Here is a 44,671-nt window from a genome sequence, read left to right as displayed (position 1 = left end):
GCACTGCCACGACCGCCCCGCCCGGCGGCACCACAGCCACCGCCCCGGCCGACGCGACCACGACGGCCACCCACACCGACCCACCGCCGAGCGCTGCAACAACCACCGCGCCCGGCCGTGCCCCCACCACAACCACCGCGCCCGCCGGCGCTGCCTCCCCGAGCACCCCGCGGGCCGCCGGCCCGTCCACGACGACGCCGAGCACGGCCACTCCGACGACCGCGGCGACGACCAGCGCTCCGGCACCGAAGACCAGCTCATCGCGCGGCACGAACCCGGCCCCCGCCCCCAACACCCTGGGCTTGCCGGGCGGCCAGACGCTGCGGCTGGTCAAGGCCCCGCAGGGAGGGGACGGGTTCCCCGCCGCGCCGTCGCGGCCCGGCACCGCGGCGATGGCGCGCTCCGGCGCCACCACCGTGATCACCCTGCCGTCGGACACGGGCACCGTGGGGCTCACGCGGGGCGGCACCATCCGGCTGACCGATGCCGACGGCAACCCCGCCGAGCTGGACGTCCGGGACCAGCGCACCGTCGACGCCTCCACTGCGGCCGACCTCGTCGCCGCCGGCCGCCGCCAACTGCTGCTCGTGGTGCCGCGCGACAACGGCGAGGTGCTGGTGGTCATCGCGAGCTGAGGGGCTCGCGGGCGCGTCAGAGGCGGGGGAACCCGAAGCGCCTGCGGCGCACCGCCTCCTGCAGGTCGGCCGATCGCTGATCGACCTCGGCGTCCAGTGCGGCGAGATCGGTGGCGTCGGCGCTCGGGTCGGGTGCGGGCCGGGGCCGCAGCTTCAGCCACGACTCCACCCACAGTGCTTCGAGTGCCGCCTCCCAGTGCAGGTCGACGCCGAACCTGGTGAGCGCGGCCCGCTCGCCTGCCCGCATGATGTCGTCGTCGAGCCGGACCAGCTCCCTGGCCAGCGCCGCCGCCCGCGCCCGGTCGCGCTCCCGCAACGCGTCGACAGCCGCTGTGATGCCGGCGAGAACCTCCTTGTACTCCCGGGCGGCCTTCCCCTGGACGCCGCGGTGCTCGGCCGCGCCGCCGGGTGACCGCTGCTCCCCGGGCACTGCGCTCACGGCTCCTCCAGTGACGGCACGATGACCACTTCCGGCGCCGCGTGCTGCGCGCGGTCGAAGAACAGCCCACGGCCCGGCCGGGGGGACCAGCTGATCGCCATTCCGGGCGCCAGCGCCTGCAGCTCGGAGCCCTGCACGTCCAGGGCCACCCACGCACCGAGGTCGTCGATCGAGGCGCTCATCATGAGCAGGGCGCGCAGCCGCTGCACGCTGCGCCACCAGCCCAGCACGTGCACACCGGTCTCCGGGCCGAAGCGCAGCAGCTTGCGCATCGACTCCGTGCCCTCGCGCTCCAGCTTCGTGTCGGCGGCGTCGGCGGCGTAGAGCACCAGCAGGACGGGGCGGCGGGACGCGGCGCCGCCGAGCCGCTCGGTCACCTCGGCAGCGAGCGCGTCGACCCGGGCCCGGACACCGTCGAGCGCCACGGTCTCCGTGACGTGGCCGGACGCCCGGAAGAGCTCCGACAGCCGGGCGGCGGGCTCGGTCGTCTCCGCCAGGAGGGGTGCGATCAGCACGTCGACCTCGCCGGGCCCGAACTGGCCGGCGAGCGAGCCGGCCGCCGCCCCGAGCACCTGCACCGCGTCGCGGCCGACCGAGGCGAGAACACCGAGGTTGCGCCCGGGCGCCGCGGGCAGCGGAACGGAGGCGGCGCTGCCGGCCACGTCGATGGACTGCCCCACCAGCGCGCGCGGCGCGGCCTCCCCGGCGCTCCGGGCGGGAGTCGTGCTGCCGGTGAGCTCGCCGACGAGGTCGGCGAAGCGGGGCGCCCGGCTGCCGTCGAACAGCCGTGGCTCGGCCCGGCCCTCGTGGGCGTGGCGCTCGTACAGCTCCCGCTGCACCGCGTGGACTCCGGAGTCCGCAACCGGCGCCGCCCCCGGAGCGCCCCTTCCGGTGGCGTCCGGGATCCGCACGATCTCGTTGCCATGCCTGATCCCCGACTCGTGGTTGAGCACGGCGTGCCAGCGCGGGAGACCGAGGGTGGCGTCGTTGAGCTCGGCGAGCACCCGGCGCGCCCGGGGCAGCGCGATCCGGAGCACGAACTGCTCGAAGATCGCGGCACGGCCCCAGAACGCCTCGATCCCGGAGACGTCCTGGCTGGCCAGCACGAGGTGGATGCCCTGGGACCGGCCACGGCGTGCGACGTCCTCCAGCAGGATGGTGGCCGCCCTGGTGACCGCGTCTCGTTCGGCGAACAGGTACTGGAACTCGTCGATCACGGCGACGATCCGCGGCCAGCGCCCGTCGGGATCGGCGGCGCGCAGCTCCTCCAGCTTCGTCACCTCGTGCGACTTCGCGGCCTCGGCGCGACGGCGCATCTCGTCGGCGAGGAACTGCAGCAGCGCCAGCCCGAACTCGCGGTCGGTGTTGATGTTGACGCCCACGAGGCGGGCGTGCGGGAGCCAGGTCTGGTCGCGGCGGCCCGGGGCGAACTGGGCGAAGGAGACGCCCTCCTTGAAGTCGAGCAGGTAGAACTCCAGCTCGTCCGGTCCGTAACGGGCGGCCATGGAGCTGATCATGGTGAGCATCAGGTTCGTCTTGCCCGAGCCGCTCGGGCCGCCGATCAGGGCGTGCGGCGAGGCGTCGGCCAGCACCATGTCCACCGGCCGTCCGTCGGTGAAGCCCACGGGGGCGCGCAGACCGGCCGCCGAATGGGCCTGCCCCCGATTGTCGGGCGGGGGCAGCAGGTCGGCGAAGGACCCGATCCGGTTCCGCCAGTTCTCGTGCTCGTCGGCGATCGCGTGGCAGGCGGCGGTGACCGCACCGGACGCCAGCCGGGGCTCCGGTTCGACCGTGACGTACCGCCCGGTCATCGACGTCGAGGCGAGCCCCTCGTCGTCCAGGCGCACCGTCTCCATCGGCGCGTCCACCGTCATGGGCACGTCGAGCAGCACGAGCTGGACGCCGCAGGCCAGTCCGCCCCTGGCCACACGCTGCAGCTGGCGATGGTCGTCCTCGCGCAGCGCCGACCGGTTCCCCACCAGCACCGCGACGACCCACGGCTCGGTGCGCACGCCATCCGCCTCGGCCAGCGCACGCAACGAGAGATGGCCGTCGACGAGCACCCGGGTGTGCACCCGGCGGATCCGGTCGGACAGCTCCTCGAGCAGCTGCGGGAGCCTGCCGGGGTCGTGCACGGTGAGCAGCCCGGTGCGGGTGAGCGGGTAGAGCCCGGGCAGCGAGCCGGTGAACTGCCCGACGTCCCAGACGTGCAGCGCCACCACGCCGGGCCGGAAGTAGCTCATCACCCGCATCAGCAGGCTCTCGAGCATCGCCTCGGCGCGGGTCCGGCTGTCGTGGGTGGAGGTGATCTGCAGGTGCGACTCGTCGAGCAGGGGGACGGCGACGGGGAAGCCCGGGCCGCCCGTCCCGATCCGGCCGGTGCCGATGGTCCACAGCGACGGCACGGGCCCACCGCCGTCGGCCCGGCCGACCCGGCCGATCCACTCCGCGGGATCGCGGCCCGCCGAGCCGGGCGCCGCATCCACGAGGATCTCGGCCAGCCGCGGTGGCCCGGTCTCGAGCCACGGCGCGATTGCGGCGGCCCGGTCCGCGAGCATCCGTTCGACCGGACGGGCCAGCCGGGGGTTGTCGAACAGGCCGCGCAGCTCGGGGTCGGCCAGCGCCGCGTCGAGCCCGTCGTTGCGCATCCACATCTCGACCATGGCCTCGGCGTGAGCCTGTGCGGCCGCGGCCAGTGCGCCGTCGGCCGCACCGAGCGCCCGGCCCACGGCGTCGCAGAACTCGTCGAACGCCTCGGCGATCCGCTCGCGCCGGTTCCGTCCGCGGGCCACTCCCGCCGCCTACAACCGGGCGTTGATGTCGGAGACGGCCGCGGCTCCGGTGGAGATCAGGCCCAGCCCGCGCTCGAGCTCCTCGGCGGCGCGCCGGAGCTCGACCGGCACGAGCGGCTCCGAGTGCTGCTCGCCGAGGTCGGAGAGCACAGCGACGGCATCGGCGATGCGGGCGCGCGCGACACCGGCGTGCTGGTAGGCCTCGACCATCTGCTCGGCCGCGCCTGCCAGCACGGCCCGGATCTCCCCGAGCTCACTCATCGTGATCGTTCCGGTGCGTCACAGCCGGTTCGCAACGCCCTCGGAGGCCTGGATCGCCGCGTGGACCGCCTGCTGCACCTCGCTGATGCTGCCGACTGCCTGGGCCAGCAACCCGTTGGCCTCCGACACGTCGGCCTGCCCGCTGCCCTCGGTGGCCCGTTGCAGCGCACCCTGGGCCTGCTCCAGCGAGGAGTGCGCCTGTTGCAGTGCACCGAGGCTCTCGGAGGCCTTGTCGTTGGCCAGCGCGATGCCGGCCCGAACCTCTTCGATGCTCGCCATGAACCGAACTCCCCGTCGTGCCGTGCTCGTCTGCCCCGTGCTGGTTGTACAGGGGGAAATCTAGTCGCGGCACCGCTACCGGCCGCGTGCGGGCCATTACCGATCTCTGCCCTGGCCGCGAGGGGGAGCTGAGCCCTACGTTCATCCCGAACCTTCCGGATGAGACTTCCAGCACGATGAGGAGCGGGGGCGCATGACATCCGATATCGCCACGAAGACACCACCCACCGGGTTCGGGGCCAAGATCAGGCAGCTAGGACCGGGCCTGCTGGCCGCGGCCACCGGTGTCGGCGCAGGCGACCTGGTGGCCACGATGGTGGCGGGCGCCCGCTTCGGCACGGTGCTGCTGTGGGCCGCCGTGCTGGGCGCGGCCCTGAAGCTCGCGCTCGGTGAGGGCGTGGGTCGCTGGAACCTCGCATCCGGCGCGACCCTGCTCGACGGCTGGCGGCGGCTGGGCTACTGGGCCACCGTCTTCTTCGGCGTCTACATCGTGATCTGGGGCTTCGTCTACGGGGCCACGGCGATGTCGGCGGTCGGCCTCCCGCTGAACGCGCTGTTCGGCGGGCTGTCGGTGCGCTACTGGGCGATGATCGCCGGCGTCGTCGGCCTCGCGCTGGTGTGGATGCAGCGCTACCAGGTCTTCGAGAAGTTCATGACCGTGCTGGTCCTGATCAAGTTCGTCTCGGTGGTGTCGGTCGCCTTCCTCGTCTCCCCCGACCTCGGCGCACTCGCGAACGGGCTGGTGCCGCGGCTGCCCGACGGCTCGGTGATCTACGTGCTCGGGCTCATCGGCGGCGTCGGCGGCACGATCACCATGGCCGCCTACGGCTACTGGATGATCGCCAAGGGCTGGAAGGGCATCGGCTGGCTGTCGATGATGCGGCTCGACAACGCGGTCGGCTACATCATGACCGCGATCTTCGTGATCGCCATGCTGATCGTCGGAGCCGAGATCCTGCTCGGGCAGGACCTCACCGAGAGCGACTCCGGCCTGCTCACCCTCGGCACCGAGCTCGGCGCGCGGTACGGCGACTGGGCGCGGATCCTGTTCCTCGTCGGCTTCCTCGCCGTCACCACCACCTCGCTGCTGGGCGTGTGGAACGGCGTGAGCCTGCTGTTCACCGACTGGACGCGGACGATCCGGCTCCCCCACGGCGACAAGGCCGAGATCGGCGACGAGGCCGTCACCTCCGGGCCGGCCACCGCCACCGTCACCGGCTACGAGGCCACCCAGGCCGAGCGGAGCGTGCCCTTCCGGGCGTACCTGCTCTGGCTGACGCTGCCGCCGATGGGGCTGCTGTTCTTCGACCGGCCGTTCGCCCTCACGCTCGTCTACGGCGTGCTCGGGGCCGCCTTCATGCCGTTCCTCGGGATCACGCTGATCATGCTGCTCAACTCCAGGAGGATCGCCCCGGAAGGCCGCTCGGGGTGGCTGTCCAACACCCTGCTCACCGCGGCGTCCGCGCTGTTCTTCGTCCTCCTGGTGGCCGACCTGATCAACCGGTTCGGCTGACCAATGGGATAGCTGGAACTATTCGGAACAACCAGCCGTAGCTCTACATTACCGGCGATCACGCAACGGGTTCCTGATGCTTCGACGACCCGAAGTCGAAGCATCAGTGAACTCGCGGATAAGCACGGCTTCCGCGGCATTTCCGTTGCTTTTCGCTCGCATACTGCGTTCGGACGGACAGTTCGGACGGCAGGAGATCAAGGGTGCCCCGCTCGGCAGGCAACCGCTGGATCATCGGCGTGGTCGCGGTGGTCGCCGTGGTCGCGGTCGCGGTGGCCGCGGCGATCGTGCTGCGGCCGGCTCCCGCCCCGGTCGCTGCACCTGATCCGCAGATCGTGGTCTCCCGGTCGTCGTGCGGGCAGGACTGGACGGCCCCGAAGCCCGGTCCGCAGACCTTCCAGGTGCACAACACCGGGGCCGTCACCACCACCGTCGACCTGATCGACCCGACGACGGGCGGGATCTTCGGCGAGGTCGAAGGCATCGGCACCGGCACCACCCGTCCCCTTGCGGTGACCCTCGGCGACGGCGAGTACGCCTTCCGCTGCCTTCCCGACGAAGCCGACGCCGTCGTCGGCCCGACGGTCCGGATCAGTGGCAGCGATGTGCGTCCGAGCCCCGCCGTGGTCCCGGTGACGCGCAACGACCTCCTCGGTCCCGAGAAGGACTACCGGCAGCAGGTGATCACCGGGCTCGACGCGCTCGTCCGGGACACCGACGCGCTCGCCACGACCGTCCACGGTGGGGACCGGCACGCGAGCGAGGCCGCGTGGCTGACAGCCCACCTGTCCTACGCCCGGCTCGGTGCGGCCTACGGCGCCTTCGGCGACGCCGCGTCCGCGATCGACGGCACCCCCGGCGACCTCGCGGGCGGCACCTCGGATCCCGGCTTCACCGGCTTCCACCGGCTCGAGTTCGGGCTGTGGCACGACGAGCCGATGCCTGCGCTGGCCACCGTGGCCGACCGGCTCGACGCCGACGCGCGTGCTCTGCAGCAGGCCTTTCCCGACGCGCAGATCGATCCGAACGACCTGGCGCTGCGCGCCCACGAGATCATGGAGGACGCCCTGCAGTTCGAGGTCAGCAGCCGCACCGACTTCGGCAGCGGCACCACCCTCGCCACCACGCTGGCGAACATCGAGGGCACCCGGACGGTGCTGGGCGTGCTGCGCCCGCTGCTCCAGCCGCGGATGCCCACGCTGTCCACGGTGGACATGTGGCTGGACCGCGCCACCGCCGCCGTGCAGGCCGCCAGGCGCCCCGACGGGAGCTGGACGCCGGTCGCCGCGCTCGACCGGGCCCAGCACGCCGAGATCGACGGCGCGATCGGCGAGCTGACCGAGCAGCTCGCCCCGGTCGCCACGATCGTCGCTCCGCGGCGGGACTCGTGAGCGGCGCGCTCCCCCGCCGCGCCTTCCTGCGCCGGGCGGTGGTCGGAGCGGGCGTGACCGCCGCTGCGGTGGCCGGTGGCGGGATGGCGGCGGCCACGGAGAGCGCCGGCGCCGACGCAGCGCCCGCGGTGCCGTTCCACGGCGCCCGCCAGGCGGCGATCCTGCGGCCGCCCGCCGGTCAGACCATCGTCGTGGCGTTCGACGTCATCGCCGAGAACCGGGCCGAGCTGACCGACCTGCTCCGCGCGGTCACCGACCGGGCCCGGTTCCTCACCAGTGGGGGCGTCCCGCCCGCGCTGGGCATCAGCGCCCCACCGCCCGACTCCGGTGTGCTCGGCCCCGAGGTGCCGGCAGGCGATCTCGGCGTGATCGTCGGGGTCGGCGCCTCGCTGTTCGACGACCGCTACGGGCTCGCCGGCAGCAGGCCGGCGAGGCTGACGCCGATGCCGGCGTTCGCCGGCGACGCGCTGGACCCGGCGCAGTGCCACGGCGACCTGAGCCTCACGCTCTCGGCGACCACCGGCGACACCGTGATCCACGCGCTGCGCGACATCACCCGCGCCACCCGCGGGGGGATGCAGCCGCGCTGGCGCGTCAACGGGTTCAGCTCACCGCCCCGCCCGACGGGCACGCCCCGCAACCTGCTGGGTTTCAAGGACGGCATCGCGAACCCCGACCCCGCCGACGCGGCCGAGATGGACCGCCTCGTCTGGGTGGGTGACGGGCAGCAGGACGAGCCGGTGTGGACCGCGGGCGGCAGCTACCAGGTGATCCGCGTGATCCGCATGCTCGTGGAGTTCTGGGACCGCGTGTCGCTCGGCGAGCAGGAGAACATGATCGGCCGCCGGCGCGACACGGGTGCCCCGCTCGACGGCGGGGCGGAGACCGACATCCCGCGCTACGCCGACGACCCGGTCGGCACCGTGATCCCGCTGACGAGCCACATCCGCCGAGCCAACCCGCGCACCCCCGACACCGACTCGAGCCGGATCCTGCGCCGGGCCACCAACTACGACCGCGGGCTCGACAGCAACGGCAACCTCGATCAGGGGCTGGTCTTCACCTGTTATCAGCAGGATCTGCGGCGGCAGTTCGAGGCGGTTCAGCAACGGCTGACCGACGAACCCCTCGTGGACTACATCTCACCGTTCGGCGGTGGCTACTTCTTCGCATTGCCCGGCGTCACGGGTCCCGACGACCACTACGGCCGTGCATTGCTCGCCTGATTCATCACCCCGATATCACCAGAGGAATTCCCCGACCAGGAGGACAAGTGGGAAAGAAACCCGGCAGCTGGCGCCGACGGCGTTCACTGCTCGGTGCGTGCGCGGTGGTCTCGGCCGCCGTGCTCGCAGCGGTCACCGTGTCCACGGCCAACGCGGACGCTCCCCCGACGGCCGCGAAGCACGGCGACCAGTTCACGACCGCCACGCCGATCAAGCACGTCGTCGTCATCTTCGGCGAGAACATCTCGTTCGACCACTACTTCGGCACCTACCCCAACGCCACCAACGCCGACGGCACGCCGTTCACGGCCGCCAAGAACACACCGAAGGTCGACGGGCTCACCCCTGATCTGCTGACGAAGAACCCGAACGCCTTCAACCCGCAGCGGCTCTCCCCCTCGCAGGCGCTGACCTGCGACCAGAACCACAGCTACGGCGCCGAGCAGGCCGCGTTCAACGGCGGCAAGATGGACCAGTTCGTCGAGAAGACCGAGACGGACACGTGCACGGGGCAGCCGATCCTGTTCGGCCAGCCGGGCCTGGTCATGGACTACTACGACGGCAACACCGTCACCGGGCTGTGGAACTACGCGCAGCACTACGCGATGAGCGACAACTCGTACAACACGACGTTCGGCCCGTCGACGCCCGGGGCGATCAACCTCATCTCCGGGCAGACGCACGGCACCAAGGCCGTCAACTCGGTGACGCACGAGCCGGTCTCCGACCCGTTCGTGAAGTCGCCCGACGCGAACGGCGTGGGCACCGTGGTGAGCGACCCGGACCCGGCCTACGACGACTGCTCCGACAAGAACCACACGGCCACCGACAACCTGGCGAGCCAGGACGGCAGGAACATCGGTGACCTGCTGAACGCGAAGGGCGTCACCTGGGGCTGGTTCCAGGGCGGGTTCCGCCCGACGGGCACGGCGAACGGCTTCGCGGTGTGCGGCCAGACGCACCAGAACATCGGGGGCATCGCCGTCACCGACTACAGCCCGCACCACGAGCCGTTCCAGTACTACGCCTCGACGTCGAACCCGAAGCACCTGCCGCCGAGCTCCGTGGCCGCGATCGGGCAGACCGACCAGGCCAACCACCAGTACGACACGGCCGACTTCGACGCCGCACTCGCGGCCGGGAACATGCCGGCGGTCAGCTTTCTGAAGGCCCCGGCCTACGAGGACGGCCACGCCGCCAACTCGGACCCGATCGACGAGCAGCGGTTCGTCGTCGACGAGGTCAACAAGATCCAGCAGTCGAAGGACTGGGCCTCGACGGCGATCGTGCTGGCCTACGACGACTCCGACGGCTGGTACGACCACGCGCACGCGGTGATCAGCGGGTCGCAGGACACGTCGCAGGACCAGGGCATCTGCACCGGCGCACCGGCACGGGTCGGCACGTACGCGGACCGCTGCGGCTACGGCCCCCGGCTGCCGCTCGAGGTGATCTCGCCCTACAGCAAGGTCAACTTCGTCGACCACACGCGGACCGACCAGACCTCGGTGCTGAAGTTCATCGAGGACAACTGGTCCACCGGCCGGATCGGCGACGCGTCCTACGACACGTCAGCAGGCGACCTGACGAACATGCTCGACTTCAAGGGCCCCAAGGCCAAGGCCGTGACCCTCGACCCCGGCACCGGCGCCGTGGTGGACGACAAGCCGGGCAACGGCCCCAAGCCCGGCAAGCCGGGTGACCCCGGCAAGCCCGGCAAGCCCGGTGACCCCGGCAAGCCCGGTGACCCCGGCAAGGGCAACGGCTGACCGCCGAGCACCCCTGACCCAAGTTCAGGAAAGCCACTTTCAGGTCCCGTGGGGGCAGGAAAGTGGCTTTCCTGAACCACGGGGCGTGGCCCTCAGAGCATGCCCAGCAGCATGGCCGTCATCGACGTGGCCACCGCCAGGTGCGCCATCGACGCGGTGCGGGGTGCGCACGGCGAGAGCGTGGGCGCTCGCAGCGCCACCGCGGTGTCCGAGCCGGCGGACGGCTCCCGCGGCGGGTGGGTGCGGTCGACGCAGCGCAGCGCGTGCCAGGCGAAGTAGCCCGCGAGCAGCATCGCCGTGGCCGACACGAGAGCCACCGCGCCCCCGACCGCTCCGGTGGAGCCGTGCGCCGCGTGGCCGCCGAGAGCACCGGCGGGATGCCCGACCGCCAGCATGAACAGCATCGCGCCGCCGCAGACGACGTGGTGGGACGCCTCGCCGCGCAGGCCCGCGCCGCGGAGCACCCGCACCGCGAACCAGCCGGCGCAGACCCCGAACACCGCCGACCACGCCGCCGTCGGCAGCGGGTTGCCGAGCGGCGAGAACATCGCTGCCATCCCGAGGCCCATGGCCGCGTAGGAGATCTCGCCGAGGACGTCGCGACGCAGCACCACGAGCCGCAGAACGTGCACCAGCCCCGCGGCGAGACAGAGCACCGCCAGCGCGCCCGACATCGACGGCATGAATGCCCTCCCGACCCGTTCGCGAGCGCAGATGATCGAGGGAAACGATAGGTCACGAAAGGGTCGCTTTTCCATACCGTGCCGGGGTAGTGAGTCCTGCGGCAGGCGTGTGACGAGCAGGTGTCCGTGCCGGAATGGGTCTTGCACCGCGGGCCGCCCGCGTTCGAAGGTGTCCCCTTCCCCTTCCGGGCGAGCACGGCGGAGGTCGAGACATGGCGGGAGATTCCCGGGTGGTCCGCGCAGCGCTGGTGCAGGCGAAGTGGACCGGTGACACCGCGTCCATGGTCGACGTGCACGAGTCCTACGCGCGCGCCGCAGCGGAGCAGGGCGCCCAGGTGCTGGGCTTCCAGGAGGTGTTCAACGCGCCGTACTTCTGCCAGGTGCAGGAGGCGGAGCACTACCGGTGGGCGGAGGCGGTGCCCGACGGGCCGACGGTGCAACGGATGCAGGCGCTGGCCCGTGAGACCGGCATGGTGCTCGTGGTGCCGGTCTTCGAGGTGGAGGCCTCGGGCTTCTACTACAACACCGCCGCCGTCATCGACGCCGACGGGACCTTCCTCGGCAAGTACCGCAAGCACCACATCCCGCAGGTCAAGGGCTTCTGGGAGAAGTTCTACTTCCGGCCGGGCAACCTGGGCTGGCCGGTGTTCGACACCGCGGTCGGCAAGGTCGGGGTCTACATCTGCTACGACCGCCACTTCCCCGAGGGCTGGCGTGCGCTCGGGTTGGCCGGAGCGCAGATCGTCTACAACCCGAGCGCCACGAGCCGCGGGCTCTCGGCCTACCTGTGGAAGCTGGAGCAGCCTGCGGCCGCCGTGGCCAACGAGTACTTCATCGCCGCGATCAACCGGGTGGGCGTGGAGGAGTACGGCGACAACGACTTCTACGGCACCAGCTACTTCGTCGACCCGCGCGGCCAGTTCGTCGGGGAGACGGCGTCCGACAACGACGAGGAGCTGCTGGTGCGTGACCTGGACCTGGGGATGATCGACGAGGTGCGCCGGCAGTGGGCGTTCTACCGCGACCGCCGTCCCGACGCCTACGGCCCGTTGGTGGAGGGATGAGCGAGTTGCTGGCGCGCACCCGCGCCGTCCTCCCGTCATGGCTCGCCGTCTACTACGAGGAGCCGATCGAGATCGAGCGCGGCGAGGGCCGCCACGTCTGGGACGCCGACGGGAAGCGCTACCTCGACTTCTTCGGCGGCATCCTCACCACGATGACGGCCCATGCGCTGCCCGAGGTGACGAAGGCCGTCAGCGAGCAGGCCGGGCGGATCATCCACAGCTCCACGCTGTACCTGAACCGGCCGATGGTGGAGCTGGCCGAACAGATCGCGGCGGTCTCGGCCATCCCGGACGCCAAGGTCTTCCTCACCACCAGCGGCACCGAGGCCAACGACGCCGCACTGCTGCTCGCCAGCACGCTGCGGCGCTCCAACCAGATCCTCGCGCTGCGCAACAGCTACCACGGCCGGTCGTTCTCCACGATCGCCATCACGGGCAACCGGTCGTGGTCGCCCACGTCGCTCTCGCCGTTCCAGACCTACTACGTGCAGGGCGGCCAGCAGTACCGCTCGCCCTACGCCGGCCTGTCCGACGGCGAGTACATCGCGGCGTGCGTGACGGACCTGAAGGACGTGCTCGACCAGTCCGGCGGGGACATCGCCGCGTTCATCGCCGAGCCGATCCAGGGCGTCGGCGGGTTCACCTCCGGTCCCGACGGGCTGCTGGGCGCGTTCGCCGAGGTGCTGCGCGAGCACGGGATCCCGTGGATCTCCGACGAGGTGCAGACCGGGTGGGGGCGCACGGGCGAGCACTTCTGGGGCTGGCAGGCCCACAGCGACGATCGGAACCGAGCGACCCCGGACATCGTCACGTTCGCCAAGGGCGTCGCCAACGGGCTGTCGATGGGCGGGGTGATCGCGAGGGCCGAGGTGATGGACGGCCTGGGCGCCAACTCGATCTCGACGTTCGGCGGCTCCCCGCTCACGTCGGCAGGCGCGCTGGCCAACCTGCGCTACCTGCTCGACCACGACCTGCAGGCCAACGCCGCCCGGCACGGCAGCACACTGCTCGCCGGGCTCCGCGCTCAGGAGAGCCCGATCGTCGGTGACGTCCGGGGCAAGGGCCTCATGATCGGTGTGGAGATCGTGCGGCCCGGCACGGGCGACCCGGGTGACCCCGCGCCCGAGCTGGCGAACGCCGTGCTGGAGGCCACGAAGCGACGAGGCCTGCTGGTCGGCAAGGGCGGCCTGCACGGCAACGTCCTGCGCATCGCCCCGCCGATGACCCTGACCCACGCCGAGGCAGAAGAGGGCCTGAGCATCCTGACGGCGTCGCTGGAGGAGGTCACCCCATGAGCACGGTCGTCGTCCGGAACGGGCTGGTCGTCACCGCGTCCGATGAGCTCCTCGCCGATGTGCTGGTCGACGGGGAGCAGGTGGTGGCCCTCGCCGCCACGGGCTCCGCCGTCGCCGACAGCTGGCACGCCGACACCGTCGTCGATGCCGCCGGCATGTACGTCGTGCCGGGCGGGGTCGACGCGCACACGCACATGGAGATGCCCTTCGGCGGGACGAAGGCGGCCGACACGTTCGAGACCGGCACCCGCGCCGCCGCGTGGGGCGGCACCACCACGATCGTCGACTTCGCGATCCAGCAGGTGGGCGGGGGCCTGCGGGAGGGCCTCGATGCCTGGCACGCCAAGGCCGACGGCAACTGCGCGATCGACTACGCGTTCCACATGATCATGGCCGACGTCAACGAGGGCTCCCTCAAGGAGATGGAGGCCCTCATCGGCGAGGGCGTCACCAGCTTCAAGCTGTTCATGGCCTATCCCGGCGTGTTCTACAGCGACGACGGCAAGATCCTGCGTGCGCTGCAGAAGGGCGCCGAGACCGGCGGCCTCGTGATGATGCACGCCGAGAACGGCATCGCGATCGACGTGCTGGTGGAGCAGGCACTGGCGACGGGCCACACCGACCCGCGCTACCACGGCGAGGTGCGCCACGCCCTGCTCGAGGCCGAGGCCACCCATCGCGCGATCAAGCTGGCCCAGGTGGCGGGTGCGCCGATCTACATCGTCCACCTGTCAGCGGCGCAGGCGCTCGCGCAGGTCACCGCGGCACGGGACGAGGGCTACAACGCCTTCGCCGAGACCTGCCCGCAGTACCTGTTCCTCTCCACCGACGACCTCGGCAAGCCCGGCTTCGAGGGCGCCAAGTACGTCTGCTCCACGCCGCTGCGCCCGGCCGAGCACCAGGCGGCGCTGTGGCGGGGGCTGCGCACCGACGACCTGTCCGTCGTCTCCACCGACCACTGCCCGTTCTGCTTCAAGGGGCAGAAGGAGATGGGGGTCGGCGACTTCTCGAAGATCCCCAACGGCCTGCCCGGCGTCGAGACCCGGATGGACCTGCTGCACCAGGGCGTGGTCGAGGGCCACATCTCCCGCAAGCGCTGGATCGAGATCGCCTGCGCCACCCCGGCCCGGATGTTCGGCCTCTACCCGCGCAAGGGCACGATCGCGCCCGGCGCCGACGCCGACATCGTCGTCTACGACCCGAACGCCACCCAGGTGCACTCCGCACAGACGCACCACATGGCCGTCGACTACTCCTGCTACGAGGGCCGGGAGACCACCGGGAAGGTGCGCACCGTCCTGTCCCGCGGGCGGGTGGTCGTCGACGCCGGGGATTACCTCGGCAGCGCAGGCCACGGCCGCTTCCTCAAGCGAGACACCTGCCAGTACCTGCGATGAATGGAGCCACGTTGGACATCGGGCTCGTCCTGCAGACCGATCCACCCGCGCAGACCGTCGTCGACCTCATGGTGCGGGCGGAGGAGCTGGGGTTCAGCCACGGCTGGACGTTCGACTCGCACGTGCTCTGGCAGGAGCCCTACGTCATCTACCCGCGGATCCTGGAACGGACCTCGCGGCTGATCGTCGGGCCGATGGTCACCAACCCCGCCACGCGGGACTGGACGGTCATCGCGTCGCTGCACGCCACGCTGAACGAGATGTACGGCAACCGGACGGTCTGCGGCATCGGCCGCGGTGACTCGGCGGTGCGCGTGCAGGGCCGCCACCCCACGACACTGGCCCGGCTCGAGGAGTCGATGCACGTGATCCGGGAGCTGGCGGAGGGCCGGGCCGTGGACCTGCACGACACCACGGTCCAGATCCCCTGGGTGCCCGCCGGCGCGTCGCTGCCGGTCTGGATGGCCGGGTACGGCCCGAAGGCGCTCGACCTGGTCGGGCGGGCCGCCGACGGGTTCATCCTGCAGCTCGCCGACCCCTATCTCGTCGAATGGACGGTGAAGACCGTCCGGTCGTCGGCGGAGGCGGCGGGCCGCGACCCGTCCGAGATCACGATCTGCGTGGCGGCACCCGCCTACGCGGGGTCCGATCTCGCGCATGCCCGTGACCAGTGTCGATGGTTCGGCGGCATGGTGGGCAACCACGTGGCCGACCTCGTCACGCGCTACGGGGAGTCGTCGGAGGCCGTGCCGGTCGAGCTCAGCGGCTACATCAAGGGGCGCGCCGGCTACGACTACAGCCACCACGGCCGGGCCCACAACCGGTCCACCGGCTTCGTGCCCGACGAGGTGGTCGACCGGTTCTGCCTGCTCGGCCCGCCGGCCGCGCAGCTGGAGAAGCTCGCCCAACTGCGGGAGCTCGGTGTCGACCAGTTCGCGATCTACGCCATGCACGACGCCCGGGAGGAGACGGTCGAGGCCTACGGCAGGTCGGTGATCCCGCAGCTCTGACCCGCCGGCCCGGGTGCCGTCACGCCTCGCGCGCGGCGGTGGCCGCGACCGTGCCCAGCAGCAGGAGGCCCTCGGCGCTGCGGGACCCCGGCTCGGCGTCGTAGACGACCAGTTCCTGGCCCGGGGCCGAGCGCACGTCGAACGTCTTCATGGTCAGCGTCAGCGGACCGACGTCGGAGTGCTGGACGAGCTTGGTGTCGAGCGCCTTACCGCGGGCGTCGTGGCGGGACCACAGGTCCCGGAACTCCGGGCTGTGCTCGAGCAGTTCGGTCAGCACGGCGCGCACCCGGGGATCGCCGGGGGACGCGCCGTGGCCGAGCCGGAAGCCGGCCACGGAGTTCGCGGCGACCGTCTCCCAGTCGACGTAGAAGTCGCGCGCCCGCGGGTCCAGGAAGAGCAGCAGCATCAGGTTGCCCGAGAAGGTGAACCCGCTGAACAGGGCCCGGGCGATCGAGTTGGCAGCCAGGACGTCGTAGGCGCGGTTGTAGACCAGCGCGGGAGTGGTCGGCCGGGCCTCCATGAGCCGGAGCAGGCCCGGGTCCACCCGCTCGGCGACCGCAGGGCGTGCCGGCCGCGGCGCGAGCCCGGCCAGCCGGAACAGGTGGGCGCGGCCGTCGTCGTCGAGCCGCAGCGCCGTTCCCAGCGCGTCGAGCACCTGCGCCGACGGCGACCGTTCGCGGCCCTGCTCCAGGCGGATGTAGTAGTCGGCGCTCAGACCGGCCAGCAGGGCGACCTCCTCACGGCGCAGGCCCGGAACCCGGCGGGTGCCCGTGCTGACCAGGCCCGCCGTCTCGGGCCGGACGAGCGCGCGCCTGCTGCGCAGGTAGTCACCCAGCTCGGTCGGGGCCATGCGGCGAGGGTACGACCGGGTGTCCCGCCGTGCCTGGGTGCAGCGCACCCAGGAGGAACAGACCCTGAAGGTGGGCGCCGGACGACACCAACCTGGACGCATGACGAACTCGAAGATCGTTCTGGTCACCGGCGCGTCCAGCGGTATCGGCGAGGCGGTCGCCACCCGGCTCGCCGGCGAGGGCCACCACGTGGTCGCAGGCGCCCGCCGCGAGGACCGGCTCGCTGCGCTCGTGGAACGGGGTGCAGGCCGCATCAGCGCCCGCAGGCTCGATGTGACCGACCGCGTCGACGTCGCCGCGTTCGTCGAGGACGCCGTGGCCGTGCACGGCCGCATCGACGTCGTCGTCGACAACGCCGGTGTCATGCCCCTCTCGCGGCTCGACGCCGGCCTCGTCGACGAGTGGGACCGCATGATCGACGTCAACGTCCGCGGCCTGCTCCACGGCATCGCCGCAGCGTTGCCCGTGTTCCAGCGCCAGGGCGGTGGCCACTTCGTGACGGTCGCCTCGATCGGCGCGCACGAGGTGGTGCCCACGGCGGCGGTCTACTCCGGCACCAAGTTCGCCGCGTGGGCGATCACCGAGGGCCTGCGGTTGGAGGTCGACCCCAGCATCCGGGTGACGACGGTGTCGCCCGGCGTGGTCGAGTCGGAGCTCGCCGACTCCATCTCCGACCCGACGGCGGCCCGGGCGATGAGGAGCTACCGCGCCGAGGCGATCCCACCGGACGCCATCGCGCGCGCGGTGTCGTACGCGATCGGCGAGCCGCCGGACGTCGACGTCAACGAGATCATCGTGCGGCCGTCCCGGCAGCGGTGACGCACCAGTGGGTCACGACGCCGCCGCGCCGTTCAGGATCTGCGGCACCGGCGGCGGCACGGCGAGCGCCCGTGCCGAACGGCGACCCGAGAACCGGGCGAAGCCCGGCACGGAGGAGAGCACGCGCAGCGCCAGTGGCGGGCGGGGGTCGCCGGAGCGCAGGCGCTCCGCCGCGCTGCGCTCCACCTGCACCTGGAACCGCTGCTCCCGGTCGACCGACGGCCGCCGCACCCGTTCCACCTGCCCGGCCGCCGCGTCGAGCATCGCGTGGTCGGGCCGGGCGGCGGTGAGGGGTCCGACGAGCCGGTTGGCGGCCTCGGCGGCGTCGAGGATCGCGAGGTTGATGCCGTTGCCGCCGACCGGCGAGATCACGTGCGCGGCGTCGCCGATGAGCAGCAGTCCCGGCTCGGTCCAGCGGTCGAGACTGGTGATGCGGACCGGCAGCAACGAGAGGTCGTTGACGTCGGTGAGCACGTCGATGCGGTCGCCCAGCCACGGCACCAGCCTGCGCAGCACCGCCGCCAGCGGCTCGACGCCGCCCGCCCGGACCTCGGGGAACGTGCCGGCGGGAATCGTGAAGCCGATCTGCCAGTCGGTGCCCTGCCCGAGCACCGCGAGGTTCTGACCCGGCTCGCAGCGCAGCTCGAGGCCGGACATCGGAGGGTCGCCGGCGCGCCGCGGCACGGCGAACCAGCAGATGTCGAGGCTCGCCCCGAGCTCCGTGGCCCGGACGGACGACAGCGCGCGGACCTTGGAGCTGCGCCCGTCGGCTCCGACGACGAGGTCGGCCCCCAGCTCGTGGCGCCTCCCGTCATGCCGGTACTCCACCCCCGCCACGCGCCCGGACTCGTCGCGCAGCAGCGCCGAGACCCGCGCGCCCATCCGCACGTCGGCGCCGGGGAAGCGCTGCGTCTGCGCCACCATGAACGGCAGGAACTCCGCCTGCGGCACCAGCGCGTAGTAGGGGTGGGTGCGGCTGGCGTCGCGGTAGTCGGCGAGCGTGTAGGCGCGGTCGGGAGTGCGCCACACGAACGCGTCGGCCACCGCGTGCCCCACGGTGGCGAGCATGGGCGCGGCGAGGCCCAGCACGTCGAGGTGGTCGAGGATCGACGGCGCGATGCTGTCGCCGCGGAACCGGCGGTCGAAGTCTCCGCGGGACTCGAGCAACGTCACCTCGGCCCCGCCGCGGGCGAGCAGGTAGGTCAGCACCACCCCCGCCGGGCCGCCGCCGACCACGACACACCGTGCTCTCTCGTTCATGCGGCTCCCGTCGCTTTCGTCCGTTCCGACGGTAGGCGACGCCGGCGGCCGGGGCGCGGCGACGGGGACGACGCGCCCTTCGGATCAGCGCAGCAGCCGCACCGTCACGCCTGCGTCGACGGACTTCCATGCCCGGTCGGCGGTGACCGCCTCCACGGAGAGCCGGTGGGCGAGGGCGAGGCACGCGCGATCACCGAGGGACAGGCCAGTCTCGCGACCGGCGTCCCACAGCTCCGCGGTGCGCCGGGCGTCGTCCGGTGTGAAGGGCTCGACCCGCAGGCCGAGTTCCTGCAGCGCAGCCACCGTGGCCGACGCAGGATGGAGGCCACGCTGTGCGAGCTTCGCCAGCACCTCGGACCAGTTGACCGCCGACACCACGGCGCCGTCGAGCACCTCCTCCACCGCATCCGCCCCGGGCTCGCGGTACAGGAGCGCGAGGATCGCCGAGGCGTCGAGTACAGCGGTCACCGGGAGGACTCACCGGCCTCGCGGCGGCCAGCGGCGCGCCGCTCGGCGATCAGCTCGTCCACCGCGCTACCGGTCGCCCCCGCCGCCTCTGTCTCACGGGCGACGACGTCCTGGATGCGCGCGAGGAGGTGGCGCCGTTCTTCGAGCACGAGCCGTCCGCCCTCCACGTAGGCGACGAGCCGCGACCCCGGCGCCAGTCCGAGCTCCTGACGTATCTGCGCCGGTATCGTCACGCGCCCTTGCTCGTTGACAGATACCTCGCTCTGCGTCACGCCCGGAGTTCACGTGTCATCTCATCTCCGGGGGCGAATGGGACGCGGCCGGTGTGGAACGGGCGACAGTTCGTTCGACGTGCCTGAAGCGCCACCTCCGGCGGGGCAGAGTGTGTGCGTGGGTCACGATGCGAACGCCGAGCGAGCTACGAGCACCTCCGTCGTCATCGTGGGCGCCGGGGTGGCCGGCCTGACCATCGGCCGCCTGCTGCGCACCGCCGGGGTGGACTGCGTCGTCCTGGAGACCGAGAGCAGGCAGTTCATCGAGCAGCGGCCCCGGGCGGGCTTCATCGAGGAGTGGGTGGTCCGGGCGCTGGAGCGGCACGGCCTCGCCGACGGCCTGCTCGCCCACGCCACCCCGCAGAGCGAGTGTGAGTTCCGGATGGACGGCGCCCGGTACGTCTTCCGGTACGGCGAACTGAGCGGGCACCACCATTTCGTCTATCCGCAGCAGCTGCTGGTCACCGACCTGGTACGGGCATACGCAGACGACGCCGGCGGCCCCGTCCACTTCGGCGTCACGGACGTCGCGCTGCACGGGCTCGACACGGCGCAGCCCTCCGTCTCCTTCACCGCGTCCGAGACCGGGGAACGGCACGTCATCACCTGCGACTTCATCGCAGGGTGCGACGGCGCGCGCGGCGTGTCCCGTCACGCCGTTCCGGAGGGCGCGATGCGTGTCATCCGGCACGACTTCGGCGTCGGCTGGATGGCCATCCTCGCCGAGGCTCCCCCGTCGAGCTCGCACGCCCTCTTCGGTCTGCACCCGCACGGGCTGGGCGCGTTCATGCACCGCAGCCCCGACATCAGCCGGTACTACCTGGAGGTCCCGGCCGGCGACAGCCCGGACAACTGGCCGCACGAGCGGGTCTGGAGCGAGCTGCGGGAACGGCTCGAGGTACCCGGTGCCGAGCCGCTGGTCGAGGGCGAGCTGCTGGAGAAGCGCGTGCTCGACATGCACAACTACGTCGTCGAGCCCATGTCCTACGGTCGGCTCCACCTGGCCGGGGACTCCGCTCACCTGCTGGCACCGGTCGGGGCCAAGGGCATGAACGCGGCGCTGCACGACGCGTTCCTGCTGACCGATGCCCTGCTGGCGCACTACGAGCAGGGCGATGACAGCCGCCTCGCCGGCTACTCCGACGACGCACTGCGGCGCGTCTGGCAGTACCAGGAGTTCAACCAGTGGCTGGCGGAGATCATGCACGGCCCGTCGTCCGGCGACCCCTTCCGGGCGCAGGTCGCCGCAGCCCGGCTGCGCCGGATGGTGGACTCGGCGACCAACGGCGCGTCGGTCGCCGGCCTCTACATCGGGATCGATGCGGACCACTGAGTCCCCGGCACGGCACGCGAAGCTCGTCCACCATGTTCAGGAGGAACCCCGAATGGCCTCGAAGGAAGCGTACGAACGCGGGCTGCAGCTCCTGCGTGAGACCAACGGTGAGAACGGACTGAAGGTCCTCGACGTCCTCGCCGACGTCTCACCCGAGCTCGGCAACCAGGTCGTCGGCTGGGCGTTCGGGGAGATATCCGCCCGCCCGAACCTGTCGCGCCGCGACCGGCAGCTCCTCAACCTCGGGATGCTCACGGCGCTCGGCACCGAACCCCAGCTCGAGCTGAACATCAACTCCGCGCTGAACATCGGCCTCACCCCTGAGGAGATCGTCGAGGCCTTTCTGCACGCGCTCGTCTACTGCGGCCTGCCGCGGGCCCTCAACGCCACCCTCGCTGCCAAGAAGGTGTTCGCCGAACGCGGTCTGCTGCCCGTCGTCCCCGGCGAGACGACCACGTCCTGAGGCAGGTCCCGAGGGCACGTCACACCGTGCGGATCGTCGCCATCATCGCCATGTCCTCGTGCTCCAGGTTGTGGCAGTGGAACACGAACTTGCCGGCGTAGTGCTCGAACCGCACCGCGACGTCGACGATCTCCCCGGGCCGGATGTCCACCGTGTCCTTCCACCCGCCGTCGTAGGGCCCCGGGCCGAAGCTGCCCCGGCGCAGCACCTGGAACGCGTCGAGGTGCACGTGCACGGGGTGGTGCACGTCGCTGACGAACCGCCACACCTCGGTCCAGCCGAGCGGGACGTCGGCCAGCGAACGCTCCGGATCGAACGAGGTGCCGTTGATCGCCCACCCCCGGTGGTCACCGACCGCGCCCCGGGTGAACCGGAACGTCCGCCGGCTCGCGCCCGGCGGTGGCACGAGCGGCTCCACGTCGGCGAGCCGCTCGGGAACCCGGCTGTCGTCCTTCGCGGTGCGCACCACCCGGAACCGCATGATGTCGGTCGTCCGGCCCGTTCCCAGCGGGTTGACCATCGTGACCTCGGTGCCGACCGGCAGCGCCGTGAAGTCGACGACCACGTCGAACCGTTCGCCTGCGGCGAGGTCGAGCGCCTGGTGCGTCACCGGGGCGGCGAGCAGCCCCCCGTCGGACCCGATCTGGACGAGCGGCAGGTCCGACGCCCCCGGCACCTGCAGCACGAGCCGGTACCGGCGGGCGTTGGAGGAGTTGAGCAGCCGCAGCCGGTAGCGCGCGGCGTCGACCTCGTGCACCGGCCAGGGAGCCCCGTTCACCAGCACGACGTCGCCCAGTACACCCTCCATCCAGTCGTCCTCGACACCGGGCACGGAACGCATCCCCTGGTCCAGCCCCGGGTAGGCGAAGGAGCCGTCCGCGGCGAACGCCCGGTCGCAGATCATCAGCGGCAGCTCACGCTCGCCCCGGGGAAGGGGCAGCGCGTCCTCGACGTCGTCGCGCACCAGGTGGAACCCGGCGAGACCCCGGTAGGTCGCCGGACCGGTGAAGTCCATGCGGTGGTCGTGGTACCAGAGCGTCGCCGCGCGCTGGTCCATCGGGTAGCGGTACTCGCGCTCGCCCGCGGCGAGGTCGCCGAGCATCCCGTGGTGCGTCATCGGGTCGGCGGTGCTGCCCACGGGGAGCACCAGGTCCAGTGGCCAGCCGTCGCTCTCGGCGGGGGTGTGCCCGCCGTGCAGGTGCACCACGGTGGGCACGGGCAGCTCGTTGCGGTGCAGCACCACGACGGGGCGCCCCCGGCGGGTCTCGAACGTGGGGCCGGGGAAGATCCCGTCGTAGCCGAGCACGGGGGTGCGCGTTCCGGGCAGGATCTCCAGGTCGGCGACGCGCTGCGTCACGCGGTAGAGATCGGCCCCGCTCGGGTCCGTCCCGGTGGGACGCGTCACGGGCGGCACGGGTAGCGGCACCCGGAACGGGTCGGGCAAGGGCAGGGCACTGGCCAGCTGCTCCCCTGTCTGGCCGGGCGTCGAACCCAGCCCGCAACCGGCCAGCGCGACCCCGGCGCCGGCCGCGCCCACCAGCCCGAGGAAGCCGCGGCGCGACAGCCGGGTCATCGCCTGGTCCGCGGCCGGGCCGCCGACGGGCTCCACGCCCAGGCGGCCAGGAGCACCGAGACGACGACGATCGTGACTCCGAGCGGGATGTGCAGCTCCAGCTGCCGTTCGTAGCCCGCCGCGATCTGGAACCCGTCGGCGAGGAAGAGCAGCACCGCCACCGGCAGCACCCACAACCTGCCCCGGCCGCCGAGCACGTAGGCCAGTGCCACGCCGATCACCGCCATTCCGACGAGGGTCAGCAGCGACCCGATGAGGCCGTGCACGCCGATCGCGTCGACGTCGCCGGTGAGGAACAACCCGGCCAGTACGGGCTGGGCGACCGCCGCGAGCACGTGCACGGTGATCACCGCCCGGAGCGTCCACAACGAGATTCGAGGCCTGCGCACGACCGGCGCGGCCGGAGTGAGAGTGTCCACACCTGAAGAAGCTATAAGTAGAGTGCCTACATATGTATCCGGGATGTCCCTGATCCTCATCCTGATGCGCGCACAGCTCGGGTAGGTAGAATCCCTACTCGTGCGACCCGACGCCGTCCGCGGCCACCTCGACGGGCTGATCCTCGCCGTGCTCGAGGACGGACCCCGCCACGGTTACGCGATCATCGAAGCGCTGCAGACGCGCAGCGGCGGTGCCCTCGACCTGCCCACCGGCACCGTCTACCCGGCGCTGCGCAGGCTCGAGCGCGCGGCGTTGCTCTCCGGCACCTGGAGCACCGTCGCCGGCCGCGAGCGGCGCACGTACACACTCACCCGCTCCGGGCGCCACGCCCTAGCGGGCCAGCGCGCCGAGTGGAACGAGTTCAGCGCCGTGGTGGATGCGGTGCTGCGGCCCGCCGCCGGACGGCCGGCGGGAGGCCTGTCGTGACCGTCCAGGATCCGGTCGACCAGCACCTCGCCGAACTGGCGCGGGCGCTGCACGGCCCCGCCCGCGTCCGGCGGAGCATGCTGCGCGAGGCGCGCGACGGACTGCACGACGCCGTCGCCGCACACCGCACCTACGGGCTCCCTCCGCGGGAGGCGGCGGTGCGCGCCGTGCGCGAGTTCGGCGCCGTCCGCGAGATCGCCCCGCTGTACCAGCACGAGCTGGTGGCGCGGCAGAGCCGGTGGGCGGCACTGCTGCTCCTGGTGGCCTTCCCGGGGATGACGTTCGGCTGGGACCTGCTGTGGCGTAACGGCGTCGGCTGGGACACGAGCCCGCCCCCGACGCTCGTCGTGGCGCTGGCGCGCCTGCAGGACACCGCGAGCTTTCTGGTGGCAGCCGTCGCCGTCGTCCTGCTCGCGGTCACGTTCCTCCGAGCGGCCCCCACGCGGCAGGTCGCGGTGCTGGCGGGTCTCACCGGTGTGACCGGTGCGGTCGTCTGCGGCGGCACGGGTGTGCTGATGAACCTGGTCAACGGCCCGGCGACGGCAGCCATGCTCGTCACGAAGCCGTTCGCGCTTCCGGCGTTCATGGTGAGCGCGCTGGTGTGCGCACTCGTGGTGCGTTCAGCGGTGCGCACGCTGCGGGTGGCCGCAACCCGGGTCGTGGACTGAACGGATCAGACCAGTGACCGGACCCGCAGGTCGGGTAGAGCCCTGGCGAGCACGTCGAAGTCTCGGTCGCGGTGCAGGAGGACGGCGCCTGTCCGCATCGCGACGGCGGCGATGAGACAGTCGAGGAGCTTCCGCACCGTGCCGCCACCGGCTCTGACCGCGCGGTACGCCACCGCCGCGTGGCGATAGTCCAGGAGAGCATCGACCGACAGCAGAGCCAGCCCGCTGGTCAGCTTGTCAATCTCGGTGAACGCGCGCTCCGAGCCCGCGCCGGCGAGCAGTTCCATGACCACGGGTTCGGTGACGGCGATGTCGTGCGGACGCTCGCGCACCAACTCGCGGACCGCCACGTTCGCCGGTGACCCGGTGGCGCGAAAGTACTCGATCCACGCCGACGAGTCGATCAGCTCCACTCTCGACCCTCGATCTTCGACCTGCGCATCTCGTCGAGATCGCCCTCCCAGCCGATCCCTTCCAAGCCCTCCAGGAACTCCGGCGACAGTCGGGGACCGACGAGCCGCCGCAGCGCCAGGTCGACGACCTCCTTCTTCGTCCTGAGGCCGTAGCGACGCATCGCCTCGGCGACAAGCTCATCGTCGAGGTCGATGTTGGTGCGCGACATACACCAACCATACACCTCACTGAACCCGTTACTTCGACAGGGGATGTCAAGGATTCCTGTCATCGTGAGGACCATGACGCTGGAGAACAGGCCACTCACCGACCGCGTGGCCCTGGTTGCGGGGGCCACCCGAGGAGCGGGCCGGGGCATCGCGGTGGAGCTCGGCGCGGCCGGGGCCACCGTGTACGTCACCGGCCGGTCGACCCGCGGCAGGCGCAGCGAGTACAACCGGCCGGAGACGATCGAGGAGACCGCCGAGCTGGTCAGCGCGGCGGGGGGCACCGGCATCGCGGTGCCCACCGACCACCTCGTGTCCGAGCAGGTCGCGGCGCTCGTGACCCGCATCGACGCCGAGCAGGGCCGCCTCGACGTGCTGGTGAACGACATCTTCGGCGGTGACTTCCTGGCGGACTGGGACAAGCCGGTGTGGGAGCACTCCCTCGACGACGGGCTGCGGCTGCTCCGCCTCGCCGTCGACACCCACCTCGTCACCGCGCACCACGCGTTCCCGCTGCTGATCCGCAAGCCCGGCGGCCTGGTCGTCGAGGTCACCGACGGCACCGCCGCGTACAACGCCGAGAACTACCGCATCAACGTGTTCTACGACCTCGCCAAGATCACGCCGATCCGGTTGGCGCGAAGCTGGGCCCACGAGCTCGGCAGCCACGGCGCCACGGCGGTGGCGGTGACACCGGGATGGCTGCGCTCGGAGCTCATGCTCGATGTCTACGGCGTCACCGAGGAGAGCTGGCGCGACGCCTGCGCGAAGCAACCGCACTTCGCCATCTCCGAGACACCACACTTCATCGGCCGCGCGGTGGCGGCGCTGGCCGCCGACCCGCAACGGGAACGCTGGCAGGGCTCCTCGCTCTCGTCGGGCGGCCTGGCCCGCGAGTACGGGTTCACCGATCTCGACGGCTCCGCACCCGACGCCTGGCGCTACGTCGTGGAGGTGCAGGACGCGGGCAAGCCGGCCGACACCACCGGCTACCGCTGACCGGGGCCGACCGACGCAGCCCGGTCAGCCCAGGACGACGGGGTCGCCCTCGCGCACCACACCACCATCGAGCACCTCGGCGTAGACGCCTGCGCACGGCAGCACCCCGAAACCGGGCACATCCACCCGGTTCTCGGTGAGCAGGGTGCGCACGGCGTGCACGGCACGTGGCAACGACCCGTGTTCGAGGGTGGGCACCGAGCAGCGCGGGGTGGGCAGCGTGCCACGGAGCCGGACCTCGCCGATCGTGATGTCCCGGCCGACCCAGTCGTTCTCGGCGAAGGGCACCCCCTGCTGGCCGACGACGACGACGTTGGGCCGGTAGCGCACCGCCTCGGTGCCGATGTGGTCGAGCGTGGCGGTGGTGATCAGGTGCACCGGGGCGTAGTCGACGAACGAGGAGCCGCTGGTGCCCTGCGCGATCTCCAGCGTCTGGTACGGCACGTCGGCCTCCACCCCGCCGGCCAGCACGTCCTCCGGGTCCGGCCGTTCCACCGTGGCGCCGGCAGGCCGCGTGCCCGCCAGCACGACGGTCCGCCCGAGAACCGCCGACAACAGCTCGTCGACGCCGTCGTCCGTGGCGCCGACCGAACGGCCGTCGGGGAGCACGATGCGCACGCCCGTGCCGTCGTGCACGGCACTGAACCGGAGCAACGACCGCCATAGCCGTGGGTGTTTCGCCGTGGCCACCCGGCCGGTGACCGTGTCGAGCAGGGCGAGCGTGCGGTCGCCCTCGACCCCTCCCACCGTGAGCACGGCCTCGGTGAGCGCCTCGCCGAGCATCGACTTGACCGGGTACCGGCGCAGCGCCCCGACCGCCCCCACGGCGCCGGCGCCCGGCACGGTCACCCCAGGCCGTTCTGGGTGAGCCAGTTCTTCGCCACCGTCTCGGCCGACGGCTTCGTGTCGCCCGCAGCCTCCGCGTTGAGAGCGGTGAGGTTCTCGGTGGTGAGCTTGGCGGAGACGCCGTTGAGCACCTGCGTGACCGTGTCGTTGACCTTCGCCTTGTTGATCAGCGGCACCACGTTCTGCGCGGCGAAGTTGTCCTTCGGGTCGGTGAGCACCACGAAGTCGTTGGCCGGGATCGACGCGTCGGTGGTGAAGATGTCGGCGGCCTGCACGTCGCCGTTCTTCAGCGCCGAGACGGTGAGCGGGCCACCCGCGTCGAGGGACCGGTACTCCTTGAAATTGCACCCGTAGGTCTCGGCGATGCCGGGGATGCCGTCCGGGCGGGTCTGGAACTCCGGCGGCCCGCCGAACGTCAGCTGCCCGCAGTTCGGAGCGAGATCGGCGAGGCTCGTGGCGTTCAGGCGGGTGGCGGTCTCCCTCGTGACGACCACGGCGTCCTTGTCCTCGGCCGCGGACTTGTCGAGCACCGTGAGGCTCCCCGGCAGCGCCGACTTCAGCGCCGTGTACACGGCGTCCGGCGCGGTCTCCGTGGCCTGCTTGTTCAGGAACTGCAGGAGCACGCCCGTGTACTCCGGGATCAGGTCGATGGAACCGTCCTGCAGGCCCGGGAAGTACGTCTCACGGCTGCCGATGTTGAGCTTCTTCTCCACGTTGATGCCCTTGGCCTGGAGGGCCTGCGCGTAGATCTCGGCGAGGATCTGGTTCTCGGTGAAGTTGGCCGACCCCACGATGATCGTGTCGGAGGGCGCCGCGGCGCTACCGCCCGAGTTGAGCGGGTCGGAGCCGCCGCCACACGCCGCCAGGGCGAGGGCGGAGATGGCCGCCAGTGCGGCGGTGCGGGCGATCAGGGAGCGTCTCATCAGGTGGTCCTCCGGCTGGGAACGGGTTCAGGCCGCCTGCGAGGCGGGTCGGGGGTCGGGCACGGCCCGCAGCCTGCGGCCCCGGGCAGGAGCCGCCTGGAGGCCGGGCGAGACGAGCACCTTCTGGAGCGCGGCGAGCAGCAGGTCGCACGCGATGGCGAGCGCGGCGACGAGTATCGAACCGCCGATCATCTGCGGGAAGTCGCGCACGGCGAGGCCGTCGACGATGAACCGGCCGAGCCCGCCGAGTGCGACGTAGGCGGCGATCGTGGCGGTGGAGATCACCTGCAGCACCGAGCTGCGGATGCCGCCGACGACGAGGGGCAACGCGTTGGGCAGCTCCACCCGGAACAGCACGTCGCGCCCGCGCATGCCCATGCCGCGCGCCGCGTCGACCACCGCGCTGTCGACGTTGCGCACCCCGGCGTAGGTGCCGGCGAGAATCGGGGGGACGGCGAGGATGACCAGCGCGATCAGTGGCCCGATCAGGCCGATCCCGATCGCTCCGACCAGCAGCACGAGCAGGCCCAGCGTGGGCAGCGCGCGCAGGCCGTTGGCCAGCCCCACCACCAGGAAGCCACCACGGCCGGTGTGCCCGATCCAGGCGCCGAGCGGCACCGCCAGCACCAGCGCGATCGCCATGGTGATGGCCGTGTAGCCGATGTGCTCCATCAGGCGCTGGAACACGCCGCCCTGTTCGGTCCAGTTGGTGGGGTCGAAGAGCCATCCGAAGTAGTTCATGCCGCGCTCCTCGCCGTGGACACGGGCCGGCTCCACGGGGTGAGCAGGCGCCCGATGCCCACCAGCGCGCCGTCGACGACCAGCGCCATCACGAGCACCAGCACGATCCCGGCGATGATCTCCTGCGGGATGCTCCGCTGGAACCCGTCGGTGAACATCTTGCCGAGCCCGCCGAACCCGATCACCGAGCCGACCGTGACCAGGCTGATCGAGGACACCGCGGCCACCCTGATGCCGGCCACCACGACCGGCACCGCAAGGGGCAGCTCGACCGCCAGGAAGCGGCGCACCGGCCGGTAACCCATGGCCGTGGCCGCGTTGACCACCACGGCAGGCACGGCCGAGAGCGCGTCGGCGACCGTGCGGACCAGCAGGGCGACCGTGTAGACCGTGAGCGCCACGATCACGTTGATCGGGTCGAGGATCTGCGTGCCGAGCAGCGGCGGGAGGATCACGAACAGCGCGAGCGACGGCACGGTGTAGAGCAGGCCGGCCACGTTGATCGTGAACGTGCGCCCGATGCCCGTGCGGTTGGCCAGCCAGCCCAGCGGGAGCGAGAGAACGACCCCGAGCACGACAGGGACGAGCGCGAACACCAGGTGTTCCAGGGTCAGGTCCCAGATCAGCTCGAGATTGCCCAGTACCCACGTCATCGGCGCGCGCCTCTCATGCCGCCGCCGGATCGGGCCGGGCGTCCTCGAGTGCGCGCAACACGTCGTCGGCGCGCACCGAGCCGGCCACGCTCCCATTGCCGTCGACGGCCACCCCCTGGCCGGACGGCGACGAGAGCGCGGCGTCGAGCGCGCTGCGCAGCGACCCCGACTCCACCTCGTAGAGCGAACCGCCGGGGATGAGGTGCTCGTGCTCGACGGCGAGGCCGCCGTCGCGCCCGGACCCGTGGATCCAGCCCAGCGGCTGCCGCGCGCCGTCGACGACCAGGACCCACCCCGCCCCGTCGGGAAGCGAGTCGCCGAGCGTGACCGTGGGCAGCTCGCCCAGCGGCAGCGCGGCCGAGGACAGGAAGCCCAGCCCGCGGTAGCCGCGGTCACGCCCGACGAAGCCGTCGACGAAGTCGTCGGCCGGGCGGGCGAGCAGCCTGCCGGGCTCGTCGTACTGCGCGAGCAGCCCGCCGGTGCGGAACACCGCCACCTTGTCGCCGAGCTTGACCGCCTCGTCGATGTCGTGGGTGACGAAGAGGATGGTCTTGCCCAGATCGGCCTGCAGCCGCAGCAGCTCGTCCTGCAGGTTCTCCCGCACCACCGGGTCGACCGCGCTGAACGGCTCGTCCATCAGCAGGATCGGCGGGTCGGCCGCCAGCGCCCTGGCCACGCCGACCCGCTGCTGCTGCCCGCCCGAGAGCTGCCCGGGGTAGCGCCGGGACATCTCCGGAGCCAGGCCGACGACCTCCATCAGCTCGGCGGCACGCTGCCGGGCCTTCGCCTTGGACCACCCCAGCAGCAGCGGCACCGTGGCGATGTTGTCGAGGATCGTGCGGTGCGGGAAGAGCCCCGCCTGCTGGATGACGTAACCGATGCCACGGCGCAGGTCGGCGGCGTCGGCTGCCATGATGTCGTGTCCGTCGATCGTGATCGTGCCCTCAGTGATCTCGATCATCCGGTTGACCATCCGCAACGACGTGGTCTTGCCACATCCCGACGGACCGACGAAGACCGTGATCTTCCCGGCGTCCAGCGTGAGGTCGAGGTTGTCGACTGCGATGGTGCCGTCGGGGAAGCGCTTGGTCACGCCCCGGAACTCGATCATCCGGGAGACCTCCGTGTTCACCGACGACCTCTTGCCGGTCGCCGCGTCACACGAGGCTATCCCGCTCCACCGACAGCCGCGACAGATCGTGCCCCGACCGAGATCGACCAGGCGCTCCTAGGTGGCCGGGGTGGCGGGGGTGGCCGATGCCGGTGTGGGGATCCGGCCCTGCAGCAGCACGTCACGAAGCCGCACGGCAGGCAGCGGCCGGGAGAAGAGCCATCCCGGGTAGGCGTCGACGCCGATGCCGCGCAGCACGTGGAACTGGTCGGCGGTCTCGACACCCTCGGCCACGGTGGTGCGGCCCATCGCCCTCGCCATGTCGACGACCGCGCGGGCCACCGCGAAGTCGGCGGGACAGTCGGCGATGCCGGTGACGAACGACCGGTCGACCTTGACGATCTGCGCGGGGAGCTCCTTCAGCCTCGCGAGGGAGGAGTACCCCGTGCCGAAGTCGTCGACGGCGAACCGCAGCCCACGCTCCACCAGCTCGGCCATCGCGGCCAGCGCGTGCGGCGGCAGCGCGACGAGGCTGGTCTCCACCAGCTCCAGGACCAGCCGGTTCCAGGCCAGCCCGGCGTCGATCAGCGTGTCGCTCACCACGGTGAGGAAGTCGACCTCGCTGGGCAGCAGTCCCGCCAGGTTGATCGCGACGGCCGGCTTGCGGCCGCGGTGCTCCGGCCAGCCCGCCGCCTCGCGCGCGGCCGTCCGCAGCACCCACAGGTCCAGCTCGCGCAGCAGGCCGCTGCGCTGCGCGACCGGCAGGAAGTCGGCGGGCGAGATGAGCCCCCGGTCCGGGTGCGGCCAGCGGACCAGCGCCTCGGCGGAGAGCACCGTGCCGTCCGGGCCGACAACCGGCTGGTACTCGAGCACGAGCGAGTCACCCGCGATGGCCTCGCGCAGCTCGGCCTCGAGATCCAGGGCCTGGGTCGCGGAGCTCATGATGCCGTCGGTGGCCATCCCGATGGCGCCGCGGCTCTGGCGCCGCTTCGCGTCGTGCATCGCGGCCTCCGCGAAGCGGAGCAGGTCGGCGGCGCGCGCCTCGCCCGTCGGGAGTGACGTGGCGAGCCCGACCGACGCGGTGAGCTGCACCGGCCTGCCGTGCACCGTGATCGTGGTGGTCAGCAGGTCGGCGACCACCTTGGCGAGTAGATCCGGACCTCCCACCTCGGTGTGGTCGGAGCAGATCACCACGAACTCGTCACCCGAGAGCCTGCCGGCGGTGCAGCTCACCGGGAGCTCCCGCTGCAGCCGCCCCGCCAGGGTGAGCAGCAGGTCGTCGCCGGCCTCGTAGCCGAGTGAGGAGTTGACCCTGGCGAAGTCGTCGAGGTCGCCGCACACCACCGCCACCCGGTACCGGGACGCCCCGGTGAGGAGCCGGTCCACCAGCTCGAGGCAGGCCGCCCGGTTGGGCAGGCGGGTCAGCTCGTCCACCGTGCCCGCGCTCCGCAGCACCTCGGCGGCCCGCCGCCGGTCGGAGATGTCGGTGCACGCGACCAGCCAGAACCAGCCACCGTCGTCGGCGGAGGTGACGGACACCGCCATCTCGCACCACACGGTGGTGCCGTCACCGCGCCGCAGTGGCGCGGCACCGACCCGGTAGGCGTGGCCGGCACCGGGCGGTACCGGTCGCAGCCAGCCGGGAAGCACCGGGCCGCCGTCCGCCGCGGGCACCTCGGCGGGCCAGGTGTCCGGGATCAGCAGCTCGTCGACCGACAACGCGGCCGCCTGGATCCCGCGCAGCCGCTCCAGCGAGGTGTCGAGCAGCCGGCACAGGCCCGGGTTCGCGTCGACCACCCGGCCCGACGGGTCCACCAGCGCGACACCGGACGGGACGATGGACATCAGGTCGGCGAAGCGCTGACCCGACAGCTCGACCCGCCGGCGCGCCAGCCGTTCCGCGCTCACGTCGTGGACGACCCCGACCAGCCGCACCGGGGTGCCGTCATCGGAGCACTCCACCTCGGCCCGGCAGCTGAGCATCCGGTTACCGGGCAACGGCAGGTCCAGGTGATGGTCCCCGGCGCGCGCCCCCGAACGCAGGCTCTGGCACAGCAGGGCCACCTGCTGGCCCTCGACCGGCGCCGACCCGGCGCCGTCGGGGTCCACGCCGAGCGAGCGGTAGAGCTCCTGCAGCGTCTCGCTGCGGTGCAGGGTGGACGTGGCCAGGTCGAACGTCCAGGTGCCCACCCGCGCCAACCTCTCCAGCTCCGCGGTCCAGCCCGGGTCCACCACGCGGCTCGCGAGAGCCGAGCAGTCGTCCAGCTCGACCAGCACGACGGCCGACAGACCGGCGCCCGGCAGCTCCCAGCGGACCACCCGCACCCGCACCCGGCTGCCGTCCACGCGGACCAGCCGGGCGTCGGCGTCCGGGCCGACGACGAGCTGCGACAACGTCAGCCCGAACAGACCGCCGCCCGGCTCGTGCCCTCCCCGCATGGCGTCGGCGGGATGGACGGCCGGACCGTCCGTGTCCCGGCCGGACAGCCGCAGCAACGCGGAGTTGACGCGCAGGATGTGCTCGGCGCTGTCACAGACGAGCGCGGGAGCGGCCGGCAACGGCACGATCTCCGGCCCCGCGGTGGCGTGCGGAAGCAGGCTGCTGCCGAACACGGCGTCCCGCAGGGCCGGGAGCACGTGGGACGCGCTCCGGCCGGCGGCGGGCTCGCCGAGCTCGGCCAGCTGGACGGCGCGCGGGTCGGCGGTGGACCCCGGCGCACGGTCCCCCGCACCCGCATCCCCGCTCCGCTCCCCCTCCGAGCGCTGCGGGACGGCGGCCGTGGCGCGCGCCGCGCGGGCGAGGAACATCGCCGCCCGCGGGTGCATCTCACGGCCGAAGACCGCGTGGCGCGAGCGGAGCAGATCCGCCCGAGCCGCGGCTTCGGTGATCAGCCGGTCGGCCTCGTTCGGCCCAGCCGCCTGCCCACCCGCCGAACCCTCACCTGATTGGTGCCCGAGCTCATCCACGTGGCCCCCTGCGGTCATGGCGTCTATCTCACCGGGTCAACGACGCCGAATCGCGCTCGATCTGGACGACCGCCCAAACGGCCTACCTAACGTTGAGGACGAGAACCCGCTGGTCAGCACCGTGTGTCACCGGTGCATCCATGTGGGGGTGGCGCGGTAAGGATGGGTTACCCGGCTGCCGCCGCTGTCACTGCTCGTCAGTTCTGACCGGAACGGCCGTACGGCTCAGGGGCGCGGGTTGCTGCGCAGCCGTCCGGGCCGCGGCCACAGCCGCCAGCCCACCACGGCGAGCACCTCGGCCTCCCCCAGCCCGCGCGAGTCGGTGGAGCCGTAGGGGTTGTCGCCGAGCACCCACCACCCGGTGCCCGCACGGCGCACCGCCCGCTTCACCGACAGCTGCCCGGGACGCGCGGCCCACCGCACCAGCACCACGTCCCCCGGACGGGCGGCGGCGCCGAACCGGGCGAGCACCACATCGGCGTCACGCAACGTCGGCGACATCGACGGACCCCGTACGGCGACCCTCCGCCAGCGCACGCGCACCCCCTCGCCGCTCTGCTGCGGCAGAACTCCCAGAGTAGTGTCGGACGTGCCAGAACGATCACCAACCAGGGAGGACCCATGCGGCTGCTGTCCCGCATTCTCCGCCCGCGGCTGGAGGCCACCGCGCACTGCGACCTCCCCTGCGGCGTGTATGACCCGGCTCAGGCCCGCATCGAGGCCGAGTCGGTCAAGGCCATCCAGGAGAAGTACCAGAGCAACGAGGACCCCGAGTTCCGCACCCGGGCCATCCTGATCAAGGAGCAGCGCGCGGATCTCGTCAAGCACCACCTGTGGGTGCTGTGGACCGACTACTTCAAGCCGCCGCACTTCGAGAAGTACCCGGAGCTGCACGAGCTGTTCAACAAGGCCACCAAGAAGGCCGGCGGCGGGGCCGACGGCGCCAAGTCCTCCATGGACCCGGCCACCGGCCAGGACCTGCTCGACCTCATCGCCCAGATCGACAAGATCTTCTGGGAGACCAAGTCGGCTGCCTGATCCAGGCGCTGAACGGCGCTGACCAGCGGGAGCACTCTTCCGCAGGTCAGCGCCGTTTTCGTTGTCGGGCGACCTTCGACGGCCCACGTTCGCAGATATCCATCAAGTGAGATTGATGCATCAATCCTGTTGGATGTATGGTCCGATTCATGGTCTTCCCGGGTCGAGCCACCGACCCACCGGCGTTCGCGCGGCTGGCCGCCCACCCGCTGCGCTGGCGACTGCTGGCAGAGCTCGCCGACAGCGACTATCGGGTCCGCGAGCTGGTTGCACGGGTCGACCAGCCGCAGAACCTGGTCTCCTACCACCTGCGGCTGCTGCGCGACGGCGGCCTGGTCACCTCCACGCGCAGCAGCTTCGACGGCCGGGACAGCTACTACCACCTGGACCTGGACCGCTGCGCGGACGCGCTGACCGACAGCGGCGCCGCGCTGCACCCGGCGCTGCGCCGAACCACCGCACCGATCTCTCCGGTTGAACCGCGACGGTCCCGACGTATCGCCGTGCTGTTCGTGTGCACCGGCAACAGCGCCCGCTCGCCGATCGCCGAAGCTCTGCTGCGCCACCACACTGCTGACCACGTCACCGTGACCAGCGCCGGGAGCCGGCCCAAGGGTGAGTTGCATCCCGACACCGTCCGGGTGCTGCGCGAGACGTTCGGCATCGATGTCTCCCGTCAGCGCCCTCAGCACCTGGACACCCTCGCCGGCCGCAGTTTCAACCATGTGATCACCTTGTGCGACCGGGCTCGTGAGGCCTGCCCGGAGTTCCCCCACCACCCGCGGCGGGCGCACTGGAGCATCCCCGACCCAGCCACGGCCGACGGTGGCGATCAAGCCGGCTACCCAGCTTTCCAGCGCATCGCAGGAGAGATCGACACCCGCGTCAGACACCTGCTGCCTGTCCTGACCGCCACCGACCGTTCGGAGGTTCAGCAATGACCGCACCCGAGCAGTACGCCAGCGTCCGATACATCGTCACCGACGTCCAGGCGGCCATCGACTTCTACACCACCCATCTCGGCTTCACGCTGAACACCAGCGCTGCACCCGCATTTGCCGACGTGGTCCGTGGCCCGCTCAGGCTGCTGCTGTCCGGACCCGCCAGCTCCGGCGCCCGCGCCACCCCCGACGACGCCGCAACCGCGGGCCGCAACCGCATCCACCTCATCGTCGACGACCTGGATGCCGAGATCGACAGGCTCCGCAGCGCAAGCCTGCCCCTGCGCAGCGACCTGGTCACCGGCCCCGGCGGGCGCCAGATCCTGCTCGCCGACCCCGACGGCAACCTGATCGAGCTGTTCCAACCCGCGCACCGGCCCGGCGCACCCACATCGGCCACACCCTGACCGAGGAGATGCTGCATGGCCGACGACTTACACCTTGCCCGGCGATTGGGCACCGCCGACGCAGTGATGATCGGGCTCGGCTCGATGATCGGCGCGGGGGTGTTCTCGGCGTTCGCGCCGGCTGCTGCCGCGGCAGGGGCAGGCGTGCTGGTCGGTCTACTGCTCGCCGCCGTCGTCGCCTACTGCAACGCCACCGCCTCAGCACAGCTGGCGGCGCAGTATCCGACGTCGGGAGGCACGTACGTCTACGGGCGTGAGCGGCTGGGCCCGTGGTGGGGGTTCTTCGCCGGCTGGGGGTTCGTGGTCGGCAAGACCGCAAGCTGTGCCGCGATGGCGTTGACCTTTGCCGCCTACGTGGTGCCCGTCGCCTGGCAGCGCCCCGTTGCGGTGGCCGCGGTGGTGAGTCTGGCAGCAGTGAACTATCGCGGCGTGACGCGCACCGCGCGACTCACGCGCATTCTCGTCATTATCGTCCTGTCCGTCCTCGTGTTGCTGTTGGTGGCGGGCTGGGTCGCCGGAAAGCCGGATCCGGTGCGACTCTCCTTGACCTCCGAGCACATCGGTGTCTATGGAGTGCTGCAATCAGCAGGTTTGCTGTTCTTCGCCTTCGCCGGCTATGCCCGCATCGCCACCATGGGCGAGGAGGTCCGCGATCCCGAGCGCACGATCCCCCGGGCGATCCTGCTCGCGCTCGGGATTGCCGTCGCCGTCTACGCCGCGGTTGGAGTGACGGTTCTGGCGGTCCTGGGTACCGACCGACTCGCGGGGTCCAGCGCCCCGCTGGTCGAGGTCGCCAGGTCCACTGGCTGGGGCTGGACCGTCCCCATCGTCGCCGTCGGCGGCGCGGCCGCGTCGCTCGGGGCCCTCCTCGCGCTCATCGCCGGGATCGGCCGCACCACACTGGCCATGGCGCGCGAAGCAGATCTGCCGCGCTGGCTGGCCGCCGTGCATCCGGTGCATCAGGTACCGCACCGCGCGGAGATCGTCGTCGCGGCCATCGTGTCGCTGCTCGTCCTGACCGTCGACCTGCGTGCAGCGATCGGATTTTCGTCATTCGGCGTCTTGCTCTACTACCTCACCGCGAATATCGCCGCGTACACCCAGGAGCGCCAGCAGCGGCGCTTCCCGAAGGCTCTGCAGATCCTCGGGGCGATCGGCTGCGTCGTACTCGTCGCGGCGCTCCCGTGGCAAGCCGTCCTCGGCGGAGTGGCCGTGTTCGCACTCGGCGCCGTCTACAAGGCGGCAAGGGCACTACGAGCCCGACATTGACCGAGGGGTCACGGCAGCAGCTCGTCGGCGCTGCGGGGTTCTGTGCGCTGCTGCTCGTTGAGCTTGTGGCGAAGGATCGAGGAGTGGCGGTAGACCTTCTTGCGTGCGCGCATGATGTTGCCGAGGGGCGCGTGCTCGGCCGTCACCCGCCACGGCGTGAAGGAGAGCGCATCCATCTTCTCGAGGTTGCCGTCACCTGAGATGTCCTGCTGTGGGATCCGCAGCGTGGCCACCGTGATGAACGGAGAGAGCCGCTCGGGCCACTCCACGGTGACGTCCTCGACCGGCATCCGCTCCAGATCGGTACACAGCTGGACCTGGATGTCGAAGGCATACGGGCGTTCCGACAGCTCCGCCACCAAGGCCGGCCGGAAGACCTCCGCCGCCGACGTCGGGTCGATGCGGCGCCGGACCACGGCGTCGGCGAAGGAGGGGTCGGGGGCGATGCGGACCTTGGCCATGTAGTCGCCGTGCCGGACCGCGCCCATGGTCCAGTAGGTCGACAGCAGCACGTTCATCGGTGATATCTGGGACAGCCGGAGGAATGCCAGGAACTCGTCCCATGCCCAGTCCTCCGGGTCGAGCGTCCCCTTCCCGGTCACGAAGTCACGGAAGAAGCGATGGGCTCCGGGCCGGCCCTGGGCGAAGTAGCTCGGCGCTTCGAGGAAGAGGTCCTGGATGAACAGGTAGTGGTCGACCGTGTTGCAGAAGAAGATCGGTCCGTTGATGTTGGTGTAGTCGAAGGTGCGGGTGTCGGGCTCGTCCGCCAGCAGAGTCGGGCCGTCGATGTCGAAGATCTTCAGCGCCAGCCCGGTCGCGCTGCCGAGCCGCGCGTCCGCTCCGGCGTGGGGGGAACCGTTGGAGAACCGGATCAGTGCGTCATGTCGTCCCGGGGTGGCGTAGATGCCCTGCGCGTACTCGTCGGGGAGCCCACCCAGGATCTCGACCTCCCCCCGGACGAGGCCATACCCCTTGGCATGGGCGTCGCGGACGGCCCGGCCGGTGGCGCCGGCCGCGACGGACTCGGCGATGTAGCGCTCTGTCTTCTCGATGACCGTCTGCAGGTCCTCGTCGAACCGGGGTTCAACGGTCTCGACGTCCGCCGTGTAGGGAACGAACTGTGGTGCCATGTCCTCGACCGGTCCTCTCTGCGGTTTCCGCGGACGCCGTGGTGTCGACCTGGCGGTGCGGGACGGTCGTTCGGAGCCTCATCGGGCGCTCACGCCTGCCCGGAGGCCGCCGGCTGATCCGTCCCCGGGATGACCTTGGCGCGTTTACCGAACTCTCCTGCCGTCGGGAACAGGACGACCATTCCCACGAGTCCCGCTGCGGCCACATAGACCAGTACGTTCGGCTGGCCGGCGAAGTTGCTCGTCGCGATGATGAAGGCGGCCGACAGGTTCCGCTGGCCCGTACCCAGTGCCAGTACCTGCTTCGTGCTCGTGCGCGGACCACCGAGTACGTACCCCGCCAGGACCGCGATCACGATGAACAGCAGCGTGGCGATGATGGCTCCGGTGCCGAACAGGGCGATCACATTCCTGAAGTTCAGCGCCAGCATCAGCACCAGAAGCAGCACCAGGCTGATCGTCGAGATCTGCGCCATTGCCGGCTGCATAGCCTGCGCGATGCCCTCGTATCGAGCCTTGATGAGCAGCCCGACGACCAGCGGCACCAGCATCGTCACAATCAGGGACAACGCGATTTCCAGGGCACTGACCTCGATTCCCGGCAGCAGCAGCGGCAGTACGAGCGGCAGGTAGACGATCGTCACCAGCATCAGAATCGTCATCAGTCCCACGGCGAACGCGATGTCCGCCTTGGCGATCTGGGCGAGTTTGGGCAAGAACGGTGCGCCGGCTGCGGTGCCGATCAGCAACAACCCGATCTGCACGTCCTGGTCGAGCGGGATGACCCTGGAGAGGCCGAACGCGACCGCGGGGACGACGACGAAGTTCACGGCCAGGGACAGGGCCACCAACCGCGCATTCCGGAGCGGCGCAACGATCTGGGAGACGGTGAGACTCAGGCCCATGCCCAGCATGCTCGTCACCACGAAGGCGAGGGTGAACAGGCTCTGCAGTGTCTGCAACACGCTCATGGCGATCTCCCATCACGGTGCCACCCGCCGGCCATGGCCGTCAGGTGTCCAGCTCGGAGAGCCAGCGCAGCGCACGCAGACCCGGCAGGAAGCAGTACTCGCCACCCCGCGTCACCACGAAGCTCGGCATGTCCTGCAGGCGCCGCCGGATCGGCCGCTGCGGGATGGTGACGCTGCCCGTCCCGTCGTGGTGCCCGGCCACCGGGTCCTTCTCGCCCGAGTACCCGATGAAGTTCCCGTCGTTGACCCATTCCGACTTGATGAACTCGAACTGCCGGTCCAGGTGGGCGCCGATGAAGACTCCGATGAGGCCTCGATCGGCGCCGTCGTCCTCGAGCACGCCCTCCGGCAACGGCGGGCCGTAGGTGGTGCCGCGACGGATGATGTGGTGCAGCCGCGCCGCCCCGATGATGTCGGCATCGCGCGGGTTGACCCGTCGGATGTGCGCCCCGGCGGGACATCGGAAACCGCGATCGTCGTTCTCCCGGTAGAGGAAGTCGTTGTTGCGGCGCGGATCGTTGCCCAGTTCCGCATCGTCGTGGTCGGGGGACAGGGTCAACGGTGCCCCGCTCGGCCAGCGCCCGATCATCTTCGCCGCCAGCAGTGCCTCCTCCTCCGGACTCGATGTGTTCTTGGTCAGGTACTGACGCCAGGCCGCCACCTTGGTGTGGATCTTGCGGACGGCCAGGTACGTGCCGTTGCGTCCCAGCACGTCGGGCTGCGGCATGGGCGGCAGGTTCCCGGTCTCATCGGGATAGCCGAGGATGAACTCGCCGGCCTTGAGCGGGGCCTCCTGCGGATTGGTGCCGAGCACTCCGCTGCCCTCGATGCCCGGATGGCTGATCCCGTCGCGAAAGCCGAGCGTGGTGCGCCCGGTCGGGAGCTGGCGGATGTCCTGCTGCCAGATCACCTCGACACCGGACGTCTCCTGGTAGGCGGTACGGACCCGCTCCAACGCCTTCTCCAGACGGGCCGCATCGGGCGAGAGCGCACTCACCACGAGGTGAACATCGGACGTGCCGAAGGGTGGCTCCCACCGGGCGGGATCGCTCTCGCCGACGTCACCGATCAGTTCGGCTCGGGCCGCCATCCCCTGCCGGAACGGAAGCGGGAAGCTGTCGAGCGAGTCCCGGGGCACCCCGAGGGCGCGTAGACCCTGGTGGGTGACGGCCACGGAGGCCCAGGCATCGTGATCGGGATCGGCGCCGGCGAGGCCACCGTCGACCGCGGGAAGCAGCCGCCGCAGCATGGCGCGGCCGTCCCGCCGGTCGTCGACGCGGAGGACGAAGAACTTCCCCACGTACGGCGACGGCCGGGGGCGCAGCGCTCCGCTCTGGATGTCGTCGATCTCCAGGCTCACGCTCGGTACGTCGGTTGCCTCCGCGCTCATGACTGTCGTTTCTCCCCAGGTACGTCACATCGATCCACTCAGGGTGGGTTCGGCGAGGTCAGCCCGCGGCTTGGTCGAGCAGTTTCTGGAAGGCCGGCGAGGCCAGCAGCTCCTTGTTGGCCGGATTTTCGAGCGCCGCCTGGAACTCCGAGCTGTCGAGCACCGCCTGGAACGCCTCGTTCACTCTCTGGTCTTTCCAGATCTGCTTGACGGTGAGGTCGGGATAGGAGCTGACGAAGACGAGCGCAGGCTCCTGCTGGGCGACGAACCACTCCTTCACGTTGGGATCCTTGACGCCGGGGAACCCTTCCGTGTGGGAGAAGACCCGGTCGAACCTCTCCCCCACCACCGTCGTCGCGAAGTCGTCGATGTAGGTGTCCCAGGACCCGTCGAAGACACTGGCGAACAGCAACTGCGTGTCGTTGTCGAAGATCACGTGCCGCGCGTCGTGCAACGTGCCGATCTGTCTCAGCGCGGCCCGGTCGCCCGTCCCCATTGCGTCCATGAGTTCGTCGAGCACCTCACGCAGTTCATCCGCGTGGCCCGGCTTGATCCTGCAGAAGACGGTGAACTCGCCCGCCACCCCGTCCGTCCGGCCCGGTCGCTCCGGCTGAGCAGACTGGGTCGCTCCTCCCATGGCCGCCATGAAATCCCTCCGCAACATCTCGTGACCTTTGCCGAAGTCACGAGATGTTGCCCGTGCCGACCGACCCCCACGCCACCTGATAGAGGTGATTCCCGGGGTGAGCGCCGGTAAGCCGCGGGGGGCCGGCCTGCGCCGGGTGCTCACCTACGCGTGCGCGATCTCATCGATCTGGCAACGCCCGACAGCGGTGGCGCGGGGGATCATCGCCGAAAGGCGGACGGGTTGGCGAGGTACCGGTCGAGGTCCGGATCCTCGTGCTCTTCTCTGAACTGGTCCTCGATCGCCCATTGGTCACCGAGTTCGGCGCGCAGCTGGTCGAGTGCGCGCCGCACGGCGGCATTGAAGGCCTGGCACTCCGGCTCGCGCCAAGGCCCCGGGTCGGGCGGGTAGTCCCAGTTCAATGATCTGTCGTACCACTCGATCAACCGGGTCAGCTCATCCCGAAGGGCCGCGCTGATCGGTAGCACCTCCAGGCAGGCCGGATGCCCCCAGTACTCCTGGTCCTGCACCTCTGTCGGCCACAAAACAGCCCCGGACCCCGGATCGAACAAGAATCGAGCCCGCGGCATGGCCGGAAGCCTGGCACAGGGTGAAGGCGAAGCGTCCCGAGCCCTAGGACGGATGCGAGTCGCTCGACTGCCGAGCCCGCGAGGTTCCAGCAGAACGCCGTGCTTGCCAGGCGGTCAGTCGCTCACGGGCTGCTAGGTGGCCACCGGGACCAGACGACCGGCAAGCCCTTCTCAGGGAACCCCCGGCGACCTGACGACGCTTCACGCTCCGATCTCCCGTGAGATGGCGTCCCACATCCAGCCCGGTCTTCTCGTCTTCTGAGACCGACGTGCTTCTACGCGTGCGTGATTGCGTTCGTGAGCGCGCCCGGGTGCTGGGCGCCCGCGCCGATCAACCGCATCGCCGAGCTCAGGCGGTGCTCCCCCCGTTCCACAGCGCGGGCGGCGCCCTCCGCGCGCACCTGGGCCAGCTCACCCGGGTCGGCGAGCAGCTCGACCGTCCGCTCTCGGATCGGGCGGAGCGTCTCGATCACCGCGTCGGCCACGGCCTCCTTCAGCGCGCCGTAGGACGTGAACTCGCCGGCCAGATCCGCCGGCCGGCCACCGCGGCAGCCGGCCAGGATCTCCAGCAGGTTGGCCACTCCGGGGCGCTCCTCCGGCGCGTACGCGACGCCGGTCGACCCGTCCGTCACCGCCCGCCGCACCTTGCGCCGGATCAGGTCGGGCTCGTCCAGCACGAACACCACCCCGGCGGCGTCCCGCGCCGACTTCGACATCTTGCGCTCCGGGTCGGCCAGGTCGCGCACCCGCGCCCCGGTCGGTGGCAGCACCGCCCGTGGCACGGTGAACACCTCGCCGTAGGTGCTGTTGAACCGCCGGGCCAGCGCCCGCGCCAGCTCGACGTGCTGGTTCTGGTCCTCGCCCACCGGAACCTCATCCGCGCCCGGCAGCAGGATGTCCGCGGCCATCAGCACCGGATACGTCAGCAGGCTCAGCCGCACGCCGGGCTGTCCGCTGCCCTTCTCCTTGAACTGGATCATCCGCGCTGCCTCGCCGTAGCTGCAGGTGCACTCCAGGATCCAGGTCAGCGCACCCAGCTCGCGCGCCAGATCCGACTGCACGAACACCCGCTCGGCCGGAATCCCGGACGCCAACAGCACGGCCAGCATCTCGCTGGTCCGCGCCCGCAGCCTGCCCGGGTTGTGGGTGGTCGTCATCGCGTGCAGGTCGGACACGAAGTACAGGTCGTCCGGGCCGCCGTCGGACACCCAGCGCTGGATCGCGCCCAGGTGGTTGCCGAGCTGGGCGTGGCCGGACGGGGTGATCCCGGAGAGTCGCATCGTGTGTTTTCCTCGGGTCGGCGGCCACCCCGCGACGGCCCCGGACACGACGAAGGCCGCCTGCGCGGGCGGCCTGGGAGGGTGTGCTGGGTGTCAGCGCACGTCGGAGGAGCCGCCTGCCGGCGGCCACCAGAACTTCACGATCGTGCGCACTCCGCCAGCCTAGCAGCGCCTTCCCACGGGCCGTGATCATTTCGAGAGTCGTGCGTGCGCCCCTGCGAGGGCGATCAGGCGGATCTCGCGGCGCTGTCGTCGATTCTGTCGGGGGCCGCGGATAGAGTCGAACGTATGTTCGATATCGACACTCACCGGGTGGTGCCGCCATCCGCGCCACTGGCGTGGACCGAGGTCGCTCCCGACGGTATGGCGGTGCTGATCCTCGATCAGGCCGGACCACCCGTGGACGGGTTCGAGGCGCTGGAGCGGATCGGGGCCTGGGAGAAGGTCATCGCCTGGGCACAGGCCCGCCAGTACGCAGAGATCACCCAGTTCGTCGCCGCAGCCGAGACCAACCCCGCCGCGGGTCTGACCGCGGTGCAGGCGGTGGAGTCCGCGCAGGCCGAGGTCGGGATGATGCTGCGCCTCTCGCCCGGCGGCACCGCCTGGCGGGTCGGAGAGGCCCGGCAGCTGGTGGAGCAGTTCCCAGCCACCTTCGCTGCCCTGCAGACCGGGTCGATCACCTTGCCGAAGGCGCGGATCATCGCCGAGGCCTGTACCGACCTGCACCCCGACGCCGCCGCTGCGGTGGAACAGAAAGTGCTCGCGCGGGCGCCGCAGCAGACCACCGGACAGCTGCGGGCCGCGCTGCGGCGGGCGGTACTACGCGCCGACAGCGAGGCCGCCGCCCGGCGGCGGGAACGCAAGCGGCGCGAGCGGGCCGTGGTGCTCTACCCGGAACGCGACGGGATGGCCACCCTGTCGGCCACATTGCCGGCGGCGGAGGCGGTCGGGGTGTTCGCGGTGCTGGATCAGCACGCCCGCGGCTGCGGCAGCGCCGATGAACGCCCGATGGCGGCCCGGCGGGCGGATGCGCTGGTCGACCTGGTGCTACGCGACACCGGGTTCTGCAGCACGGCCGCGCAGCAGACCGCCGCCAGTAGTCCCTCGGCCACCACTGCCCAGACCGGTCCGGAGGAAGGCACCGCTACCGCTGCCCGCTCTGCGGCCCCTCGGTCGACCACAACCGGCACCGCCAGTGCCGGCGTCGGGAACGCTGACCCGGGGAGCGCCGGCCGACTTCTAGGCACGACCGAGCCTGATCCCACCGGTCCTCCAGCAGGGATCGGACCAGCCGCACCCGGCTCCGACCGGCTCCCCGGGCTCGCGCCCCCGGGCGGTGTCCCCACCGTCACCAACAAAGTCTCGATACAGATCCGGGTCACCGTCCCCCTCGACACCCTCCGCGGCGTCTCCGACGAACCCGGTGAGCTCGCCGGCTACGGCCCCATCCCCGCCGACCACGCCCGCCAGTTGGCCGCCGACCCCGACAGCATCTGGCACCGCCTGGTCACCGACCCTCTCAGCGGCGCACTGCTCGACTACGGCACCACCCGCTACCGCCCACCACCGCACCTGACCGAACACGTCATCGCGCGGCACCAGTACTGCCAAGGGCCGGGCTGCCGGGTACCCGCGAACCGCTGCGACCTCGACCACAACATCCCCTTCGACCCCGTCGCGGGCGACGGGCCCACCTCCGCGGCCAACCTCGGCCCCAAATGCCGACCCCATCACCGGTTGAAGGGCATGCCGGGCTGGAGCGTCAGCCAGTACCCCGACGGCACGATCCTCTGGACCACACCCAGCGGCCACACCTACCGCGTCGACCCACCCCCACTCACC

At 71.3% G+C, this 44,671-nt stretch carries 46 protein-coding genes and 1 pseudogene; 20 read left to right on the top strand and 27 right to left on the bottom strand.

What is annotated here, in order from left to right:
* Positions 1 to 271, bottom strand: a pseudogene (locus HF577_RS16795) (hypothetical protein); the annotation flags it as partial.
* A gap of 31 nt (positions 272 to 302) precedes the next feature.
* Between HF577_RS16795 and HF577_RS16790 the strand changes: the two are divergent.
* Positions 303 to 635 (top strand): hypothetical protein, encoded by a 333-nt coding sequence (locus HF577_RS16790; RefSeq protein ID WP_169396804.1) that lies wholly within the window; start codon positions 303 to 305, stop codon positions 633 to 635.
* A gap of 16 nt (positions 636 to 651) precedes the next feature.
* Here the strand turns inward: HF577_RS16790 and HF577_RS16785 are convergent, their stop codons facing one another.
* The 4 genes from HF577_RS16785 to HF577_RS16770 are packed head-to-tail and all read right to left on the bottom strand — an operon-like array spanning position 652 to position 4,406.
* Complete coding sequence (locus tag HF577_RS16785) at positions 652 to 1,074, bottom strand: hypothetical protein (protein WP_169396803.1); 423 nt, start codon at positions 1,072 to 1,074, stop codon at positions 652 to 654.
* Positions 1,071 to 3,866, bottom strand: coding sequence for an FtsK/SpoIIIE domain-containing protein (locus HF577_RS39745; protein ID WP_169396802.1), 2,796 nt, complete (start codon positions 3,864 to 3,866; stop codon positions 1,071 to 1,073). The genes HF577_RS16785 and HF577_RS39745 overlap by 4 nt, the downstream gene beginning before the upstream one ends.
* Positions 3,867 to 3,875: 9 nt before the next feature.
* Positions 3,876 to 4,127, bottom strand: coding sequence for a hypothetical protein (locus HF577_RS16775; RefSeq protein WP_169396801.1), 252 nt, complete (start codon positions 4,125 to 4,127; stop codon positions 3,876 to 3,878).
* An 18-nt stretch (positions 4,128 to 4,145) separates the two neighbouring features.
* Complete coding sequence (locus HF577_RS16770; RefSeq protein WP_169396800.1) at positions 4,146 to 4,406, bottom strand: hypothetical protein; 261 nt, start codon at positions 4,404 to 4,406, stop codon at positions 4,146 to 4,148.
* A 193-nt stretch (positions 4,407 to 4,599) separates the two neighbouring features.
* Here HF577_RS16770 and HF577_RS16765 point away from each other — a divergent pair, with 193 nt between their 5' ends.
* The 4 genes from HF577_RS16765 to HF577_RS16750 all read left to right on the top strand — a co-directional run bounded on the left by HF577_RS16765 (position 4,600) and on the right by HF577_RS16750 (position 10,305).
* A complete protein-coding gene (locus tag HF577_RS16765) occupies positions 4,600 to 5,919 on the top strand; it encodes an Nramp family divalent metal transporter (protein WP_169396799.1) in 1,320 nt (439 codons plus the stop codon).
* Positions 5,920 to 6,122: 203 nt separating this feature from the next.
* Positions 6,123 to 7,310 carry an EfeM/EfeO family lipoprotein gene (locus tag HF577_RS16760; protein ID WP_312859182.1) on the top strand — a complete coding sequence of 396 codons (1,188 nt, stop codon included), beginning with the start codon at positions 6,123 to 6,125 and terminating at the stop codon, positions 7,308 to 7,310.
* Positions 7,307 to 8,536 (top strand): Dyp-type peroxidase, encoded by a 1,230-nt coding sequence (locus HF577_RS16755; RefSeq protein ID WP_312859181.1) that lies wholly within the window; start codon positions 7,307 to 7,309, stop codon positions 8,534 to 8,536. The genes HF577_RS16760 and HF577_RS16755 overlap by 4 nt, the downstream gene beginning before the upstream one ends.
* A 47-nt stretch (positions 8,537 to 8,583) precedes the next feature.
* Positions 8,584 to 10,305 carry an alkaline phosphatase family protein gene (locus HF577_RS16750; RefSeq protein ID WP_169396798.1) on the top strand — a complete coding sequence of 574 codons (1,722 nt, stop codon included), beginning with the start codon at positions 8,584 to 8,586 and terminating at the stop codon, positions 10,303 to 10,305.
* Between the two features lie 92 nt (positions 10,306 to 10,397).
* On the opposite strand, the gene HF577_RS16745 is transcribed toward HF577_RS16750, so the two are convergent.
* Positions 10,398 to 10,988, bottom strand: coding sequence for a DUF5134 domain-containing protein (locus HF577_RS16745; RefSeq protein WP_169396797.1), 591 nt, complete (start codon positions 10,986 to 10,988; stop codon positions 10,398 to 10,400).
* Positions 10,989 to 11,200: 212 nt separating this feature from the next.
* Between HF577_RS16745 and HF577_RS16740 the strand changes: the two genes are divergently transcribed.
* Genes HF577_RS16740 through HF577_RS16725 form a run of 4 tightly spaced genes read left to right on the top strand, consistent with a single transcriptional unit; the run spans position 11,201 to position 15,754 of the window.
* A complete protein-coding gene (locus HF577_RS16740) occupies positions 11,201 to 12,052 on the top strand; it encodes a nitrilase-related carbon-nitrogen hydrolase (protein ID WP_169396796.1) in 852 nt (283 codons plus the stop codon).
* The gene (locus HF577_RS16735) at positions 12,049 to 13,347 is read left to right on the top strand and encodes an aspartate aminotransferase family protein (RefSeq protein WP_169396795.1); all 1,299 of its coding nucleotides are present in this window, start codon (positions 12,049 to 12,051) and stop codon (positions 13,345 to 13,347) included. The genes HF577_RS16740 and HF577_RS16735 overlap by 4 nt, the downstream gene beginning before the upstream one ends.
* Positions 13,344 to 14,744, top strand: a complete 1,401-nt coding sequence (hydA, locus tag HF577_RS16730) for a dihydropyrimidinase (RefSeq protein WP_169396794.1) — start codon at positions 13,344 to 13,346, stop codon at positions 14,742 to 14,744. The genes HF577_RS16735 and hydA overlap by 4 nt, the downstream gene beginning before the upstream one ends.
* 11 nt (positions 14,745 to 14,755) lie before the next feature.
* Positions 14,756 to 15,754 (top strand): TIGR03842 family LLM class F420-dependent oxidoreductase, encoded by a 999-nt coding sequence (locus HF577_RS16725; protein ID WP_169396793.1) that lies wholly within the window; start codon positions 14,756 to 14,758, stop codon positions 15,752 to 15,754.
* A 19-nt stretch (positions 15,755 to 15,773) separates the two neighbouring features.
* On the opposite strand, the gene HF577_RS16720 is transcribed toward HF577_RS16725, so the two are convergent.
* Positions 15,774 to 16,604: a helix-turn-helix domain-containing protein gene (locus tag HF577_RS16720; RefSeq protein WP_169396792.1), complete on the bottom strand. Its 831-nt coding sequence runs from the start codon at positions 16,602 to 16,604 to the stop codon at positions 15,774 to 15,776.
* Between the two features lie 100 nt (positions 16,605 to 16,704).
* Between HF577_RS16720 and HF577_RS16715 the strand changes: the two genes are divergently transcribed.
* Positions 16,705 to 17,424, top strand: coding sequence for an SDR family oxidoreductase (locus HF577_RS16715; protein WP_169396791.1), 720 nt, complete (start codon positions 16,705 to 16,707; stop codon positions 17,422 to 17,424).
* A 12-nt stretch (positions 17,425 to 17,436) separates the two neighbouring features.
* Here the strand turns inward: HF577_RS16715 and HF577_RS16710 are convergent, their stop codons facing one another.
* From HF577_RS16710 to HF577_RS16700, 3 genes are all read right to left on the bottom strand, one after another.
* Entirely contained in the window at positions 17,437 to 18,684 is a 1,248-nt protein-coding gene (locus HF577_RS16710) for an FAD-dependent monooxygenase (RefSeq protein WP_169396790.1), read from the bottom strand.
* A gap of 84 nt (positions 18,685 to 18,768) precedes the next feature.
* A complete protein-coding gene (locus HF577_RS16705; protein WP_169396789.1) occupies positions 18,769 to 19,152 on the bottom strand; it encodes a type II toxin-antitoxin system VapC family toxin in 384 nt (127 codons plus the stop codon).
* The gene (locus tag HF577_RS16700) at positions 19,149 to 19,424 is read right to left on the bottom strand and encodes an AbrB/MazE/SpoVT family DNA-binding domain-containing protein (RefSeq protein ID WP_169396788.1); all 276 of its coding nucleotides are present in this window, start codon (positions 19,422 to 19,424) and stop codon (positions 19,149 to 19,151) included. Before HF577_RS16700 ends, HF577_RS16705 begins: the two co-directional genes overlap by 4 nt.
* Positions 19,425 to 19,542: 118 nt before the next feature.
* On the opposite strand from HF577_RS16700, the gene HF577_RS16695 reads away from it, so the two are divergent.
* Positions 19,543 to 20,757 carry a 4-hydroxybenzoate 3-monooxygenase gene (locus HF577_RS16695; protein ID WP_312859180.1) on the top strand — a complete coding sequence of 405 codons (1,215 nt, stop codon included), beginning with the start codon at positions 19,543 to 19,545 and terminating at the stop codon, positions 20,755 to 20,757.
* 52 nt (positions 20,758 to 20,809) lie between these two features.
* Positions 20,810 to 21,220 carry a carboxymuconolactone decarboxylase family protein gene (locus tag HF577_RS16690; RefSeq protein WP_169396786.1) on the top strand — a complete coding sequence of 137 codons (411 nt, stop codon included), beginning with the start codon at positions 20,810 to 20,812 and terminating at the stop codon, positions 21,218 to 21,220.
* Between the two features lie 19 nt (positions 21,221 to 21,239).
* Here HF577_RS16690 and HF577_RS16685 read toward each other — a convergent pair whose 3' ends face one another.
* Both HF577_RS16685 and HF577_RS16680 read right to left on the bottom strand, forming a co-directional pair.
* Complete coding sequence (locus tag HF577_RS16685) at positions 21,240 to 22,793, bottom strand: multicopper oxidase family protein (RefSeq protein ID WP_169396785.1); 1,554 nt, start codon at positions 22,791 to 22,793, stop codon at positions 21,240 to 21,242.
* Complete coding sequence (locus HF577_RS16680; RefSeq protein ID WP_169396784.1) at positions 22,790 to 23,143, bottom strand: hypothetical protein; 354 nt, start codon at positions 23,141 to 23,143, stop codon at positions 22,790 to 22,792. The genes HF577_RS16685 and HF577_RS16680 overlap by 4 nt, the downstream gene beginning before the upstream one ends.
* A gap of 169 nt (positions 23,144 to 23,312) precedes the next feature.
* Here HF577_RS16680 and HF577_RS16675 point away from each other — a divergent pair, with 169 nt between their 5' ends.
* Together HF577_RS16675 and HF577_RS16670 are read left to right on the top strand one after the other, a co-directional pair.
* Positions 23,313 to 23,660, top strand: coding sequence for a PadR family transcriptional regulator (locus HF577_RS16675; RefSeq protein ID WP_169396783.1), 348 nt, complete (start codon positions 23,313 to 23,315; stop codon positions 23,658 to 23,660).
* Positions 23,657 to 24,328 (top strand): permease prefix domain 1-containing protein, encoded by a 672-nt coding sequence (locus HF577_RS16670; protein WP_169396782.1) that lies wholly within the window; start codon positions 23,657 to 23,659, stop codon positions 24,326 to 24,328. The genes HF577_RS16675 and HF577_RS16670 overlap by 4 nt, the downstream gene beginning before the upstream one ends.
* Before the next feature lie 5 nt (positions 24,329 to 24,333).
* Here HF577_RS16670 and vapC read toward each other — a convergent pair whose 3' ends face one another.
* Positions 24,334 to 24,741 carry a type II toxin-antitoxin system VapC family toxin gene (vapC, locus tag HF577_RS16665; RefSeq protein ID WP_169396781.1) on the bottom strand — a complete coding sequence of 136 codons (408 nt, stop codon included), beginning with the start codon at positions 24,739 to 24,741 and terminating at the stop codon, positions 24,334 to 24,336.
* A complete protein-coding gene (locus tag HF577_RS16660) occupies positions 24,732 to 24,950 on the bottom strand; it encodes a type II toxin-antitoxin system VapB family antitoxin (RefSeq protein WP_169396780.1) in 219 nt (72 codons plus the stop codon). Before HF577_RS16660 ends, vapC begins: the two co-directional genes overlap by 10 nt.
* A gap of 73 nt (positions 24,951 to 25,023) precedes the next feature.
* Between HF577_RS16660 and HF577_RS16655 the strand changes: the two genes are divergently transcribed.
* Entirely contained in the window at positions 25,024 to 25,947 is a 924-nt protein-coding gene (locus HF577_RS16655) for an SDR family oxidoreductase (protein ID WP_169396779.1), read from the top strand.
* Positions 25,948 to 25,971: 24 nt separating this feature from the next.
* On the opposite strand, the gene HF577_RS16650 is transcribed toward HF577_RS16655, so the two are convergent.
* From HF577_RS16650 to HF577_RS16620, 7 genes are all read right to left on the bottom strand, one after another.
* A complete protein-coding gene (locus HF577_RS16650; protein WP_312859179.1) occupies positions 25,972 to 26,796 on the bottom strand; it encodes an MOSC domain-containing protein in 825 nt (274 codons plus the stop codon).
* Positions 26,793 to 27,716, bottom strand: coding sequence for an ABC transporter substrate-binding protein (locus HF577_RS16645; protein ID WP_169396778.1), 924 nt, complete (start codon positions 27,714 to 27,716; stop codon positions 26,793 to 26,795). The genes HF577_RS16650 and HF577_RS16645 overlap by 4 nt, the downstream gene beginning before the upstream one ends.
* 27 nt (positions 27,717 to 27,743) lie before the next feature.
* The gene (locus tag HF577_RS16640) at positions 27,744 to 28,457 is read right to left on the bottom strand and encodes an ABC transporter permease (RefSeq protein WP_169396777.1); all 714 of its coding nucleotides are present in this window, start codon (positions 28,455 to 28,457) and stop codon (positions 27,744 to 27,746) included.
* A complete protein-coding gene (locus HF577_RS16635) occupies positions 28,454 to 29,110 on the bottom strand; it encodes an ABC transporter permease (protein ID WP_169396776.1) in 657 nt (218 codons plus the stop codon). The genes HF577_RS16640 and HF577_RS16635 overlap by 4 nt, the downstream gene beginning before the upstream one ends.
* A gap of 13 nt (positions 29,111 to 29,123) precedes the next feature.
* On the bottom strand, positions 29,124 to 30,221 hold the full coding sequence (locus HF577_RS16630) for an ABC transporter ATP-binding protein (protein WP_169396805.1): 1,098 nt from the start codon (positions 30,219 to 30,221) through the stop codon (positions 29,124 to 29,126).
* 117 nt (positions 30,222 to 30,338) lie between these two features.
* Entirely contained in the window at positions 30,339 to 33,206 is a 2,868-nt protein-coding gene (locus HF577_RS16625; RefSeq protein WP_169396775.1) for a putative bifunctional diguanylate cyclase/phosphodiesterase, read from the bottom strand.
* Positions 33,207 to 33,413: 207 nt separating this feature from the next.
* The gene (locus tag HF577_RS16620) at positions 33,414 to 33,725 is read right to left on the bottom strand and encodes a S24/S26 family peptidase (protein ID WP_312859178.1); all 312 of its coding nucleotides are present in this window, start codon (positions 33,723 to 33,725) and stop codon (positions 33,414 to 33,416) included.
* 84 nt (positions 33,726 to 33,809) lie between these two features.
* On the opposite strand from HF577_RS16620, the gene sodN reads away from it, so the two are divergent.
* The 4 genes from sodN to HF577_RS16600 all read left to right on the top strand — a co-directional run bounded on the left by sodN (position 33,810) and on the right by HF577_RS16600 (position 36,843).
* A complete protein-coding gene (gene sodN / locus HF577_RS16615) occupies positions 33,810 to 34,226 on the top strand; it encodes a superoxide dismutase, Ni (RefSeq protein ID WP_169396773.1) in 417 nt (138 codons plus the stop codon).
* 149 nt (positions 34,227 to 34,375) lie between these two features.
* A complete protein-coding gene (locus HF577_RS16610) occupies positions 34,376 to 35,167 on the top strand; it encodes an arsenate reductase/protein-tyrosine-phosphatase family protein (RefSeq protein WP_169396772.1) in 792 nt (263 codons plus the stop codon).
* Complete coding sequence (locus HF577_RS16605; protein ID WP_169396771.1) at positions 35,164 to 35,574, top strand: VOC family protein; 411 nt, start codon at positions 35,164 to 35,166, stop codon at positions 35,572 to 35,574. Before HF577_RS16610 ends, HF577_RS16605 begins: the two co-directional genes overlap by 4 nt.
* A 15-nt stretch (positions 35,575 to 35,589) precedes the next feature.
* Entirely contained in the window at positions 35,590 to 36,843 is a 1,254-nt protein-coding gene (locus HF577_RS16600) for an APC family permease (protein WP_169396770.1), read from the top strand.
* Positions 36,844 to 36,851: 8 nt separating this feature from the next.
* Here HF577_RS16600 and HF577_RS16595 read toward each other — a convergent pair whose 3' ends face one another.
* From HF577_RS16595 to trpS, 6 genes are all read right to left on the bottom strand, one after another.
* The gene (locus HF577_RS16595; RefSeq protein ID WP_169396769.1) at positions 36,852 to 37,973 is read right to left on the bottom strand and encodes a catalase family protein; all 1,122 of its coding nucleotides are present in this window, start codon (positions 37,971 to 37,973) and stop codon (positions 36,852 to 36,854) included.
* Between the two features lie 89 nt (positions 37,974 to 38,062).
* Positions 38,063 to 38,944 carry a bile acid:sodium symporter family protein gene (locus HF577_RS16590; protein WP_169396768.1) on the bottom strand — a complete coding sequence of 294 codons (882 nt, stop codon included), beginning with the start codon at positions 38,942 to 38,944 and terminating at the stop codon, positions 38,063 to 38,065.
* Between the two features lie 40 nt (positions 38,945 to 38,984).
* A complete protein-coding gene (locus HF577_RS16585) occupies positions 38,985 to 40,334 on the bottom strand; it encodes a Dyp-type peroxidase (protein ID WP_169396767.1) in 1,350 nt (449 codons plus the stop codon).
* 58 nt (positions 40,335 to 40,392) lie between these two features.
* Positions 40,393 to 40,980 (bottom strand): hypothetical protein, encoded by a 588-nt coding sequence (locus HF577_RS16580; protein ID WP_211174391.1) that lies wholly within the window; start codon positions 40,978 to 40,980, stop codon positions 40,393 to 40,395.
* 200 nt (positions 40,981 to 41,180) lie between these two features.
* The gene (locus tag HF577_RS16575; RefSeq protein ID WP_211174390.1) at positions 41,181 to 41,489 is read right to left on the bottom strand and encodes a hypothetical protein; all 309 of its coding nucleotides are present in this window, start codon (positions 41,487 to 41,489) and stop codon (positions 41,181 to 41,183) included.
* 335 nt (positions 41,490 to 41,824) lie between these two features.
* Positions 41,825 to 42,829, bottom strand: a complete 1,005-nt coding sequence (trpS, locus tag HF577_RS16570) for a tryptophan--tRNA ligase (protein ID WP_169396764.1) — start codon at positions 42,827 to 42,829, stop codon at positions 41,825 to 41,827.
* Between the two features lie 288 nt (positions 42,830 to 43,117).
* Here trpS and HF577_RS16565 point away from each other — a divergent pair.
* A partial coding sequence (locus HF577_RS16565) for an HNH endonuclease signature motif containing protein (RefSeq protein WP_169396763.1) occupies positions 43,118 to 44,671 on the top strand: 1,554 nt, incomplete at its 3' end.

The sequence above is a fragment of the Pseudonocardia xinjiangensis genome, from assembly GCF_012911925.1.
GTDB lineage: Bacteria > Actinomycetota > Actinomycetes > Mycobacteriales > Pseudonocardiaceae > Pseudonocardia > Pseudonocardia xinjiangensis.
The sequence above is the reverse complement of the archived record's forward strand: the minus strand, read 5'-3'. Positions and strand labels throughout refer to the sequence as shown.

Excerpts from the sequence above, each read along its gene's own strand:
- HF577_RS16775 (WP_169396801.1), bottom strand. The coding sequence starts at position 4,127 with ATGAGTGAGCTCGGGGAGATCCGGGCCGTGCTGGCAGGCGCGGCCGAG.
- HF577_RS16770 (WP_169396800.1), bottom strand. The coding sequence starts at position 4,406 with ATGGCGAGCATCGAAGAGGTTCGGGCCGGCATCGCGCTGGCCAACGAC.
- HF577_RS16765 (WP_169396799.1), top strand. The coding sequence starts at position 4,600 with ATGACATCCGATATCGCCACGAAGACACCACCCACCGGGTTCGGGGCC.
- HF577_RS16745 (WP_169396797.1), bottom strand. The coding sequence starts at position 10,988 with ATGCCGTCGATGTCGGGCGCGCTGGCGGTGCTCTGTCTCGCCGCGGGG.
- HF577_RS16740 (WP_169396796.1), top strand. The coding sequence starts at position 11,201 with ATGGCGGGAGATTCCCGGGTGGTCCGCGCAGCGCTGGTGCAGGCGAAG.
- HF577_RS16735 (WP_169396795.1), top strand. The coding sequence starts at position 12,049 with ATGAGCGAGTTGCTGGCGCGCACCCGCGCCGTCCTCCCGTCATGGCTC.
- hydA (WP_169396794.1), top strand. The coding sequence starts at position 13,344 with ATGAGCACGGTCGTCGTCCGGAACGGGCTGGTCGTCACCGCGTCCGAT.
- HF577_RS16720 (WP_169396792.1), bottom strand. The coding sequence starts at position 16,604 with ATGGCCCCGACCGAGCTGGGTGACTACCTGCGCAGCAGGCGCGCGCTC.
- HF577_RS16715 (WP_169396791.1), top strand. The coding sequence starts at position 16,705 with ATGACGAACTCGAAGATCGTTCTGGTCACCGGCGCGTCCAGCGGTATC.
- HF577_RS16710 (WP_169396790.1), bottom strand. The coding sequence starts at position 18,684 with ATGAACGAGAGAGCACGGTGTGTCGTGGTCGGCGGCGGCCCGGCGGGG.
- HF577_RS16690 (WP_169396786.1), top strand. The coding sequence starts at position 20,810 with ATGGCCTCGAAGGAAGCGTACGAACGCGGGCTGCAGCTCCTGCGTGAG.
- HF577_RS16685 (WP_169396785.1), bottom strand. The coding sequence starts at position 22,793 with ATGACCCGGCTGTCGCGCCGCGGCTTCCTCGGGCTGGTGGGCGCGGCC.
- HF577_RS16660 (WP_169396780.1), bottom strand. The coding sequence starts at position 24,950 with ATGTCGCGCACCAACATCGACCTCGACGATGAGCTTGTCGCCGAGGCG.
- HF577_RS16655 (WP_169396779.1), top strand. The coding sequence starts at position 25,024 with ATGACGCTGGAGAACAGGCCACTCACCGACCGCGTGGCCCTGGTTGCG.
- HF577_RS16645 (WP_169396778.1), bottom strand. The coding sequence starts at position 27,716 with ATGAGACGCTCCCTGATCGCCCGCACCGCCGCACTGGCGGCCATCTCC.
- HF577_RS16640 (WP_169396777.1), bottom strand. The coding sequence starts at position 28,457 with ATGAACTACTTCGGATGGCTCTTCGACCCCACCAACTGGACCGAACAG.
- HF577_RS16635 (WP_169396776.1), bottom strand. The coding sequence starts at position 29,110 with ATGACGTGGGTACTGGGCAATCTCGAGCTGATCTGGGACCTGACCCTG.
- HF577_RS16630 (WP_169396805.1), bottom strand. The coding sequence starts at position 30,221 with ATGATCGAGTTCCGGGGCGTGACCAAGCGCTTCCCCGACGGCACCATC.
- HF577_RS16625 (WP_169396775.1), bottom strand. The coding sequence starts at position 33,206 with ATGACCGCAGGGGGCCACGTGGATGAGCTCGGGCACCAATCAGGTGAG.
- sodN (WP_169396773.1), top strand. The coding sequence starts at position 33,810 with ATGCGGCTGCTGTCCCGCATTCTCCGCCCGCGGCTGGAGGCCACCGCG.
- HF577_RS16610 (WP_169396772.1), top strand. The coding sequence starts at position 34,376 with ATGGTCTTCCCGGGTCGAGCCACCGACCCACCGGCGTTCGCGCGGCTG.
- HF577_RS16605 (WP_169396771.1), top strand. The coding sequence starts at position 35,164 with ATGACCGCACCCGAGCAGTACGCCAGCGTCCGATACATCGTCACCGAC.
- HF577_RS16600 (WP_169396770.1), top strand. The coding sequence starts at position 35,590 with ATGGCCGACGACTTACACCTTGCCCGGCGATTGGGCACCGCCGACGCA.
- HF577_RS16595 (WP_169396769.1), bottom strand. The coding sequence starts at position 37,973 with ATGGCACCACAGTTCGTTCCCTACACGGCGGACGTCGAGACCGTTGAA.
- HF577_RS16590 (WP_169396768.1), bottom strand. The coding sequence starts at position 38,944 with ATGAGCGTGTTGCAGACACTGCAGAGCCTGTTCACCCTCGCCTTCGTG.
- HF577_RS16585 (WP_169396767.1), bottom strand. The coding sequence starts at position 40,334 with ATGAGCGCGGAGGCAACCGACGTACCGAGCGTGAGCCTGGAGATCGAC.
- HF577_RS16580 (WP_211174391.1), bottom strand. The coding sequence starts at position 40,980 with ATGGCGGCCATGGGAGGAGCGACCCAGTCTGCTCAGCCGGAGCGACCG.
- trpS (WP_169396764.1), bottom strand. The coding sequence starts at position 42,829 with ATGCGACTCTCCGGGATCACCCCGTCCGGCCACGCCCAGCTCGGCAAC.